Origin of the sequence: Streptomyces gottesmaniae, from assembly GCF_031845845.1 — a bacterium.
Classification (GTDB): domain Bacteria; phylum Actinomycetota; class Actinomycetes; order Streptomycetales; family Streptomycetaceae; genus Streptomyces; species Streptomyces akebiae.
The window spans coordinates 55351-113021 of record NZ_JAVRFJ010000021.1; the positions used below are offsets into that span (position 1 = coordinate 55351).

The window sequence follows — 57671 nt, forward strand, 5'->3', positions numbered from 1 at the left end:
GTCAGTGAACGTCGGCCGGCCGGTCGGCCGACCGGCCGGCCGTCGGGCCGACAGGTCAACGCGATGTCGCGTCAGCGCATCAGCGCATCAACAGGTCAACGGGGACCAGGGGGATCACATGCAACTCAAGGCCAGGCTGCTGCTCGCGGCCGTCGCCGTGACGGCCTCTGCCGGGCTCGCGCTCGGCACCGCCGCTCCGCTCGCCACGGCTGCCGAGCCGCACGTCGTCGACGGCTCCGGTGCCGCGTACAACGACTGGGGCGACGAGGGCACGCTGTCCGTCAACTCGCACTCCAAGAGCAACGCGACGCGGCTGTGGCAGAGCGTCCTGTACGCCGACGGCGCCAAGTGGAAGGACTCCAGCGGCAATCTGCACACCTTCACCCTGTGGGACATCGACGGGATCTTCGGCTGGAAGACCCGCTCGGCGACCAAGTACTGGCAGGCGCAGGAAGACCTGGAGGACGTCGACGGGATCGTGGGCAAGGAGACCTTCGGTCAGGCCGACGGCTTCCTCGACGGGCCGTACGACGACGGCAGGGTGACGTACGCGGGCCTGTCGCACGAGGTGAACTTCAAGCGCCTCGACGGGGACTACTACGTCAGGATCGGCTCGAAGTGGAGGGTCGCCGCGTACGACTGGCGTGGCTGAGGGGCCGGTCGGCACCGGCCGGTGACGGCGCGTCCCGGCGGGGGCGCGTGCGCCCCCCGCCGCCGATGGGGGCGCCGATGGAGGCCGATGGGCACTGATGGGGGCTGTCACGACAGGGTGACGGCCCCTATCAGCGCGGCGGCGACGAGGATCAGGGTGATCAGGACGGCGAGGGCGGCGTACAGGGCGACGCGACCGGGCGGACGGGGGGCCGGCTCGTCGGCGGGGGTGTCCCACCAGGGGAGCGTGGGGTCGTCCTCGTGCCCCTCCGCGGCGTTCTCCGCCCGCTCCCCCGCCGCTCCGGGGGCGGGGGGCTGGGACGGCGGGACCGTCTGGGGGGCCGGGCGCGGCCAGGCCCGCAGGGCCAGTTCCCGGAGCGCCCCGAACCGATCGGCGTCCTCCCCGGCGACCCGGCACAGGGCCACGACCGCCTGCCGGGGCGGGGGCTGCGTGCCGTTGAGGTACCGCTGCCAGGAGGACTTGCTGTACGCGGTGCGCGCGCCGAGCGCGACGAGGCTCAGTCCCGTGCGGTCCTTCAGCAGGCGTAGCTGCTCGACGAAATGCTGTACCTCCGGCGGGAGTTCGTCCGGCAGCGGCTGCCAGGCGCTCATCGGGCTGCCTCCTCGGCTCAAGGGCGGGTCTGAGCAGGTGACGACGGTCGCGGGTGCACCGGTTCCCACCAGTACGGGCGTCGGAGCTGTGGCGTTCGGACAGTGCGCCGGGGCCGTCCCGGAGTGGTGTGGAGTGACGTGGGTGGCCTGGTGAGGCGAAGCGAAGAGCATGACGAGGGGCGCGTGACATCGGCCCCGCGCGCCGGTGATGTCATGCCGGGATGACGTCCGGGTGCCGTCGCCGTGGCCCGATGGGGACACCTTGGCGGAATGGTCACTTCCGTGCCACAGCGGCCTGACAGGTGTTGAACAGGGTGTTCGCCGTGCAGGAACGTGGAACGCGACGGCGGTCCGTCCTTACTCGGGGGAGGGGACGGACCGCCGTCGCACTCTGTCGGTGGCGGGGGCGAGGCGGTTCGGCCTCAGCCCGCCTCCTCGTCGCCCACCGTGAAGTGCAGCGTGTCCTTGAGGAACGGGATCTCCAGCAACGGCCTGGGCTGGGCCATCAGGGCGAGCAGCACGATGGTGGTGCCGAGCACGATGTACGTGACCATGTCGGTGAAGCGGGAGCGGACGGCGAGCATGCCGACGTCCCGGACGGCCCAGCGCAGCGCGGCGCCGGCGAGCAGCGCGACGCCGATCAGGATGGTGCCGACCCGGAACGCGTCCAGCGCGGTGAGCAGCAGCCCGAGACCCACGGTGCTCAGTACGGCGAGGATCGGCCACTGCCGGACGGGGGCGGGCGCCTCACGCGGCGCGGCGCGGCCACCGCCCTCGGGCCGGGCGGTGTCCTTGGTGAACATCGGGAACCGCCGGGTACCGCGCACGGGCTTCCCGTCGGCATCGGGCACGCTGATGTGATCCCGTACCTCGATCTCATCAGTGGCTCCGCCCGACTCGCCGGCACCGTCAGCCTCGGCCGGCTTGTTCGTGTCGGTCGCCTTGGCCGACCCGGCCGCGTTGGCCGCGTTGGCCGCGTTGGCGGCGTTGGCTGCGTTGGCCGGTTCCGGGACGTCAGCAGCCTCGGCGGGCTTGTCCGCCTTGTCAGCCTTGGCCGACCCGGCCGCTTCAGCCGACCCAGCCGCCTCGGGGGCCTCAGACACCTCGGTCGCCCCAGACACCTCGTTCTCGCCAGCTGCCCCAGCAACCTCAGCCGACCCCTCCGCCGCAACCGACCCGGTGCTTTCAGCGGCTTCAGCGGTCCCAGCGGTCCCAGTCGTCCTCGACATCCGTGCCCTCTCCGACGTCGCCGCCCCGTCGCTCGCGCCCGGCCGCTCCGGCCCGGCGGCCGCGCGCGGTGTCTTCCCGGGCCCGCCGTCGGCCGACGCCCCGAGCCGTCCGGCCCGGCCGGGTGCCCTCGGTGGCCCCGGCGGTTCCGATGTCCCCTCGGCCCTGCCGTCAGCCGACACTGCGCTCCGCCGCCTCGACCACATTGACGAGCAGCTGGGCGCGGGTCATGGGCCCGACACCCCCGGGGTTGGGGGAGATCCAGCCGGCGACCTCGGCGACGCCGGGGTGGACGTCACCGACGATCTTGCCCTCGGCGGAGCGGGAGACACCGACGTCGAGGACGGCGGCGCCCGGCTTCACGTCCTCGGGCCGGACGAGGTGGGCCGAGCCGGCCGCCGCGACGATGATGTCGGCGCGCTTGAGGTGCGCGGACAGGTCACGCGTGCCGGTGTGGCACTGCGTCACCGTGGCGTTCTCGCTGCGGCGGGTCAGGAGCAGCGGCATCGGGCGGCCGATGGTGACACCGCGCCCGACGACCACGACCTCGGCGCCCTTGATCTCGACGCCGTACTGCCGGAGCAGGGTGAGGACGCCGTTCGGGGTGCAGGGCAGCGGCGCGGGCTCGTTCAGGACGAGGCGCCCGAGGTTCATCGGGTGCAGGCCGTCAGCGTCCTTGTCGGGGTCCATCAGTTCGAGGATGCGGTTCTCGTCGATGCCCTTGGGAAGCGGCAGCTGCACGATGTACCCGGTGCACGCGGGGTCCTCGTTGAGTTCCCGCACCGCCGCCTCGATCTCCTCCTGCGTGGCGGTCGCGGGCAGTTCACGCTGGATGGAGGCGATGCCGACCTGCGCGCAGTCGCGGTGCTTGCCCGCCACGTACTTCTGGCTGCCGGGGTCGTCCCCGACCAGGATCGTGCCGAGTCCGGGCGTGACGCCCTTCTCCTTCAGCACCGCCACGCGGGCGGTCAGATCGGACTTGATCGCGGCTGCGGTGGCCTTGCCATCGAGAATCTGGGCGCTCATGGTCCCAATCTTCGCGGATGACCGGCACCGGGTTCCAATCCGGTCACCAGGCGGACGCCTTCCGACCGGCGGCGAGGCGGATCGTCGTCCGTGCCGAACAAGATCGGATGTGTTGCACTTGCACAACACCCGGTGATTCTCCCTGGACATCCGGGCGGGCATATAAAACGATTGGGACACAGTGCCGCGGGCACTGCCGGGGGGCGTGACCACTTCAAAGCGCAGGGCATTCCTCCGAACCGTGCCGCGCGTCCCCGCACCAGGCAACGGAGGAAACCCCGCCATGAGCTTCGGCGACCCGAACAACCCGTACGGCCAGCCCCAGCAGCAGCCGCCCGCCCAGGGCTACGGCTACCCGCAGCAGAACCAGCCCCAGCAGCCGGGGTACGGCTACCCGGCCGCCCCACCGGTCTCCCAGGGCTACGGCGGCTACCCGAACGCGCCCGAGACCATGCCCAGCACGGTGAACGCGGCCCGCATCATGCTCTGGGTCATCGTCGGCCTCCAGGTCGTCGGCGTGCTGCTGTACGGCATCGGCGCGATCGGCGTGGCGGCGGCCAGCGACAGCACCGAGGACCCGGCTCTCGCGGAGGCACTGGGGAACATCCCCACCGGCCAGATGGTGGCGATCGCCATCTTCGCGGTGGCCTGGCTCGTCTACGCGATCATGCTGGCGGTGAAGTTCAAGTCCGGCGGCAGCGGCGTACGCGTCGCCGCGCTGGTCTTCGGCATCATCACGGCCGTCCTGGGCATCTTCCCGTTCTTCCTGATCGGCCTGGTCCACCTGGTGCTGGGCATCCTGATAGCCGTCTTCGTCGGCAACGCGGCCGGCAAGGCGTGGTTCAACCGCCCGCGCTACTGAGCCGCCGAGCACAGCGAAGGGCCGTACCCCCGCAGGAGGGGGCACGGCCCTTCGGCGCGTTCACGCCAGGCAGGCGCCGGGCCCCGGCCGGGGCCCCACGGTGTTCACGGAGCTGTCCCAGGTCTGCGTCCCGCCCGGCGGGAGCCCATAGCTGAGACCGCCGGTCACGCAGTAGGTGACGCGGGTCATGTTGGTGACCTCGGTGACGTGCAGCGCCGGGTTGAACGTGGCCCGCTCGCCCTCCTTCACCAGGACCGGCTGGGTGCCCAGCAGCGGCTGGAGACACACGTACCCGGTCGGGCAGAGCACCACGGCCTCGTCCTCCGCGGCCACCGCGCCGCCGACCCCCGTACCGAGCGCCACCGCGAGCACCGCCCCGACGGCGGCGACCCGGCGTAACCGACTCGACCTGTTCCGCATGACTGACCCCCTGAGTCCCGAGCGATTGGGCTGGCCCCTCGACCCTCGCAGCGGAACGTCCGCCTCTGCACCGGGGTATCGGCCATTCCGCATGGCTCCGCCGCAGGTGCGACGAGCGGGGTGACTTCACTCGGCATCACCCGCCGCCACGCGCGATCGATCCGTCACCAGCGATCAATCGCCACGAACTGCCAGGCATCGCCATGCCCTCTATGCCCCTCTACATCCCTCTACATCCCTCTATGACTACTTCTTCTGCGGAAACGCCGTCTACGCCGGACCTGTGGTGCTTCCCTCCCCGCCCCGTACCCTGACGCGTCCATGCCTGCCTCGGGGGAGGAACCAGTCATGCACAGCATCATCGTCGTGGCCGCGGACGGAGTGCGTCCGGGCGAACAGATCCGACTCGCACCCGGCGAGTCCCTGCCCTTCGGCCGTACGGAACGGCCGGGCACCCCGCATCTGACCATTCCGCACGAGGGCGTGTCCCGGGAGGCCGGGGAGATCACTGCCACGGGCGCCTACTGGACGCTCAGCAATCTGAGCCGCGCGCAGACGTACGTCGTGGAGAACCCGGAGGGCGCGGGCGAGCACATCAAGGTCGCGCCGGGGCGGCTGGACGCACCGATGCCGTTCGAGTTCTCGCGGGTGGTGCTGCCGGCGGGCAGCGAACTGCTCAGCTTCGACGTCTGGGCCCCGCGCCACGACTTCCTCGACCAGGCCGGACCCCGCGACGGCTCCCCCACCGCGTCCGCCTTCCCGCTCGACCGGGGCAAACGCTACTTCCAGGTCCTGGCCGCCCTGTGCGCCCCACGGCTGCGCGGTGAACCGCACGCCGCGCTCGCCACCGCCGACGAGCTGGTCGAACTGCTGCGCCCCAGCTGGCCGTCGGTGTCCCGGACCGCCGTGCAGTGGAACATCGACTACCTGGCCGTCAAGCTGCGTCTGAAACCGGCCCCGGAGTCCGCCCCGCCCGGCGGCACCCGCCTCAACGGCAAGAAGGACCGCCTGGTCTCCCTGGCCCTCCGCTTCGACCTCGTCCGTGAGTCGGACCTGGCCCTGCTGAAGAGCGGTGCGGGCCGATGAGTACGCAGGAGCCGTACGCCGTACCGGTGCCGAAGGGGTATCGCGTCGGCACCTGGGAGATCCGGGAGCCCCTTGCCTCCGGGGCCTTCGGCACGGTGTACGCCGCGAGGCGCACGGAACCGGCCGAGGGACTGCCCGCCGAGGCCGCCCTGAAGTTCCACCCCACCGGCACCCGGACCCCGCGCCAGCTGCGTCACCTCCAGGAACTCGCCGAGCGCGAGAAGGAGTTGCTGCTCCGACTGCGCCGTCCGCGCCTCATCCGCATGTACGAGACGCTCACCGTGGACGACCCGTCGGACCCACTGCTCGACGGCGCCTCCGTCCTCGTACTGGAACGCGCCGAGGGCTCCCTCGACCAGTTCATCGACCAACTCGCCGCACGGGCACGGGGGCAGCGGGCCGTCGCCCTGCCGGGCGGGCCCTCGCTCCTCGCCCAGATCTGCGAGGGAGTCGCCCACCTCCACCACGCGGGCTGGGTGCACGGCGACCTCAAGCCCGCCAACGTGCTGCTGATGGCGGACGGTTCGGTACGGCTGGCCGACTTCAACCTGGCCGCCGAGCTGGAGGGCACCCACGCCTACTCCCCGGCGTTCGCCACCCCCGACTACACCCCGCCCGAGCTGCTCTGGGCCGAGGTCGGCGAGCACGGCCACCGGACCCGCCCGACCGCCGACATCTGGGCCTTCGGTGTCCTCGCCCACCTTGTCCTGACCGGCGGCCCGCCCTTCCCCGGCGCCACTCCGCCCGCCCGACGGGACGCCGTCCTGCGCTACGCGAGCGGCCGGGAGGAGCTACGGCTCTCCCCCGAACTGCCTGGCCCCTGGCGGCAGATCGTCACCGACTGCCTGGCCCCGACCCACGCCGCTCGTGCCCCGCACACCGCGTCGTCCCTGCTCCGCCGGGTCGAGACGGCGGCCGGGGCGGCGCGCTCCCCACGGCTCCCCCGCCTCCGGCCGAGGCGTGGCCCCCACCCGGCCCTCCTCGGCGGACTGGCCGCGCTCACGATCGTGTCCCTCGCGACGGCCGGCCTGCTGTCCCTGCGCGAACCCGCCCCGCAGGGCTACGAGCGCTGCGACCGCGGAGACGTCTGCTTCTTCACCGAGGCGGACGGGCAGGGCGAGATGTGCGCCTGGTACGAGTACGACGACGACTGGCTGGGCGGAATCATCACCTGCGACTGGGCGAAGGCCACCCGGCCCAGGTCGGTCTTCAACAACGGCTACTCCGGTGACCCGCACGCCGACGTCGAGCTCTTCCGCGAGCCGAACCGGAAGGAACCGTTCGGCTGTGTCCAGGAGAACGCCAAGGTCAACTACCCCGACGGCCTGGTGCTCCGCTCCCACGAGTGGGTGGCGTCGTGCTGAGCGGCGTACACCCGGCCCGCTGACCCTACGACCTTCGAGGTACCGGGGCGCGGGCCGTACGCGGATGCTTGAGGCGTTCACAGCGAACACCGAAAAGCAAACACCGACAGCACACAGCAAACAGCGAACCCACGGGGAACGGGGAAACGGGGAAACGATGACGAAGACGATGGTTACGGCAGCGACCACAGCCACGGCCGCACGGCGCAGGACGACCGTCGCGCTCGCCGCGACCGCCGTGGCGCTCTCCTTCGGCCTGGCGTCCGGGGGTTCGGCCGCGGCCGCGCCGACGTCCACGTCCGCGTCCACGTCGGCTGACGTGGTCGCGGCGGCCAAGCCGAAGTTCCAGATGCCGTTCAAGTGCAACACCCACTGGCGGATCGACACCTGGGGCCACAACCCGGCCATCGACCTGGTGGTGAAGGGGAACACCGGCTCCTCCGGGAAGCCCGTCTACCCCGGCTACAAGGGCAAGGTCGTCAAGGCCTACAAGGACTCCGGCGCCGGCAACATGATCATCATCAACCACGGCAGCGGTTGGTACACCGCGTACTACCACCTGAAGGACAGCGCCACCAAGTACGTCAAGGTGGGCCAGACCGTCGCCGCGAAGAAGCAGATCGGCCGCGTCGGCGCCACCGGCAAGAACAGCGGAAACCACGCCCACCTGCACTACGAGCAGCGGTACCGGACCAACGGGATCCCGACCGAGAAGCACCGCAAGCCGGTGCACCTCAACGGCAAGTCGTACACGGGCCAGGGCAAGACGTGGAAGGACGTCGTCAGCAAGAACTGCTGATCCGGGCCGCGTGCCCGAGCACCGCCCGCCTCTGCTCCGAACGGCCCGCCGAACCTGTTCCGGCGGGCCGTTCCCGGCTTCGCCCGCACGGTAGTCTCTCGTCAACTCCTGTTGCCCATGGGACCGTTGAGGCAGCGCACGACCAGAGAGAACACCACCCGGGGGACCCATGTCAGACCAGCGGCCCGGACCGCCGCCGCACTCCCCGGCCTCGGGTGACACCGCGCTGGAGCTGGCCGGCGCGACCCCGCTGCGTCGGTCGGACCCCGCACGCCTCGGGCCGTACGTCCCACTCGGGCTGCTCGGCAGCGGCGGGATGGGCCGGGTGTATCTGGCGCGGCCGGCCGACGACGGCCCCGGGCTCGCCGCGGTGAAGGTGATCCGGCCGGAGTACGCGGAGGACACGGAGTTCCGGCGCCGGTTCCAGCGTGAGGCGGGCGTGCACGACCGCATCCGTACGCCGTACGCGCCCCGGCTGCTCGGCACCGGCTTCGAGCCCGAGGACGAGCAGGGGCGCGAACTCCTCTGGATGGCCACGGAGTATCTGCCGGGTCTCAACCTCACGGACGCGGTCCGCGAGTGCGGCACGCTGCCGCCCACCGCGGTCTGGCGTCTGGTGGGCGAACTCGGCCGGGCCCTGTCGGCGCTGGCGGCGGCCGAAGTGGTCCACCGCGACCTCAAGCCGTCCAACGTCCTGCTCTCCGCCGACGGCGTCCACGTCATCGACTTCGGCATCTCGCAGGCGGTCGACAGCAGCGCGATCACGACCACCGGGAGCCGGGTGGGCACGCCCGCGTACATGTCACCCGAGTACCTCAGGGACGGCCGCTGCGACTCCGCCTCGGACGTCTTCTCCCTCGCCGGGACCCTCGTGTACGCCGTCACCGGCCACGCCCCGTTCGGCGACGGCACCGGCGTCGACGTCATGCACCGGGTCGCCTTCGAGGATCCCAAGCCGGCGCTGATGTCCGAACTGGCCTCGGCCGACCCTGCGCTGGCCGCCCTCCTCACCGCCTGCCTCTCCAAGAACCCGGCCGACCGCCCCGCCCCGGCCCGCCTCACCGAGGCCGCCACCGACACCGGCGGCGGCCCCTGGCCCGACCCCCTGAACTCCCGCCTCCTCGCCCGCCGACAGTCCTGCGCGTCACTGGCGCACACCACCGCCCAGGAGACGGCCCGCCTCCGCCTCCCGACCCGACGCGCCACGACCCCGACACCACCCCCTGGCTTCGGACCGGCCACTCCGGCGGGGTCTGCGGACGCAAGCGGGGCGCCCGCGCCGCCGGGCGGTCACACCGGGACGCCTGCCGGTGCGTACGGAGCCTCAACGCCTGTCGGAATGTACGGAGCCGCAACGCCTGCCGGGGCGTACGGAGCCCCGACACCGGGCGGGGCGTACGGTCCGCATGCGCCGTTGTCCGGCCCGTACGGAGGGCAGCCGACCTCGGGCGGAGGGCAGCCGACCTCGGGCGGAGTGCAGCCGACCTCGGGCGGAGTGCAGGGACCCACCGCCACGTCCGTGGTCCCCCGGCGACGGAGGAGGCCGTACTTCGTCGCCGTGGCCGCGTTGGCGATGTGCGTGGTGGCCGTGGGGGCGTACTTCGTCACCCGGACGCCCGTCGAGAACTCAGCGTCCGCCGCGCCGACCGCCGGTACGACCACGGCGCCCGACGGGAAGGCCGCGGCACCGCTGCCAGGGTCCTCCGACTCGCCCTCCCCCTCCGCCGAGAAGGACAAGAAGAAGGAGCAGGGGAAGGGGAAGGGGGAAGGGAACGGGGAGAGTCCGTCCGTAGGCCCCTCACGGGGGACGGCCGACGCCACCCCCGGCGACACGGCCGACCCGACACCCGACACCGGAGGCTCCTCGGGCGGTGACGGTGACGCGGCAGCGACCACCCCCGCACCCGGACCCACCAAGACCGCGACGAAGCCCACCACCCCCGCCTGGATCTCCCAGTGCACCTACTACTCCGGCACCGAGCTCACCGACCGCGGCGACGAGGGCCAACGCGTCGTACAGGTGCAGTGCATGCTCCAGAAGCGCGGCTACAGCGTCGGGGGCTCGGGCGTGGACGGCAAGTTCGGCAGGGACACGGAGTCGGCGGTCAAGCAGTTCCAGACCGCGAAGGGGCTGGAGGTCGACGGCCAGGTCGGGCCCGACACCTGGGGTGCGTTGCGCGGCACGACATAGCGAACGGCCCACCGCGGACGCGTACGACGCGGGGCCCGTCGGTATGTCCGACGGGCCCCGCGCCCCACACTCTCGACGAAGCGGCTCAACCGAGTGGCTCAGTGGAGCGGCATCGGTGGAGCGGCTCAGTCAGCCCGCTCAGTGGAAGAAGTGCCGCGTCCCCGTGAAGTACATCGTGATGCCGGCCTTCTGCGCGGCCTCGACGACCAGCTCGTCACGCACCGAACCGCCCGGCTGGACGATGGCCTTGACGCCGGCCGCGGCCAGGACGTCGATGTTGTCCGGGAAGGGGAAGAAGGCGTCGGAGGCGACGTACGAGCCCCGCGCACGCTCGGCTCCGGCCCGCTCCACCGCCAGCTTGCAGGAGTCGACGCGGTTGACCTGTCCCATGCCGACGCCCACCGACGCGCCGTCCTTGGCGAGCAGGATGGCGTTGGACTTCACCGCGCGGCAGGCCTTCCAGGCGAACGCCAGCTCGGCCAGCTCGTCGGCGGAGAGGGCGTCACCGGTGGCGAGGGTCCAGTGCGCCGGGTCGTCCCCGTCGGCCTGGAGACGGTCGGTCACCTGGAGCAGCGCACCGCCGTCGACGGGCTTGAGCTCCACCGGCGCGGCGGGCGCGCCCGGCGCCTTGAGCACCCGGATGTTCTTCTTCTTGGCGAGGGCCTCCAGTGCCCCCTCCTCGTAGTCGGGCGCGACGATGACCTCGGTGAAGATCTCCGCGACCTGCTCCGCCATCTCCTTGCTGACCGGCCGGTTGACGGCGATCACACCGCCGAACGCGGACAGCGGGTCACAGGCGTGCGCCTTGCGGTGGGCCTCGGCGACATCGGCGCCGACCGCGATACCGCACGGGTTGGCGTGCTTGATGATCGCGACGGCCGGCTCGTCGTGGTCGTACGCGGCACGGCGCGCGGCGTCCGTGTCCGTGTAGTTGTTGTACGACATCTCCTTGCCGTGCAGCTGCTCGGCCTCGGCGAGACCGCCGGTCCCGGAGACGTACAGCGCGGCGGGCTGGTGCGGGTTCTCGCCGTAGCGCAGGGTGTGCGCGCGCTCCCAGGTGGCCCCGAGGAAGTCGGGGAACTGCGAGTCGTCGGCAGGCGCGTACGAGGACGCGAACCAGGAGGCCACGGCGACGTCGTACGCGGCCGTGTGCTGGAAGGCCTCGGCCGCGAGCCGCTTGCGGGTGGTGAGGTCGAACCCGCCGTCCTTGACCGCCACGAGGACGTCGGCGTACCGGGCGGGGCTGGTGACGACCGCGACGGAGGGGTGGTTCTTGGCGGCGGCGCGGACCATGGAAGGGCCGCCGATGTCGATCTGCTCGACGCACTCGTCGGGGGTGGCGCCGGAGGCGACGGTCTCCCGGAACGGGTAGAGGTTCACGACGACGAGGTCGAAGGGCTCGACCCCCAGCTCGGCGAGCTGGCGCTGGTGGTCCTCCAGCCGGAGGTCGGCGAGGATGCCCGCGTGGACCTTGGGGTGCAGGGTCTTGACCCGGCCGTCCAGGCACTCGGGGAAGCCGGTGAGCTCCTCGACCTTGGTGACGGGGACGCCGGCTGCGGCGATCTTCGCGGCCGTTGAGCCGGTGGAGACGAGCTCGACACCGGCCTCGTGCAGCCCGCGCGCGAGCTCCTCGAGCCCGGTCTTGTCGTAGACGCTGACGAGCGCCCGGCGAAGGGGCCGCTTGTTGATGTCGGCGGTCACTGGATAACTACCTTTCGTCCCTCAATGCGATAGCCGTTGCGGGCGAGCCGCCCCACGACATCGACGAGCAGCCTTCGCTCGACTTCCTTGATGCGCTCGTGCAGAGCGCTCTCGTCGTCCTCGTCCCGGACCTCCACCACGCCCTGCGCGATGATCGGTCCCGTGTCGACGCCGTCGTCGACGAAGTGGACGGTGCAGCCGGTGACCCGGGCGCCGTACGCGAGCGCGTCCCGCACCCCGTGAGCCCCCGGGAAACTGGGGAGGAGAGCCGGGTGCGTGTTGACGAAGCGACCGCCGAACCGCGCCAGGAACTCCTTCCCCACGATCTTCATGAACCCGGCCGAGACGACGAGATCGGGCTCGTACGCGGCGACGGCCTCGGCGAGCGCCGCGTCCCACTCGTCACGCGTCGCGTGGTCCTTGACCCGGCAGACGAAGGTCGGCAGCCCGGCGCGCTCGGCGCGGGCGAGTCCCTCGATTCCGCCGCGGTCGGCTCCGACGGCCACGATCTCGGCGCCGTAGGCCTCGACGCCGGTCGTCGCGATGGCGTCCAGCAACGCCTGGAGGTTGGTGCCGGATCCGGAGACCAGCACGACGAGGCGCTTGGCCACGGGCTTGGCGGCCACGGTGGGGCCCTTTCTACGGGTTCTACGGGTTCTACGGGTTCCGCGGGTTCCGCGGGTTCCGCGGGTTCCGCGGGTTCCGCGGGTTCCGCGGGTTCCGCGGGTTCCGCGGGTTCCGCGGGTTCCGCGGGTTCCGCGGGGACGTTCCGGTCCGCCGACGGCGCCGGTGCGTGCGGTGCACCTGAGCGCTTGTGCATTCATACGAATGCTTCGCATCCCCCGATACGGGGAAGTCTACGAAGCGGCCGACCGTCAGCAACGATACCGGCACATCGGACGGCCCCCGTGGGACGGGGGCGCGGCCGGGAGGTAGCGTCTGCCAGGAGTGGGCTCGGGAACGCGGTCGGTGTGTGGGGCGTTCACGGAGTGACAGCTCATGCCCTACCAGTAGATTTCACCGCCGAGATCAGGCTCTACCGCCAGACTTCATCGCTGACTCATCGCCGTACTCACCAAGGGGAAGACGCACTCCTGATGCCGGACCGCAGCCTCCGCCTTTCTTCGCTCCTGCTGCGCGAGCGGAGTTCCTCGCCCACGCCTCCGCGCGAGAGCGAGGACACCCCCGAGCAGTCCGGGCAGTCCGGGCGGGGCCAGGGCTCAGGCTCTTCGGACGACAATCCGTTCGCGCCTCCGCCCGAGGACGCGCCCGACCGGCCGTGGCAGCCGCGCCGACCCGAGGGCCGGGGGTCCGGTGACGGAGCGGGGCGCGGTGGTGGTCACTCGCCATGGGGCAGTCAGTGGAGCGACCGGCAGCCCGGCCGCTCGTCCGGCGGACACTTCGGCGAGCGTCCCGGTGGCCAGGGCGGACCGGGTGGTCCCGGCGGTTCCGGCCAGGGCCCCGAGGGCGGGCCGGGCAGCGGTCTGCGCTGGGACCCGACGGACCCCGCCCAGCGCCACGCGCGGTACTCGCTGCTCTGCGGCATGTGGGCCTTCTTCTTCGCGCTCTTCGCCTGGCCGTACGTGGCCCTGCTGCTCGGTTCGCTGGCGGTGTACTGGGCTGTCAGCGCGCTCCGTGCCAAGCCGGCCACACCGGACCCGTCCCGGCCGGCGGCGCCCGAGCCGAGCGGTCGCCCGCAGCGGACGGCGGCCATCAGCGGCCTGGTGACCTCCACGATCGCGCTCGCGATCGTCGCCATCACCTTCACGGCGCAGTTCGTCTACCGCGACTACTACACCTGCGTCGACGACTCCCTCACCACGGTCTCCGCCAAGTCCTGCAAGGACCTCCTCCCGGAGGGCCCGCTGCGGGACGTGCTGGGCGCGCAGTAACCGCCGGACACAGCAGCCAACGCCCCGAAGGCGCCGCCGGAACTACAGGCGGCGCCTCTCCTTTGTCAGAGCACTTCCCCGGGACGGTTCTTGGCACCGGGGTCGAGCGTCGGCGGGCCCTCGGGCGAGGCAGCGCAAGCGGACCCGTCATCGGAACCGCTCGGCCCACTCCTGCCCGCCACCGCCTCGGATGACGAGCCGTTCCCGGGTTCAGAGCCGGGGCTTGGTGCCGGGCCAGGGCTTGGTGGTGGGCCGGGGCTCGGTTCAGGGCCAGAGCTCAGTTCAGGGCTGGGGCTCGGTTCAGGGCCGGGGCTTGGTGGTCGAGCGAAGCGGGCCGTGGGGCGATCACCTTCGGCTCGGGCCGTCAGCGCCTCGCGCAGTGCCGCCCAGCGGGCTTCGCGGGAGGCCGGGTCCCAGACGGGCGGGACCGCAGAGGCCGCGGATGTGTGGGCGTACGGGTCGAGGGCGTCGTACGGCGCGGCGGCGTCGGACCCGGAGTCGCGGCCGGCCTCGGGACCGGGATAGGGACCGGCATGGGGACCGGCATGGGGACCAGAGCCGGGACCGACGACGGCGCCGGCATCGGCATCGGCATCGGCATCGGCGGAAGCGTTCGGGGCTGCGGTGGACGTGGCAGCGGTGGACGTGCCAGCGGTCGAGGGCCGTTCAGGCGCAGGCACCCCCACCGTCTTCTCCCGCCGCCCGGTCTCGACCCCCGGCACCCCCGCCGCACTCGTCCGAGCGGCCCCCCTGGCCCCTGGCACCCCCGCCGCCGTTCGCCGGCCGGTCGTCGGTGCGGCAGCCAAGGTCTTCCGGTCCCACACCCGAACCCAGCGCGCCGCCAGCGCGACCGGGATCCCCACCGCACCCACCCAGACGCCGGCCGCGCCGCCCGCCCGCCACCCCACGGGGCCGAATTCGGTGAGCGCGGCGACGCCGAGGGAGCCGCCGGCGAGGTGGGTGAGGACGGCGAAGGCGGCGGCGGACAGGAGCGCGGCGAGAAGAGCCGCGGCGGCCGTACGCCGCACGGACCACGGCGCCGAGCGGTCGGCGGCGGCCCGCGCCGCGATGAACCACCCGACCGTCACTCCCGCGGCGAGCGGCACCAGCCCCACCACCCAGTACGCCGGCGCACCCCCACCCGCCGGAACAGCGGCGAGCAACGGGAAGGACGGCAGGAACGCGACGGGGGCCGCCGCGCTCAGTGGTGCGACGGTGTGCCCGGCGCTCAACACGAAGCCGGGGCCGAGCGCGTACGCCGCACCCCAGAGCGCCGCGTTCGGGACGAGGGCGACACAGAGCAGCAGGACGGCGAACCGCCCGGACAGCCCTTCGGTGAGCTGCAGGAAGGACTCACGGGCCGCCGCTCCGTGCCAGACCAGGGACACCGCCACCAGCAGGGCACCCCCACCGGTCAGCACGAGCACACCTGCCACGGCGGCTCGTCCGGCGGCGGCCGCCAACTGCCGCCGTCCTTCCGTCGCCCGGGCACGCCCGAGGAGCGCGGGCAGGGGCAGCCGGGAGCGCCCGCGCGCCGCCCACACCCCCGTGCCCGCCGCGAGCGCCGCGAGCAGTGGTACGCAGAGCGCGGCCCACAGCCACGACGGGCGCAGCACGCCCCCGGAGGCGTACAGCGTGACCACCGCGCCGACGGTCGCGTATCCGATGACGAGTCCGGCCCAGGTCGCGCGGGCGCTCACCCCGGAGCCGTCCCCCGCGTGGTCGCGGGCCGAACGGTGCAGCAGCACCACGGGCAGCGCGAGCAGGAGGAGGGGGACGAGGCCGACCGGGGCGGGGGCACCGGAGAGCGTGTCGGTGCGGACGAGTTCCACGCCGTGGGAGAGCAGCCACAGGGCCGCCGCCACGTGCAGCGCCCCGCCGGGCCCGCTGTCCGGGTACGGCGAACTGATCCAGAGCACGGTCACCAGCGCGGTGAACACCGCACAGCCGAGGCCCGCCGCGAGGGCTCCGCCCAGCACCCCGGAGACGAGCTCGGACGACCGACGGCGCGCCCTTCGTAGCAACGGCGACAAGGGGGACCGCGGCGACGACGAGTACAGGGAGGCCGTCGCCGCGCCCTGCCGCATGGGCAGCCCGGGTGCCGTGGAGGATGCCGCCCAGCCGTGGTCGGTGGAGTGGCCCGGCCCCGCGGTCGGGTCGTTCGGGTCGGTCGCGTACGTCACGTCGGCCATGCTCCCAACGACACGCGCTTTACCGGCGTAACAGACGTTTCCTGCACGTGTCGCCCAATATGTGCTTATGTGTTTTTTCGCGCGAGGGTTGGTCCGACGGAGGTCGCTACGGCGGGAGGCGATCCAGTGACCGCGCCCGCGCCCACGCCCGGGGCCGGGCCCGGAACCGGAACCGGAACCGGAAAGGGAACCAGGAGCGGAGCCGCAGCTTCCGGCGAACCGTCCGTCCCGAGCGGGCCCGAGTGGTATCAGCAGCCCCTGGGCACGGAGCCCGACACGGACCCCGACCCCGACGATCCGGCCCGGGCCGCGACCCCTGCCCCACCACGCCTGACGCCCGCCCAGGCCTTCGACGCGCTCTACGCGTACTGCGCCCCCACCCTCGTCCAGCAGACCTATCTGCTCACCGGACAGCGTCGGCTCGCGCGTGAGGCCGTGGAGCGCGCCTTCCAGCTCGCGTGGCACCGCTGGCCGGAGGTGGCGGTCGACCGCGACCCGGCGGGCTGGGTGCGGGCGGCGGCCCACGACTACGCCCTCTCCCCCTGGCGCCGTCTGGACCCCCGCGCCTTCCAGCACCGCGAACCACCGCCGGCCGACCCCACCGGCCGAGCCCTGCTGACCGCCCTCCTGGAACTGCCGCCCCCGTACCGCCGGACCCTGCTCCTCTACGACGGCGTGGGCCTCGACCTGCCCGACACGGCAGCCGAGACGGAGGCCAGCACCCCCGCCGCCGCAGGCCGCCTCCTCTACGCCCGCGCGACCGTCACCGCACGCCTCCCCCAGGCAGTGGCCCCCGACGACCTCAACCGCCTCCTCGCCGCGCTCCCCTCCGACGTCCGCCCCGGTCCGACCAAGCCCCTCGCCCTCCGCGCCCGGGCCGACCTGCGCGCCCGGCGCTGGATCCACGCCGCGATCGCCTTCACCACCCTGCTCCTCACCACCACGGCCCTCACCCTCCACACCGCCCCCGACCACTACGAGCCCCCGGTCCCCCCGGGCACCCCGGTCCAGGGCATCCCCCCGAGAGCGGCCCCCGGCCCTCTCTCCAAGACCGAACAGAAACTCCGGGCCAAGCTCAGATCGGAAGCGACCGCCGGTCCGGAACGCCTGCACCCGGAAGCCCACTGAGCGGCGACGCCGCCGAACCGGCCCCGGGTACGCCAGTGGGCCCGTACCCCCCGAACAGGGGATACGGGCCCACAAAAGGCTCAGCCGAACTGAAGATCAGCCGTTGAGAATCTCGCGCGCGAGCTTCGCCGTCTCGGTGGGCGTCTTGCCGACCTTGACACCGGCGGCCTCCAGGGCCTCCTTCTTGGCGGCGGCCGTACCGGAGGACCCGGACACGATGGCGCCGGCGTGGCCCATGGTCTTGCCCTCGGGCGCGGTGAACCCGGCGACGTAACCGACGACCGGCTTCTTCACGTTGGCCTTGATGAAGTCGGCGGCACGCTCCTCCGCGTCGCCACCGATCTCACCGATCATCACGATCAGGTCGGTGTCGGGGTCGGCCTCGAACGCGGCGAGCGCGTCGATGTGCGTCGTACCGATGACCGGGTCGCCACCGATGCCGACGGCCGAGGAGAAGCCGATGTCACGGAGCTCGTACATCATCTGGTACGTCAGCGTGCCGGACTTCGAGACCAGACCGATGCGGCCCGGCTTGGTGATGTCACCGGGGATGATGCCGGCGTTCGACTGACCGGGGGTGATCAGACCCGGGCAGTTCGGCCCGATGATCCGGGTCTTGTTGCCCTTGGTCCCGGCGTACGCGTAGAACGCGGCCGAGTCGTGGACCGCGATGCCCTCGGTGATGACGACCGCGAGCGGGATCTCGGCGTCGATGGCCTCGACGACGGCGGCCTTGGCGAAGGCCGGCGGTACGAAGAGGACGGACACGTTCGCGCCCGTCTTCTCGATCGCCTCGGCGACGGTGCCGAAGACCGGGATCTCGGTGCCGTCGACGTCGACGGACGTGCCCGCCTTGCGGGGGTTCACGCCACCGACGATGTTCGTGCCGTCGGCCAGCATGAGCTTGGTGTGCTTCATGCCCGTGGCACCGGTCATGCCCTGGACGATGACCTTGGAGTCCTTGTTGAGGAAGATAGCCATGGCTGTTCTGTCCCTCGTCCCTTACTTCGCAGCCGCGAGCTCGGCGGCCTTGTCGGCCGCGCCGTCCATGGTGTCCACGCGCTGCACCAGCGGGTGGTTGGCGTCGGAGAGGATCTTGCGACCCAGCTCGGCGTTGTTGCCGTCCAGACGGACGACGAGGGGCTTGGTGACTTCCTCGCCCTTGTCCTTGAGCAGCTGCAGCGCCTGCACGATGCCGTTGGCGACCTCGTCACAGGCGGTGATGCCACCGAAGACGTTGACGAAGACGGACTTGACGTCCGGGTCGCCGAGGATGATCTCCAGGCCGTTCGCCATGACGGCGGCGGAGGCGCCACCGCCGATGTCGAGGAAGTTGGCGGGCTTGACGCCACCGTGCGCCTCACCGGCGTACGCGACGACGTCCAGGGTGCTCATCACGAGACCCGCGCCGTTGCCGATGATGCCGACCTCACCGTCGAGCTTGACGTAGTTGAGGTTCTTCTCCTTGGCCGCGGCCTCGAGGGGGTTCGCGGCGGCGTGGTCGACGAGCTCCTCGTGGTCGGGGTGGCGGAAGTCCGCGTTCTCGTCCAGGGAGACCTTGCCGTCGAGGGCGAGGACATCGCCGGAGGCGACCTTCGCCAGCGGGTTGACCTCGACGAGGAGTGCGTCCTCATCGATGAAGGTCTTCCACAGGGTGACGAGGATGTCGGCGACCTTGTCGGCGACCTCGGCCGGGAAGTTCGCGGCCTCGACGATCCCGCGCGCGACCTCGGGGGTCACACCCACGTTGGCGTCGATGGGCGTCTTGGCGACGGCCTCGGGGCGGGTGGCCGCCACCTCCTCGATCTCCATGCCGCCCTCGACGGAGGCGATGGAGAGGAAGGTGCGGTTCGTGCGGTCGAGGAGATAGGAGACGTAGTACTCCTCGACGATCTCCGGAGCGGTCTCGGCGATCATCACCTTGTGGACCGTGTGGCCCTTGATGTCCATCCCGAGGATGTCCGTCGAACGGGCGACGGCCTCGTCCGGGGTGGCGGCGAGCTTGACGCCGCCGGCCTTGCCTCGACCACCGACCTTCACCTGAGCCTTGACGACAGACTTGCCGCCCAGCCGCTCGGTGATCTCGCGCGCCGCCTCAGGCGTGTCGATGACTTCACCGGCCAGCACCGGTACACCGTGCTTGGCGAAGAGGTCCCTCGCCTGGTACTCGAACAGGTCCACGCGCTTCCGTCCCTATCAGTGATCGCGGTTCGTCTTATGCGTGGGCGTGCCGCGAAGGGCAACGTGACGTCCGCCGAGAGTCACAAGAGAGGCGCACACGGTGTCCGAGCGCGCGGCATGTCCGTCTCGCAGGTTATCGCTGCTTCCGGGAGCCCCCTAAATCGCGGGTCACACCTGAGCGGTGATACCTGTCACATGATGCCGCGCTCACTGGCACCGCGTGCCGCGCGTGCGGAACCTCACCGGACGGGGGTACGTCCGGTGAGGTTCCTCGAGGCCCTTCATCGATGTCGAAGGGCCCCCGACGGGCGATCTCCTCCCCAAAGGAGACCGTCCGTCACCGCCCCCCGGCATCCGCCCGGACCGGGCCGACGGCTTTCGGCCGTCCGGGGATCCGCCGGAGGGTCGGTCGACTGTGACCGCGTCCCCTACGGCGTAGGGGAGGGCGCGGTGCGCGAAAGGGGATCGGGTGACCTGAGGGCATGAGGCGCGAACAGGCGCGACCGATGACGCCGCTGTCCTCGCCGCCGTCCTCCCGTGTCCGCCGACGCTCCGGACCGCGGAGGGCTCCCGGAGGGCGGGTAGACGTGGTCGGCCCGAGCGGAGCTCCAGGTCTGGCGGAGCTTCAGGTCTGGCGGGGTGGGGAGGTCGTCCCTATCCGGGGAACTCGGGGATGTCCCGCTGCCGGTCCCGGGTCCCGTCCGCGGCGTCGGCCGCAGGAGCGCCGGGCACGAGGCTCAGCGGCGCCGGGGGGAGAGCGGCGACGGCGTGCGGCTCGGCGTGCCGCGGCCCGCCGTTGTCGACGGCGGAGTGACGGCCGAGGGTGCCCGTCGGAAGACCGTCCGGGTTCTGCTGCGCGGGCACACGCACACCGGGCGCGCCCCCCGCATCCACGTCAGCGACGGTCCGGTGAGGAGCCCTCACGCCCGCCGTGCCACCGACCTCGGCCTTGGGCCCGTACGCGACGGAAGCCGGACCGGTGGCCCGCCCGACGTCACGCCCGTCGGCACCCTCCGACGCCGGGCCCGGCCTCTCGGCCTCCGTCGGTCCCGACTCCTGCGGCACCGCGCCGACCGGCAGGGACTCCACCGGCAAGGTGGTCCACTCGGGCAGCTGCGGCAGCCCCGGCGACTGCGGGAGCCCCGGCACCCCGGGCAGCGACGGCAGGCTCCCCGGCGGCAGCTGCGACGTCACTCCGTCCAGCCCCTCGGTGACGGACTCCACGAGGTCCCCCACCGGCACCACGACACCCTCGGTGACGGGCACCACGACACCCTCGGTGACGGGCACCACGACACCCTCGGTGACGGGCCCGATCACACCCTCGGTGACCGGCCGCACGACCGATTCGGTGACCGGCCGCACGACACCCTCGACGACCGACTCCACGGTTCGCCCGGCCCCAGGACGCACGACCTGCCCGGTCACGGGCCTTACCGCTCGGTCGGTCACGGGTCGTACGGCGTGCCCGGTGACCGGCCGCACCACGTGCTCCGTGACGGGACGCACCAGGTGCTCCGTGACGGGCCGTGAACCGGGATCGGTGACGGGCCGTGAACCGGGATCGGTGACGGCCGGCGAATCGGGGTCGGAGGCCCGCCGCGGCAGTGAGTCGGTGACCGGCTGTACGGCGGTGTCGTCGACCGGGCCTGCGGCCTGCTCGGTGAGCGGCCGCACGACGTGCTGTGTGACGGCGGTCAGGAGGGGCCGCGCATCCGGTGTCCCGTCCGCGGCGCTCGCCCGCTCCCCGCACAGAACGCCCAGCACGAACAGCCCGCCCACCAACAGCGCCACCCGCACCAGACGGCCCCCGGCGGCCACGCGCGCCATGCGCAGGGCGGCACCGGCACCGTGAAGTGCGGTCGCTGGGGTCACGACGGGAGATCCTCCGGTGCGACGGAACGGCGGAGTACGGGGCGAAGATGCGCGAGATGCGAACACCCGTGTGAAGGCTGTGAAGTGTTGCAGATCCTCGCACGGGACGCCCGCCGTCGCGCAAGCCCCCTGTCACCGACGCGTTGTCATGTCCGCTTTTCAACCTCCCTTGTCCGGTTACCGCCTGCCGCGACGGTCGCGGCCACCGTCACACGCGCCCGCCCCGGCTCACACACGGTCCGGTATCGGCAACGGCCGCTTCTCGATCGCCGCCGCCATCACCTCCGGGAAGAGGTCGGGCGTACAGGCGAACGCCGGTGCGCCGAGCGCCGCGAGGGCCGCCGCGTGCTCGCGGTCGTACGCCGGCGCGCCCTCGTCGGAGAGGGCGAGCAGCGTCACGAACTGCACCCCCGACGCCTTCATCGCCGCCACCCGCTTCAGCATCTCGTCGCGGATGCCGCCCTCGTAGAGGTCGCTGATCAGCACGACCACGGTCTCCGCGGGCCGGGTGATCTGCGACTGACAGTACGCCAGGGCCCTGTTGATGTCCGTGCCACCGCCGAGCTGGGTGCCGAAGAGGACGTCGACCGGATCGTCGAGCTGGTCGGTGAGGTCGACGACGGCCGTGTCGAAGACGACGAGCCGGGTGCTGATGGACCGCATGGACGCCAGCACCGCCCCGAACACGGAGGCGTACACGACGGATGCCGCCATGGACCCCGACTGGTCGATGCAGAGGACGACCTCCTTCTTCACCGACTGCGAGGCCCGGCCGTACCCGATGAGCCGCTCGGGTACCACGGTGCGGTACTCCGGCAGGTAGTTCTTGAGGTTGGCCGCGATCGTGCGGTTCCAGTCGATGTCGTGGTGGCGCGGCCGGTTGACGCGGGCGCTGCGGTCGAGGGCGCCGGTGAGGGTGGCCCGGGTGCGGGTCGCGAGCCGCTTCTCCAGGTCCTCGACGACCTTCCGCACGACGGCCCGCGCGGTCTCCTTCGTCGTCTCCGGCATGGCCTTGTTGAGGGAGAGAAGAGTGCCGACGAGGTGGACGTCGGCCTCGACCGCCTCCAGCATCTCGGGCTCCAGCAGCAGCGCGGACAGTCCGAGCCGGTCGATGGCGTCCCGCTGCATCACCTGGACGACGGAGGAGGGGAAGTACGTCCGGATGTCCCCCAACCACCGCGCCACGGACGGCGCCGACGCCCCGAGCCCCGCCGAACGGTTCTGCCCCGCCCCCGACTTCTCGCCCTTCCCGTACAGGGCGGCCAACGCCTGGTCCATCGCCGCGTCCCGTCCCCCGAGCGCGCACCCGGTGCCGTCCGCCGCCTCCCCACCCAGCACGAGCCGCCAACGCCGCAACCGCTCTGCGGCCACATCCGCCTCGGACCCCGCCGTCATCGGCGCACCCCCGCACGGAACCGGACCCAGAGAGGCATCACCGTGACGGTCGTCGGACGGTCGCCCGAGCGTGGCCCCTCTCCGTGTCCGAGCCCGTCCCCGCCGTTCATCGATCCGGCGGCCGGCCTCGGCTCGCGCATTCCGTCACTCGTCATCGCCCCACCCCCACAAGGTCGTTGTCATCGGTCCGCTCCTGCTCGGCGTTCTCCCGGTCGGCGTTCTCCCCGTCGGCGTGATCTCCCCGAGTGCTGTCGCGGTCGTCGTCCAGGCCCAGCAGCAGCCGGAGCACCGGCAGCACCGCGTCGGCGCGGTCAATGTCGAGTTCGTCGGCGAATCCCGGTATGCCCGCGCCGCCGGCCGGCGCGCTCGGCCGCCGGCCCGGCCCGCGGCGGACCAACTCGCCGAGTGTGCGGCGCACCCCCGGCTCGTACGCCGAGAACGTCCGGCGCAGCAACGGCAGTACGTCCGTGAACGCGTCCCCCGGCACGCCGGTGAGCCAGGCGTCCACCAGGCCCAGGAGCCGTTCGTCGTGGACGAGCAGCATTCCGCCGCCGGAGCCTCCGCCGACGAAGCCCTCGATCCAGGCCGCCGCGTCGGCGGGTGCCGTACCCGGCGAGAGCACGAGGCCCATGAGCCGGGCCGCCTCGTCCTGCGCCAACGCCCCGTCGTCCAGGAGGAGTCGTACGGCCCGCCCGCGAAGGACACCGGGCACCGTGTCCCGCACCGACAGGACGTGGAGCACCGAGTGCCAGCGGGGCCGTAGACCGTCGTCCCGTGCGGCCTGCTGCCCCGGCACGGTGTCGCCCAGGAGTCCCACGGCACCGTGCACGGCGTCGACATGGCGGCGCGTCTCCTGGGCCGCCTCCGCGTCGAGCGCGGCGCACGCGGGCGGCAGGCCGACGAAGACGCGCTCCGCGAGTCCCGCGGCGACCTCGGCCAGCGCCCGGGTGTCGGTTGCGCGGACGTCGCCGTAGCGGAGGGAGCGGACGAGGGCGGGGAGCGCCTGGGCGAGGTGGCCGACGTCGGCGTCGAGGGCGGCGCGGTCGGCGAGGACGCGCATCACCACGGGCAGGGCGTCCGGGAGTTCGGCGAGGAGGCATCGCTCGGCGAGGCCGGTGATGTCGGCGAGGGAGCCGGCCGTGACGGCGTCCGCCTCGGCCTTCGCGGTCGTCGCGGCGAGCACGGTGGTCCCCCACACCCCGGCTTCGGCGACGCGCACGGACAGCTCGGGCTCCCAGCGCAGCCGCCAGGTCTCCCGGAACGTGCCCGTGCTGCCGCGCGAGGTCGTCGGCTCGCCCCAGGCGACGCCGAGCAGCCGCAGTCGGTGCAGCAGCCGGCTGCGCTCCGCGTCGTTCTCCTTCCGCAGGTCGAGCTCCAACTCCCGCTCGAGGGCCTCCGGCTTGAGCCTCAGCCGCCGCTGGAGCCGCGTGAGGTCCCGCTGCAACGGCACCGCCGGCGCGGATTCCGGCACCTCCCCCAGGACGTCTCCGACCACCAGCCGGTCCCGCACCAGTGACAGCGGTACGTCCGAGCCGTCGCACATCACCGCCCGCACCGCGTCGGTGGTCTCCGTCAGGCCGGGCAGCGGGCGCCCGCGCATCACGGCGAGCGTCTCGGCCAGCCGTACCGCCTCGATGACATGCGCGGAGGAGACGATCCGGTCCTCCTCCCGCAGCAGCCCGGCCACCTTGGTGAGCCAACGCTCCACGGGACGATCGGGCGCGCCGAACAGGTGGCCGTACCAGCCCGGCGAGTCGATGCCCGCGCCGTAACCGCCGGCCCGGGCCAGCCGCCGGTTCGTCCACGGCACCCAGGTCATGTCGGTCCTGACCTTGGGCAGCCCCTTCAACAGCGCCCGGTCGGCGGCCACGGTCCGCTTCTGCCGTAGCGCGGGCACATGCCAGGCCCCGCACACGACGACCACACCGTCGTCCCCGAACTCCTTCTGCGCGGCCCGGAGCTGCAACCGCATGTACGCCTCGCGCACCAGGTCCCGATCGCGCCCACCGGTGCCGTAAGCCTCCCGGAGCGCTCCCATGGCCTCCTCCAGCACGGTGAACGGCGCGAAGACGTCCCCGCCCGTCCCCCGGTGCTCGACCACGTCCTCCCACCACCGCTCGGCGTCGTCGTACCCGGCGGCCTCGGCGAGCGCCGCGAGCGGATCGCCCCGGAGCGGTTCCTCCTCCGGCGGCGAGGTCGGCTCCCCCGGCTCGGCGTCGGCGTCCTCCTCGCTCCCCCGGACCAGCGAGTGCGCGGCCGGCAGGTCGATGAAGCGTGCCGGTACGCCGTGGGCAAGGGCCCAGCGAAGGGCCACCCACTCCGGGGAGAACTCGGCGAAGGGCCAGAAGGAGGACCGGCCGGGCTCGTCGACCGCGTGGGCGAGGAGCGCCACCGGGGGCCGCATGTCCTCGTCGGCCGCCAGCGGAATCAGCCCGTCCGCCTCCGGCGGCCCCTCGATCAGCACCACCCGCGGCCGCGCCACGTCCAACACGGCTCGCACCGCCCGGGCCGAACCCGGCCCGTGATGCCGCACTCCCAGCAACAACGGGCCACCACCACGCGCCCGGACCTCGCCCACCCCTGGTTCGGCCTCCACCCGTGCCCCGTTTCGGTCCCCGTCCCCCACGTGACCACCCGCCTCCGCCTCCGTCGCGCGGTCCGCCGGGTCCGCCCCCTTCGCCCTGTCCGCCCCGGCGGCCGGGTCGCTCGCGCCGGCAGCCGCTCCCTCCCCCCGCCCGCTCACACGCTCACCTCCCGGCAGGCGCGGTAGAAGTCCGTCCAACCGTCACGCTCGCGGACGACGGCTTCCAGGTACTCCTGCCAGATGACGCGGTCGGCTGCGGGGTCGCGGACGACGGCGCCGAGGATGCCGGCGGCGACGTCGGAGGGGCGCAGGACGCCGTCGCCGAAGTGCGCGGCCAGGGCGAGCCCGCCCGTGACGACGGAGATCGCCTCGGCGGTGGACAGCGTGCCGCTGGGCGACTTCAGCTTCGTCCGGCCGTCCGTCGTGACGCCGTCGCGCAGCTCACGGAAGACCGTGACGACACGGCGGATCTCGTCGACGCCGTCGGGCACGGCCGGCAGGTCGAGGGACCGGCCGAGCTGGTCGACGCGGCGCGAGACGATGTCGACCTCGGCGTCGGCGCTCTCCGGCAGCGGCAGCACCACGGTGTTGAATCGGCGGCGCAGGGCGCTCGACAGGTCGTTCACGCCGCGGTCGCGGTCGTTGGCCGTGGCGATGAGGTTGAAGCCGCGGACGGCCTGCACTTCCTGCCCCAACTCCGGTATCGGCAAGGTCTTCTCGGACAGGATCGTGATCAGTGTGTCCTGGACGTCGGCGGGGATCCGGGTCAGCTCCTCGACGCGTGCCGTCATGCCCTCCGCCATGGCCCGCATGACGGGGCTGGGCACGAGGGCGTCGCGGCTCGGGCCGTGGGCGAGCAGCTGCGCGTAGTTCCAGCCGTACCGGATCGCCTCCTCCGGTGTGCCCGCCGTGCCCTGCACGAGCAGCGTGGAGTCGCCGCTGACGGCCGCCGCCAGGTGTTCGGAAACCCAGGTCTTGGCGGTGCCGGGCACGCCCAGCAGGAGCAGCGCGCGGTCGGTGGCGAGCGTGGTGACGGCCACCTCGACGATGCGGCGCGGTCCGACGTACTTCGGTGTGATCATCGTGCCGTCCGGCAGCGTGCCGCCGAGCAGATAGGTGGCGACGGCCCACGGCGAGAGCTTCCAGCGGGCCGGCCTGGGCCGGTCGTCCTGGGCGGCCAGCGCGGCGAGTTCATGGGCGTAGGCGTGCTCGGCGTGCGCCCGCAGCACCTCGCCGTCCGGGCGCGTGTCCGGGTGCGCGTCCCCACGCGTGTCCGGGTCCGCGCTCGTGCGTGTGTTCGCGGGCGCGGACTGGTTGTGGCTCGGGTCGACAGTGGTCGTTCCAGCAGACGCAGGCATGGCTGAGTCCCCCTCCAGCTCGGCCGGTTCGGATCTGCTGACCACACTGCACCACGCCACTGACAATCCAGTCTGACCTGGGGAAATTGGATCGCGCAAGCCAATTGTCAGTGGTGGGATCTACCTTCAGAACATGACTCAGCAGGGGGTGCGCTGGACGGCTGAGCAGGTGCTGGCATTGGCACCTGACGCAGCGTCGCGCAAAGCCGGAAGCAAACTCGCCGTGGCCGGGCCTTGGTCGGCGGCGGGTACTTCGGACGAGGGGACGGTGTGGGGACTATGCAAAGGCACTGGAAGCAAGCCGTATCAGACAGTGATCGACGTCGCGGACTCCACCGGGCCCGCCTACAAGTGCAGTTGTCCGAGCAGGAAGTTCCCGTGCAAGCATGCGCTGGGGCTGCTCCTGCTCTGGGCGGGCGACGACACCGCGGTGCCTCCTGGGCAGGCACCGGACTGGGCGCAGCAGTGGCTTGCCGGCCGCCGCTCGCGCGCAGCGGAGAGGACGACGAGGACGGACGCGGCATCTGGGGCCACGTCCGCTGACCCCGAGGCGGCGCGTCGCCGGACCGAGCGGCGCGCCGAACGGATCACCGCGGGCGCGGCGGAGCTCGAACAGCGCCTGACCGACCTGTTCCGCGGCGGCCTGGCCGCCGCGGAACAGGCGGGATACGCGCTCTGGGAGGAGACGGCGGCCCGCATGGTCGACGCCCAGGCGCCCGGACTGGCGGCTCGGGTACGGGAGTTGGGTGCGATACCGGGCTCCGGTCCGGGCTGGCCGGTCCGCCTTCTGGAGGAGTGCGCCCTCCTCCATCTGCTGGACCAGGGCTGGCTGCGCCGCCAGGACCTCCCCGAGGGCCTCGCGGCCACGGTCCGCTCCCGGATCGGACTGTCCGGCTCCCCGGACGGCCCGCCGGTCCGTGACCGCTGGCTCACTCTCGCCCAGTACGACACCTCCGATTCCCGCCTCACCACCCGCCGCGTCTGGCTGTACGGCACCGGGTCGGGCCGTACGGCACTGCTCCTCTCCTATGGAGCCGCCGGCCGCGCGCCCGAGCTGTCGCTCCCGGTCGGGCTGGCCTTCGAGGCGGAGGTCGCGGCGTATCCGGGCGTGGGACAGCTGCGCGCGGCGCTCGGCGAGCGTTTCACCGCTCCCGAGCCGTCGTCCGTACGTCCGGCGGGCATCACCCCGTCCGAAGCGGCGGCCGGGTACGGCACGGCCCTCCAGGACGACCCCTGGCTCGACTCGTACCCGGTCACGCTCACCCGCGTCATACCCGCCCCGGACGGCGACTCGTGGCAACTGATCGACGCCGACAGTGATCTCGCCCTTCCTCTCACCTCTTCCGCCCGCTCCCGCCCCGGCCTCTGGCGCCTCGTCGCCCTCTCCGGCGGGGCCCCACTCACGGTCTTCGGCGAGTGCGGCCACCACGGCTTCACACCACTGACGGCATGGGCGGCCGAGCGAGAGGGTGCCCAGGCATCCACCGGGCAGGCGGTGGCGCTGTGTTGAGACGAGACGGCGACCGGCTGAACGAGACCACTACGGCACACGGCAACGGCGGCTGCGGCTGCGGCTGCGGCTGCGGCTGCGGCAAGGCCAGTGGTCCCTCACGGACGGCTGTTGCCACCGCCACGTCCGGCCTCGCAGGTCAGCGGCCTCTCCTCTTCCTCGGCCTCGCCACACCCCTTCGGTTCCACCCGACCGTCGTCGCACGGAAGGACCTCACATGACCGGCACCACGGGTGCTCCCACGCCCACGGCGGCCGCACCGGCGCTCTCCTGGGAGGACTTGGTCACCACCGCATTGCTCGGGACGGACCGGCGTACGCCGCCTGGGGCGGTGTCGGGCCGGGAGGCGCCGGTCGCGCTGTTGGACGCGGCGGCCGTGGCGACCGTCCGGCGGAGGGCGGGGATACGGCCGGTGCGGGCGGCGGCTCGGCCCGCAGCGGTGGCGCCGGACCCGCGCCCCCCGCTGCCACCGGCCGCGAGGCGGCGGCTGACGACGTTGCTGGCCGACCGGCCCGGCACCGGCGGTGGCCGCCGGGGCGCGGCACCCGACCTGATGGAACTCCTCCCCCAATGGCTGGCGCTGGCCGACGCACACGGTTACGCGGCGCCTCCGGAGGTCCTGCCCGCCCTGCTGGATGCGGCCCGCGGCCGTACGGATCTGCGTCCCGCCGTGCTGGCCTTCGCGGGCGCGCGGGCCCTGTGGCTGGCCCGGCTGAACCCCGACTGGCGTTTCGCTCTGCGCGCGGCGCCCGGCGGCGGCGCGGCGCTCCCCGGTCCGGACGAGCCCGAGCGCGCCCGACGGCTCTGGCAGGAAGGCCTGTTCGCGGAGCGCGTCGCCCTCCTCACCGTGATACGCGCCCGGAATCCCGCTTCGGCAAGGGAGTTGCTCTCCTCCACGTGGTCGACGGAGCGGGCCGAGGACCGGCTCATGTTCCTCGACACGCTCCGTACGGGACTGGAGGCGGCAGACGAACCCTTCCTGGAGGCCGCGTTGGCCGACCGCAGCCGGAACGTGCGTGCCACGGCGGCGGAGTTGCTGTCCGCGCTGCCGGACTCGGCGCTCGCGCGGCGGATGGCGAAGCGGGCGACCGCTTGTGTGGCCGTCGATCACACCGGCAGCACGTCCACGGTTTCGGGGGCGCCCACGATCGTGGTCGAGGCCCCGCACGAGTGCGATCCGGGCATGGAGCGCGACGGTGTGTTGCCCAAGGCCCCGGCCGGCCGGGGCGAACGGTCGTGGTGGCTGGGCCAGCTGGTGGAGGCGGCGCCGCTCGGGGCCTGGTCGCGGCGGTTCGGGGGGCGTACGCCGGAGGAGATCGTGGCGTTGCCGGTCGCGGACGACTGGCAGGGCGAGCTGCACGGGGCGTGGTGCCGGGCGGCCGTGCGGCAGCGGGATCCCGGCTGGTCGCGGGCGTTGCTGGGGGCGCCGTCCACACCGGAGGCCGGCGGGCCGGGAGCGGTGTCGCTGGCCGAGCGGGCGAAGCTGCTGGCGACCTTGGAGAGCGGGGAGCGGGCCGCGTGGGTGGCGGGGTTCATCGCCACCCACGGCTTGTCGGAGGCGTTCCAGCTGCTCGGGGTGTGCGCGGTGCCGTGGGCCCCGCCGCTGGGGCGGGCCGTGGTGGACGCGCTCAACATCGCGCGAGACGCCGGGAGTTATCCCTGGAGCTTCAGCGGCGTGATGGGGCTGGCCGAGCGGTGCCTGGACCCTGCGGAGACCGTGCGTCTCGAACCGCTGACGGCCACGCCGGAGGACACGGAGGACACAGCGCCGGGGGCCGGTGGGTACTGGGCCGAGGCGTTCCAGCGGCTGACGACGACCTTGCGACTGCGAGCGACGATGAGAACGGAGCTGGCACCGCCGGAGGATGCCTGGAAGGCGACGGTTCCGCAGGGATGAAAAGCAGGGGGCGGAGCCCCTGCTTTTCAGGGGCGCGGGGAACTACGCGAGAAGCCCACCGGACCCGCACCCGACAACGCACCCGCGCCCCCCTCGGCGCTTCACACGCCCACAGCCCGCAGCCCGAAACCCCCCGGGAGCCCCGGGAGCCCCGAGACCCCCCGGGCGGCTCAGGCCTCCGCGGGCTGGCGCACGTTCGCCCGCACCCACTCCACGATCGACGCCGTCGTCGCCCCCGGCGTGAAGATCTCGGCAACCCCTTTGGCCTTCAGCGGCGCGATGTCGGCCTCGGGGATGATGCCGCCGCCGAAGACGAGGATGTCCTCGGCGTCTCGCTCCTTGAGGAGTTCGATGACGGCCGCGAAGAGCGTGTTGTGGGCGCCGGAGAGGATGGAGAGGCCGATCGCGTCGGCGTCCTCCTGGATCGCCGTGCCGACGATCTGCTCGGGAGTCTGGTGGAGGCCGGTGTAGATGACCTCCATACCGGCGTCGCGCAGCGCCCGCGCGATCACCTTGGCCCCGCGATCGTGGCCGTCGAGTCCCGGCTTGGCCACCACCACGCGGATCGGACCGGCTGCCACACCCATCACTGCCTCCATGAAACGACTACACCAACCCTGACGGAACACGGCCGAAATCGCCGCACGAACCTGGCGAACCGCGCACATCGCGGTCCAGGTCCATGGAACACCTACCCACACCGCGCACCGGGGAAGTGAACGAACGTTATCCCCAGGATCCCGCACCCGGCAGTTTCGCGGTGGTGAGCGAGGGGGAAATCACACGGTGGGACACGTTCGCCGCGCACTGCTCCCGGATTCCGCGGCTCACGCGTCGCGGGGACCGAGGTGATCACGGAGGTGATCGCGGCATCCGGACCGTTTCCGGGCCGCCCGCCGGAGGCTCCCGTGGCGTGCGCGCCATGGGGAGGCGTGCGCAAGGAGAGTCGTCGGAAGGGGCCGCACCGACCCACCGCCCGCGGGAGGCCACGGTGGCGGGGCGGATCGGCACCGGCAGACGGCAGAGGGCAGGGCAGCGGGGGAGTCGGGAGGCCAGGACCCCTCGTGGCGTGATCGGCGCCTCACACGTCGTACACGCACCGCACGTCACGCACGCCACACACACCGCGTCACGTCGCATCGCACCCGCCGTCCGCCGCCCGCACCGCCGGTCTCTCCACTAGGGCACACGGGGGACAGAGCCGTCCGCCCGTCTGCCGACGGGAGGTCGGGCATGAAGGTCACCAGGGCGGTAGCGCCCCTTGTTCCGCTCTGTGAGCGGTTCTTGCCAGCTCGACTGACAGGCCTCTCCGTGGCCCTTCTCAAGGCGACCGCACTGGAGTTGGCCATCCTCGCGGGGCATCTGCTGCTCTATCCGTCCGGGATGACGCAGGAGCGGAGGGCCGTGCCCACGCTCCCCCCGTCCGACACGCCCCGGCTCCCGACCGAGGAGAAGCCCCCGGTCGTCCTGCTGCACGGCTTCATCGACAACCGCTCGGTCTTCGTCCTGCTGCGCCGCTCCTTGGCGCAGCACGGGGGCCGGCACCTCGAGTCGCTCAACTACTCGCCCCTCACCTGCGACATCCGCGCGGCCGCCGAGTTGCTCGGCCGGCACATCGAGGACATCTGCGAGCGCACGGGCCAGGAGCGCGTGGACGTCGTCGGTCACAGTCTCGGTGGCTTGATAGCCCGGTACTACGTGCAGCGGCTCGGCGGTGATCACCGCGTCCGTACGCTCGTCACGCTCGGGACACCGCACGGTGGCACCCGGGCCGTGCCCCTGGCGGACGCGCACCCGATCGTCCGGCAGATGCGGCCGGGTTCGGAGGTGCTGGAGGAACTGCGAGAGCCGGCACCGGGCTGCCGTACGCACTTCGTGGCGTTCTGGAGCGATTTCGACCATGTGATGGCTCCACTGGAGAGCGCCTGCGTCGACCACCCCGACCTGATGGCGCAGAACATCAGGGTCACCGGGATCGGTCACCTCGCCCTACCCGTGCACCCCGCCGTCGCCACCGGAGTCCGGGAGGCCCTCGACACCTCGCGGACGGGCGCCCGCACGACCGCCCGCCCCGGCGGCCTGACGGTGGCGTGAGCCCATGCCACGCCGCAGGAACCCTCCGACAAGGCAGGCGGACAGACGGGCAGCCGGGCAGCCGGGCAGGAAGTGACGTACGCCACAGGATGGCGAAACCGGGACGTAATGCGGTAAACACGGCGCACGCCCACGCGCCCCCGCCACGCGCCCGACTCACGACATCCCTCCCGACGCCACCTTCGCGCCCCGAGGTCGACCCGCGACCACCCGGCGAAACGTCTCGGCCCCCTCACCACCGGCGTCCCACATGCCGCACACGGCGGTCGACTATCGAACAAACTTCGAACGCCAGGCCAAAGTCGTGCCCACAGACCGCCGAAAGACGCTCGAATGCCCGTTTCCTGCGCGCGCGAAACCCGTTGAAGATTGTCGCGCCCGCATACCGCCGGGTACAGTCACCGCACTGCTCTGCCAGCCCCTGTCGTCGAGGCGAAAGAGAAGTTGGTGAACGATCGTCACCCGTCGGGGACCGCAACACCCCCGACCCCGGCTTCTGAAGCCGACCCGGCGCACTACGCGTCGTACGGCCACCAGGAAGCCGGCTACGGCGACTTCACCACGTACGGCGATTACCCCGCCACCGGTTTTGAAACCGGCTCCACCGCGAGCGCCACGGGCACCTTCGCGGTCGACCCCCTCTTCGGCGACATGCCGGGCGACGACAGCGGTTCCGGCACCTACGACGCCACCCAGTGGTCGACGGGCAGCCACCAGACGCTGAACTACGACCCGTACGCCGCTCAGCACCAGGCCGCGTACGACACGGGCAGTTACGACACCACGTCCTGGTCGTCCGGCTACGAACACCTCTCCCAGGTTCCGACGCAGGCGACCAGCCCCGAGGTGAGCGGCCAGTGGGACGCCGACGGCTGGTTGCGGCCCGAACAGTCCGATGACGCGGACCAGTTGGGGCAGGCCGACCAGACCCAGCAGTGGATCGGCACCCAGCACTTCGACACGGGCGCCTTCGACGCCACCCAGTGGAACAGCGACGGCACACCCGTCGGCGACGAGCACGGCGGCAGCGCCCCCGAGTCGTACGACGCGCACGACCACCCGAAGACCGTCATGGTCGACCTCTCGGCCGAGGCCACGGACTTCCACGAGCAGGCGACCGCCACCTTCGAGCAGATCGCCCCGTACGACCAGGACGAACACCTGTCGGCGGACGGCGAGTTCGAGACGGTCGGCGCGGACCGCGCGGTACTTCTCGACGGCGAGGAGGAGGTCACCGCGGCGGCCGGCAGGAGCGCGGGTCCCGGCCGGGCGGCCACCCGCGCGGCCTCACGCTCGCGCCGGAAGCCTCCGGCCAAACGTTCCGCCCTGCTGACCGTGGCCGTTCCCTCGGCCTGCGTCATGGGGGTCGCGGGTATCGCTGCGGCCTCGGTCGGTGCCACCTCGGACGACACGGAGACGACGGCGTCGGTCAAGTCCGACGCCACCGCCGTGAAACCGTCCACCGCCAACAACCAGCTCGACACCCAGCTGGAGAGCCTCTCCGCCGAGGCCGACGACTTCGCCGACCGGGCCAGCCGGACGCAGGAGCGCATCGACCTCAAGGCGCAGCAGGAGCTGGAGCAGAAGAAGGCCGCCGCCGAGGCCGCCCGCAAGGAGCGACTGCGGCCGAAGTTCGCGCTGCCCGTCGCCAAGCACGGGCTCAGCGCGTACTACGGACAGTCCGGCGTCAACTGGATGTCCCTGCACACCGGCATCGACTTCCCGGTCTCGTACGGCACCCCGGTGATGGCCGCGACCGATGGCACCGTGCGCACCCAGTGGAACAGCGCCTACGGCAACATGGTCATCGTGACCGCCAAGGACGGCACCGAGACCTGGTACTGCCACCTCTCCACGTACAAGGTCGCCTCCGGTACGACCGTCAAGGCTGGCGACACCATCGCCTACTCGGGCAACTCGGGCAACTCGACCGGCCCGCACCTGCACTTCGAGGTCCACCCGGCGGGCGGCTCCGCCATCGACCCGCTGCCGTGGCTGCGCAGCCACGGACTGGACCCGACGTAACAGCCACCGCTCACCGGCGCAGCACACAGACACCAAGACCGGGCCCCTGCCGAGCAGGGGCCCGCGTCATGTGCGCGGCGCGGCTCGTCCGCTACAGCTTCTCCACCGGCGCGTACCGCAGCAGCAGGCGCTTCGGCTTGGTGTCGCCGAAGTCGATCGTCGCTTCCGCGTTCGCTCCCGAACCCCCGACACCGACGACCGTCCCGAGGCCGAACTGGTCGTGGGTGACGCGGTCGCCCACGGCGAGGGAGACCACCGGCTTCTCGTTGCCGCGGCGGGTCGCGAAGCCGGACGCGCCGGAGGCCGAGGACCGGGAGCGGGAGGACGACAGTGAGGCCGCGATCCCGCCGGCCGGGCCCGAGGACACCGGCGCGGAGGCACCCGTGCGCTTCCACTCCAGATGGGAGGCCGGGATCTCCTCCAGGAACCGTGACGGCGGGTTGTACGAGGGCTGGCCCCAGGCGCTGCGCAGCGACGACCGGGTGAGGTAGAGCCGTTCACGTGCGCGGGTGATGCCCACGTACGCGAGGCGACGCTCCTCCTCCAACTCCTTGGTCTGGCCCAGGGCGCGCATGTGCGGGAAGACACCGTCCTCCATGCCCGTGAGGAAGACCACCGGGAACTCCAGGCCCTTGGCGGTGTGGAGGGTCATGAGCGTGATCACGCCCGAGCCGTCCTCCTCCTCGTCGGGGATCTGGTCGGAGTCGGCGACCAGCGCCACCCGCTCCAGGAAGTCGGAGAGCCCGGCGGACGTCGTACCCGCCGCCTCGCCCTCGGCCTCGCCCTCTCCGGCACCGGACTCCTGCTCGAACTCCAGGGCGACGGCGGCGAGTTCCTGGAGGTTCTCGATGCGGGTCTCGTCCTGCGGGTCGGTGGAGGCCTGCAATTCGGCCAGATAGCCCGTCCGTTCGAGGACCGCTTCCAGGACGGTGGCCGGTCCGGCGCCGGACTCGACGACGGTCCGCAGGTCCTCCATCAACGTGTTGAACCGCTTGACCGCGTTGGTCGACCGGGCCGCCATGCCGTAGGCCTCGTCCACACGCTTCAGCGCCTGGGGGAAGCTGATCTTCTCGCGCTGGGAGAGGGCGTCGATCATCGCCTCGGCGCGGTCACCGATGCCGCGCTTGGGCACGTTGAGGATGCGGCGCAGCGGGACGGAGTCCTCCGGGTTGGCCAGGACACGCAGATACGCGAGGACGTCCCGAACCTCCTTGCGCTCGTAGAAGCGGACGCCGCCGACGACCTTGTAGGGCAGGCCGACGCGGATGAACACCTCTTCGAAGACTCGGGACTGGGCGTTCGTCCGGTAGAAGACGGCGACGTCGCCGGCCTTCGCGTCGCCCGCGTCCGTCAGGCGGTCTATCTCGTCGGCGACGAACTGGGCCTCGTCGTGCTCGGTGTCGGCGACGTAACCGGTGATCTGCGCGCCCGCGCCGGCGTTGGTCCACAGGTTCTTCGGGCGGCGGGACTCGTTGCGCTCGATGACCGCGTTGGCCGCGCTCAGGATGGTCTGCGTGGAGCGGTAGTTCTGCTCCAGCAGGATCGTGGTCGCGTTCGGGTAGTCCTCCTCGAACTGGAGGATGTTGCGGATGGTCGCACCGCGGAAGGCGTAGATCGACTGGTCCGCGTCACCCACGACGCAGAGCTCGGCCGGCGGCAGGTCCCACTCGGCAGGCGGCACGTCGACCGGGTGCTCGGAGGTGCCGACCAGCTCTCTGACCAGGGCGTACTGGGCGTGGTTGGTGTCCTGGTACTCATCGACGAGGACATGGCGGAAGCGACGGCGGTAGTGCTCGGCGACGTCCGGGAAGGCGCGCAGCAGATTGACCGTCGTCATGATCAGGTCGTCGAAGTCCAGTGCGTTCGCCTCGCGGAGGCGGGACTGGTAGAGCGCGTAGGCCTGGGCGAGGGTCTTCTCGAAGCCGTCGGCGGCCTGGGCGGCGAAGTCCTCCTCGTCGATCAGCTCGTTCTTCAGGTTCGAGATCTTGGCGCTGAAGGACTTGGGCGGGAAGCGCTTCGGGTCGAGGTCCAGATCACGGCAGACGAGCGCCATCAGCCGCTTGCTGTCGGCGGCGTCGTAGATCGAGAAGGAGGACGTGAAGCCGAGCTTCTTCGACTCGCGCCGCAGGATCCGGACGCAGGCGCTGTGGAAGGTCATGACCCACATCGCGTTCGCGCGCGGACCGACGAGCTGCTCGACGCGCTCCTTCATCTCACCGGCGGCCTTGTTGGTGAAGGTGATCGCGAGGATCTGGCCCGGGTGGACCTGCCGCTCACCGAGCAGGTGGGCGATGCGGTGGGTGAGCACCCGGGTCTTGCCGGAGCCGGCACCGGCGACGATGAGCAGGGGGGACCCGGCATGCACGACGGCCGCGCGCTGGTTCTCGTTCAGCCCGTCCAGGAGGGCCGCCGCGTCGAGGGCCGGGCGGGGGGCGCCGCCCCGGTAGTAGGCGTCCCGGTCCGGTGGTACGTCGAACTTCCCGCCGAACAGATCGTCCGGAAGCGGCTCCGGTACGTGATCGTCCTCGGGCGGCGGCGGGGGCTCCTCCGCGTGGCCACGGGGGGCCTGGAGGTCCGCCAGGAAGCTGTCGTCAAAGAGGCTGCTCATCGCTCTCCGAGTCTAGGCGCCCCCACTGACAGCCAGGGGCCGCCCCGGGAAGTCCGCACGCACCACTCATCGCGCACACCTCACGACGGTGAGCGATCGAGCGTACCGCCCATCGCGCGGAAGAGGCTAAGGTCACGAAAACGTATCGGGCATATCGAACATCAACCTTCACACGGGCCACACGAGTTGGCTAGCTTCTTCTCTTGGGCCGTACGACACAACCGGCGAACGTCGCCGGGCCGCACGGCCTCCGCCGAGTCCGGCACGCCTCTCCTGGGCGCCGGAGCCGGGGACCCACCGACCTCTGGGGTGAATCGACCCGACGCCGCACGCGGCACGGGCCGTAGGGCAAACCTTCCGAAGCTTGCGCCCGAACCCGACAGCTAACCCGGTAGGCGGACAACGGAAGGAGACGCCGCACCATGGCGCCGCACCGCAAGCCGCGTCCGACCGGCCGGACGCGCGCGGGCATACGCACCCCCGCTCTCGCCACGGCCGCCCTGACCTCCGTGGCTCTGCTCTCCCAGACGGCCACCGCCGCACCCTCCGCCGACGACAGGCCGAGCCTGGAGGAGGTCGAGAAGAAGGTCGACGACCTCTACCGTCAGGCAGGGTCGGCGACCGAGAACTACAACGCGGCCAAGGAGAGGACGACCAAGCAGAAGAAGAAGGTCGACACCCTCCTCGACGACGTCGCCCAGCGCACGGAGAAGCTGAACGAGGCGCGGGAGGAGCTGGGCTCGTTCGCGGCGGCCCAGTACCGCACCGGCGCGGCCACCCCCGACCAGGCCTCACTGCTCCTGGCGGACAACCCGCAGGACTACTTCGACCAGAACCAGCTGATGGACCGGTTGACGGACCGTCAGAAGGTGGCCGTCGACGCGTACGTCACCGAGCAGGCCGACGCGGCGGAGCAGCGCCGGACGGCGAGCGACAGCCTCGAGAAGCTCACCGAGTCGCAGAACGCCCTCAAGACCAGCAAGGCCAAGGTCCAGGCGAAGCTCGCCGAGGCCCGCGAACTGCTCTCCACCCTCACCGCCGCGGAGAAGGCCCGGCTCGCCGCGATCGAACAGCGCGAGCAGGAGGAGGCCGACCGCAAGGCGGAGGAGCTCGCGCGGCAGCAGGCGGCACAGGCGAGCCCGGAGACGCAGAGCACCCAGGAGGCCCAGGAGGCCCAGGGAGGGACCGCCACCGGCACGGAGACGTCGCCGGGCACCACCGGGACCACAGCCCCGGTCGAGGACTCCACGTACGCCTCGAAGGCCACCAAGGCCCTCGCCTTCGCCCGCGCGCAGATCGGCAAGCCGTATGTCTGGGGCGCCACCGGCCCCGGCTCGTACGACTGCTCCGGCCTCACCCAGGCCGCCTGGAAGGCCGCCGGGGTCGACCTCCCGCGCACCACCTACGACCAGGTCGAGGCGGGCACCACCGTCTCCCTGGCCGACGCCAAGCCGGGCGACCTCGTCTTCTTCTACGACAACATCGGCCACGTCGGCCTCTACATCGGCAACGGCATGATGATCCACGCTCCCAAGCCGGGCACGTACGTCCGCGAGGAGTCGATCTTCTACGACGGGGAGTCCTCGATCCACAGCGTGGTGCGGCCCGCGTAACTCGGGGGCAGCGGGCGCCGGTCCACACGGTCGGCGCCGTCCCGGGAGTCCCGGCTCAGCCATCCCCTCGCCATCGCGGACAGGACGGACTCACACGGACGGATCCCTTCAGGTCCAGAGCACCGCGATGAAGACGTTCGCGGTGGTCAGCGCGCCCACCAGGGCGAAGAGCGGCTTCTCCACCGTCTCCTCGTCGCGTTTCACGTAGACCAGGCCGAGGATCACGATCAGCAGGGCGAGCTTGACGCCGATCTTGATGTTGTCGACGGGCTGGTCGTCCGCCTGGTTGAGGCCGACGAGGAGGACACCGGTGACGAGCATGGCGAGGGCGCCGTGCAGCATGGCGGGGACGAAGCGGGCGGTGCCCTGGCCCATGGCCTTCATCTGGGTGAGGAAACCACCCAGGAGGGAGGCGATGCCGATGATGTGGAGGGCGACGAGGATGTGGATGAGTACGTCCATGCGCGGAGCCTAATGAGGCACCCGAGGGCCGTAGGGCACCGGGTGCGGGTGGGACGGGACGGGCGAACGACCCCCTGATGATCTTGCATATATGCGCTCCATAGCACCGCGCCCCCTCCGCCCGGTCCGAAATCGCCGCATCGGTCATCGCACAGCGTGAAGTCGGCGACGCCAGGCGAGGATCTCGGTCACATACGGTCACCTCACAGTCGGTGCACGCCACTTCCGTACAACGCGTTACCGAGCCATCACAGCCAGGTTTAGCGTCCTCCCTCAGGTGACCGGCTCCCCACCGCCGCCCGGCCAGGGGCGGCAGTCGGCCACCACCGCCGAGAAAGGTCCGGCGGCGTCCCGCTCCCCCTGTGCGGGCCGCCGCCGGACGTGTCACCGCTCCCCCCAGGCGGTCCGTACGGACAGACGATGTTCGTACTGCGGACGGCGGTCGTACGGAGAGGACGTGGACTCCACGTGGCAGCGCACCGCAAGCCCAGACAGCGCTCGCTCGGCGGCCATACGGCCCGCACGGCCGCGACGATCGCCCTCGCGGGCGCCGCGAGCGCGACCGGTTTCGACGGTACCGGGCACGCCGACCCCCAGCTCACACCTGAGCAGGTCAAGGCGAAGGTGGCCAAGCTGTACCAAGAGGCCGAGGTCGCCACCGAGAAGTACAACGGCGCGAAGGAGAAGGCCGACAAGGCGCAGGAGAACCTCGAAGAACTGCGCGACCAGGCCGCCCGACGCACCGAACGACTCAACTCGGCCCGGGACGAACTCGGTTCGCTGGCAGCGGCGCAGTACCGGGGTGGCGGCATCGACCCCTCCTGGCAGCTCGCGCTCTCCGCCGACCCCGACGAGTACCTGGACGGCGCCGCCCTCGCCGAGCGTGTCGGCACCCGGCACTCGGCGGACGTGGCGAGCGTACGGAAGCAGCTGCTGGAGATCGAACGACTGCGCGGAGCCGCCCGCGTCGAACTGGGCACGCTCAAGACCCGGCAGACGGAACTGAAGCGGCACAAGAAGACCGTCACCTCGAAGCTGACCGACGCCCGCCAACTGCTCGGCCGACTCACCACCGAGGACCGCACGCGCTTCGACACCCGGGGCGGCACCACGGGACACACCTCACGCTCCTCCACCGCGGCCCAGCGCAGCCTCGCCGGTCCGGTCTCCCCCGCCTCCGCAACGACCGACGCCCCCAACTCCCGCGCCGCCGCGGCCGTCTCGTACGCCTACTCCAAGATCGGCAGCCCCTACGTCTGGGGCGCCACCGGCCCCAACGCCTTCGACTGCTCCGGCCTCACCCTGGCCGCCTACCGCGCCGCCGGTGTCTCCCTCCCCCGCACCACCTACTCCCAGATCAACGCGGGCCCTCGCGTCGCCCGCTCCGAACTCCGCCCCGGAGACCTGGTCTTCTTCTACTCCGGCATCAGCCACGTGGGCATCTACATCGGCAACGGCCAGATGATCCACGCCCCCAACCCCTCGGCCCCGGTACGCGTGGCGCCTCTGGACGAGATGCCGTACGCGGGGGCGACGCGGGTGGCCTGAGCGGGGGCCCGGAGCCGGGTGGCCTGGGCCGGGGGCCAGGAGCTGGAGGCCCTGAGCGCGGCGGATGGGCGGTGTCCCGGCTCCGGGAGGCACGTCGGGCCCGGCCGAACCCGCCCTCCGCCCCGGCCACCCGCGCTCACCCGTGTCACCGGCAGCCGCACGGCCGGCTCATCGGCGCCGGTGCCTACGACCTCACACCAGGCGGCGTGCCGTCGCCCACCTCGTCAGTTCGTGGCGGTTGGAGAGCTGCAGCTTCCGCAGGACGGCGGAGACATGGGACTCCACCGTCTTCACGGAGATGTAGAGCTGCTTGGCGATCTCCTTGTACGCATAGCCGCGGGCGATGAGCCGCAGCACCTCGCGCTCGCGCTGGGTCAGCCGGTCGAGGTCCTCGTCGACAGGTGGGGCGTCGGTCGAGGCGAAGGCGTCGAGGACGAAGCCGGCCAGACGGGGAGAGAAGACCGCGTCGCCTTCCTGAACCCGGAAGATGGAGTCGACCAGGTCCGAGCCGGTGATCGTCTTGGTGACATAGCCGCGCGCGCCGCCCCGGATGACCCCGATCACGTCCTCCGCCGCGTCCGACACGGACAGGGCGAGGAAGCGGACGGGCTGCTCGGCGTCCGCCATCAACGCCGAACAGCGGCGCAGTACTTCGACCCCACCGCCGCCGGGCAGGTGCACATCGAGGAGCACCACCTCGGGCCGCGTACTCGTGATCACCGAGACCGCCTGATCGACGTCGGGGGCCTCCCCGACCACCTCCACACCCGTACGGTCCGTCTGCCCTATCTCGGCCCGCACTCCTGTGCGGAACATGCGGTGGTCGTCCACCAGCACCACCCGGACATGCCGTCCGGGCCCGGACGGTGCGGGTGCGACGGGTGCGCCGGATGCGGCGGTGCCGCCCGGCGTGGAGGACTGGTCGGGCGTGTCCTGCCGACCGGGCTCGCCGGCCTTGTCCTCGGCCGAACCCGTGCCCCGCGCGGCCGGACCTCCCGGGCCCCCGCTCGGCGCCGTCCCCGAACCGCCCTGTGCGGCCTGATCGTTCGCCCCGTTCGCGTCACTCATGACGTCGTCTCCGCCCTCTCCATCTCCAGCTCGACCTCCGTGCCACCACCCGGTACGGCGCGGAGCCGTGCCGTGCCTCCGTTGCGCTCCATGCGGCCGATGATCGATTCTCTGACGCCCATGCGGTCGGCGGGTATCGCGTCGAGGTCGAACCCTGGGCCGCGGTCGCGGACGGACACGAAGACCGTCCTTCCCTCGACTTCGGCGAAGACCTGCACTGCGCCGCCCTCGCCACCGTACTTGGCGGCGTTCACCATCGCCTCGCGCGCGGCCTGCATCTGTGCGGTCAGTCCGTCGTCGAGGGGGCAGTCGCCGACGACCACCACCTCTATGGGGACGCCGTGCTTGTCCTCGACCTCCGCCGCGTTGCGCCGTACGGCCTCGGCGAGGGTGTCGGGCTCGTCGTCCTCGTCCTTTCCCGTGCCCTCGGGCTTGTACAGCCAGTTCCGCAGGTCGCGCTCCTGGGCGCGGGCGAGACGGCGGACCTCGTTCGGGTTGTCCGCGTTCCGCTGTATCAGCGTCAGTGTGTGCAGCACCGAGTCGTGCACATGGGCCGCGACCTCCGCGCGCTCCTGTGCGCGGATGCGCATCAGGCGCTCCTCGGAGAGGTCCTGGGTCATACGGACGAGGTACGGTCCGGCCAGCAGGGCTATGCCCACGAGCACCGCGAGCGCTGCCTGCAGGACCGAGCCGAGGTGGGCGGCCGAGCCCTGCAGGACGAATATCCCCGAGACTCCCGCGGTGACCAGCAGGACACCGGCCACGGAGCGCAGCAGCGTGATCGTGCGCCGACGACGGCCGACCTCGGCCCAGCGGGCCCGCCGCGCGTTGTCCGCCTGGCGCCAGACCAGGGCGACGCCGGCGGCGACGAGCACGGTCGGCCAGAGATACGCCCTGGCGCCCTCCCCGAGGTTCACATTGCCGACGAAGACCATGGCCACGACGACCATGAGGAGGAGGGCGACTATCTGCCCTCGGTCGGGTTTGCGGGCCACGAGTCTGCGGCGGCCGTCGGGTGAGGGCTCGGTGGCGATGGCCGGGGGCCGCTGGTTGTCGACGCCTCCCACGCCGAGCGGGACGAAGAACCAGAACGCCGCGTAGACGAGGGCGCCGAGGCCGTCGGCCAGGAAGAGACCGGCGAACACGAGCCGCACCCAGGTCACAGGCAGGCCGAGATGTCCGGCGAGCCCTCGCGCCACGCCTCCGAGCCAGCGTCCGTCGCTGCTGCGGTAGAGCTTGCGCGGGGGCCGCGGAGTGTCGACTGGCAGTGCTGCGGCTTCCGGCATGCCATCGATGTTCACACGCATGGCGGAGCGAGGCATCAGGGTCGACCCCCGAGACGCCCCTGATCTTCGACGCAAGCGTGATCGAACACTTCCCCCGGCGGATATCAGGGTTCGACCAGGGTCGTCCCGACTGCCATCGGACCGGCCGTGCGGTCACGATGGACGCATGACGGATCACCAGCACGCGGCAGCGGAGCCGGGCCCCGGCTCGGGTCCGGACTCCCCGCGGCCCGCCACCGAGCCGCAGGACGCCCTGCCTCCACCGGGTACGGGGTCGGAGGAGCCGCGCGCGCACGAGGACGCGGGGGCAGTCCCCCGCACGAACGCACGGTCACGGACAGGCCCACGATCGCACACGGACGCGGGCGCGGGCGTGGGCACGGGCACGGGCCCGCAGGCGGACGCGGGAGCACGCGCGGATGGATCGGACGCCATGGGCTCCGAAGATCCGGCCGGTGCCCCCGCCGCCCCGCACAGGTTCCGCCGCGACCGGCGGTACAAGATGCTGGGCGGTGTCTGTGCCGGGCTCGGGCGGCAGTGCGACATGGATCCGGTGATCTTCCGCGTGGTGCTGGCGGTCCTCTCCCTCACCGGGGGCCTCGGCCTCATCTTCTACGGCTTCGCCTGGTTGTTCGTGGCTTACGACGACGAGGAGGAGAACGAGGTACGCAAGCTGCTCACCGGCCGGGTCGACGGCCAGGCCCTCACGGCCGTGCTCTTCGCGCTGGTCGGCTGCGGCGTCTTCCTCACCATGCTGAGCAACACCACCGTCCTGGCCTTCTCGGTGGTCGTCTCCCTGCTCCTGGCCGGCGCGGGGTACTGGTCGCAGCACCGCGGCGCCCCCGACCCCGATCCGCTGGCCGCCCAGGCGGTGGCCGATGCCCCGCCGGAGGCCCAGGCGCCCCCCGTGGCATCCGCCTACCCCTCGTGGTGGCGGGACCCCATAGTCAAGGACGGAAGCCACGTCGGCGGCACGGGCTATCTGTGGGGCCCGTGGGAGACCCGCGACCGGGACGTAGCCGCGGCGATCAACATCGCCCAGGGCATGAGGCCCACCCGCCAGGACATACGCATCGCGCGTCCGCCGAAGCCGCGGGGGCCGCGCTGGATCGGCGGCTGGATCTTCCTGCTCGCGCTGCTGGCCGGCGGCGTCGGTACCGGCACCACCTGGGGGGACCGCAGCCTGGCCGCCAGCCTGCAGACCGGTCTGGCCGGCGCGCTGATCGTGTTCGGTCTGGGCATAGCCCTCAGCGCCTTCCTCGGCCGGACGGGAGCGGGTTCGGTCTTCCTGGCCGTGGTCACGGCAGGGCTGCTGGCAGGCACGGCGGCGCTGCCGTCGAACATCACCACCGACTGGGCCCGTACGGAGTGGACACCAAGGAGCGCGGAGAGCGTCGCGGCCCGGTACGAGCTGGGGACCGGCGTGGGCACGCTCGACCTGTCCGAGGTGGACATACCGAAGGGAGAGTCGCTGAGCACGAGTGTGGAGGTGGGCGCGGGCAAGGTGAAGGTGGTGGTTCCACCGGACGTCACGGTGCGGCTCGACATCGAAGTGGGCCTGGGTGACATCCAGTTGCCGGGTGACGACAAGGAGGACGTGGACGTGGCACCGGACAAGAGCGACCGGCTGACGCTGGTCCCGGAGAAGGGCTCGGGCAGCGGGGGGACGCTCGTCATCGATCTCGAAGTCGGTCTGGGACAGGCGGAGGTGGCCCGTGCTGCGGCATGAGTTCCGGCCGGGGAAGCTCGTCGCCGGCCTCTTCGTCACCGCCGCCGGTGTCGTGTACCTCGGCGATGCGGGAGACGCCTGGCAGGCCCCCTGGTTCGTGGTGATACCGCTCGTGGTCGGGGGGCTGTGTATCGCGGGGGCGGTGGCTTCTCTGGACCATGCGATACGAGGGCGGCGGGGCGCGGGGCGGACGGGGGTGTCGGGGCCGGGAGTCCCTGCGGGGCCCACGGAAGCGAGGTCCGGGAGCGGCGAGTAGGGACGGGCACGGCTGAGAACCGGTGGGCGCGGCGGAGAGCGGGCGGGGTCAGCTCGGTCGCCCGGGTCGTGGCAGGTGCGCACTGGCTGAGCTGTGATGGGTGCGGGCGAGCATGTGGGCCGGCCGAGCCGTGGTGGTGAGCGCAGCGTGCGGGCCTGCTGTGGCGGGCCCTTGGGGGCTCAGTGGTAGGCGCCCGCGCGGTGCCTGCTGGTGCCGCCCCGGCGACGGGAACGGATGGCGGCGTCCACGGAGAGGACCGGTGCACCGGCGAGGATCAGCGGGATCCACGCCATGAAATAGGGGAGGTCGTTGCCGTAGTAGTACGGGGATGCCGACCAGCTGACCGTGAGCCAGAGGCTGAGGGAGATCAGGGCTCCGCCGAAGGCGGCCAGGCGGGTGAAGAGGCCGAGGAGGGTGCCGATACCGACGGCGAGTTCGCCGATGGCGATGGCGTAGCCGAAGCCGACGGGGTTGTTCAGGGCCATGTCGATCATGGCTGGGATGGCGGAGGAGTCTCGGGCGGCGCTCATCATGTCGCCGATGGAGCCGGAGCCGGACTCCGCCATGAACGCGCTGTCGGTGAGTTTGTCCAGGCCGGCGTAGATGAAGGTGACGGCGAGGAAGAGGCGTAGGGGCAGGAGGGCGTAGCGGGTGGCGGTGTCCCGCCAGTCGGGGCTGCCGTCGAAATGGGGAGTGTGGGAGTCCGAGCGAATGTCGTGAGCCATGGTCTGCGCCGCCTCTTGTCCGCCGTGCCGTTGACCCCTCAACAGACGATACGGTCAGAGGGGTGGGGGTGCTCAATGGTTCGGGCGTGTTTTTCCGGGTCGGGGTGTCTTGTCGGGCAGCGGGGTGTGGTCCCGGGTGCCTTTCTCGCCCCCGCCGCCCTTACCCGTCCAGTCCCAGGTGCTGCGCCCCTTCAACCCGCCCGCGGGTGCGCGCCTCCGCCGCATCCATGACGGGGGCGGGCTCAGAAGCGGGCCAGGGTACGGCGCCCTCCGGACCGCCACCGGCCGACGGCTGCCCGTCATGCCCCGCCATCACCGGTCGCGGTCGTCCCGTTTCCCGTGCTGGACCAGCCGACAGAGACTGGTCCCGAGCCCCGACCACCCGATGATCGCCCCGGTTTCGGAAACCCACCAATCAGCACTCAGTCCGCACTCCGAACCCCACAACAGTCACCCCGCACACCCGGACCCCACCAGCCAACAGTTGGTCGGTCCGCACTCCCAAGCCCCACCGACCGGCAGCTGGTCAGCCGCGCCCCCACCCCACCAACCGGCAGTCACCCCGCACTCCCAAGCCCCACCAGCCGGCAATTGATCAGTCCGCTCTCCCAGCCCCCACCAGCCGGCAGTCGGTCAGTCCGCCGAGACCTCGATGGTGTAGCGGTTGGTTTCCAGGCCGGCCGCTGTCACGACCTGGACTTCGACCTTGCCGGGTTCGACGTCGGCGGGGACGGGGGCGGTGAGGACGGCGTCGGTGGGGTTGCTGAAGCCGCCCGGTACGGGGACGAGGGGGACGTGGACGTGGACGGGGCCGATGCGGACGACCATGCGGGAGAGGTGGTCGGCGGTCTGGGCGCCGGGTGGGACGAAACCCGAGCCGCGGATCTCGATGTCGTCGCCGTTGCGGATGGGGGCGTCGAGGTCGCCGGCCTCGCGGGCGCGGACGACGGAGAGGATGACGGGGCGGCCGCCCTCGGCGTATTTGCCGGCGACGTAGGTGGCCGCCGAGACCAGGACGAGGAGGGCCAGGCCCCAGGGGAGGTCGGGGAGTTGGTCGGGGCGGCGGGCGAGGCGGACCGCCGCGAAGGCGAGGGCGACGGTGCAGATGGTCACGTACTGGATGTCGGTGAAGCTGCCGCGGCCGGAGTCGTCGGTGAGGAGGTCGGCGGCGCGGGGGCGGTGGGCGCGGACCTTCTGGAGGCGTTGGGCGAGGACACGGAGGCCGACCACGCGGCGGACCAGGACGGCGATGCCGCAGACGACGGCGAGGACGGTCACGATGCCGGCGCCGCGGGCGAGGTCGAGGCCGGCGATGAGGGCGTCGCGTTCGCGGTGGTCGGAGGCCGCGGCGAGGCGGCCGACGAGGACGAGGACCGCGAAGACGACGAAGAGGACCCAACCGGCCGCGATCGCACGGGAGGTGGAGAGGCGGTTGTCCTCGCCGATGACCGGTGCGAGGGCACCGCCGCGCGCCCGGTGCAGATATCCGGCGCCCGTCAGCGACGCGGCCACCAGCAGGGCGGCGAGCAGACCGGCGGTGCGGGCGACCGTCCAGCCCGCGCCGATCGCGGTGAGGGACTGGACGAGAAGGAGGGTGACGACGGCGGCCCAGACCACGATCGCCGTGCGCAGCCACAGGCGGGACAGCCACGCCTCGCCCTCGACCCGGCCGCGTTCGGCGACGAGGGCCGCGGACTGGGTGAGTTCGTCGGAGACCCACTGGCGGGAGGCGGACGCGGAGTGCGCCACGGCCGCCGGCAGTCCCTGCCCCGACGCGAACTCCTCCCGCTTCGACAGGAACTCGGCGACCGCGCGCCGGTGTCCCGCGCGCGCCCCGTGCGGACAGTCCCCGCACGTGCACCCGCCTTCATGGGCGCCCACGCCCATGCCCCCTCTCGCCTCCTGCACCGCCACGCCCGAGCCCGCCTTCCCGCGCCGACGTCCGTGTGCGCCTCGCGCCCACGTCCGCACATTTCGGCATTCGCCGCCACCGTCATTGCCATCTGCCAGCACTGCTGTCACCGCTTCAGCCGCGAGAGCGACGACGGCCGCCCTTGCGCTGCTGTTCCTGTCGAGCCGATACCGCCGTCGCGCGGTGTCGTACGTACGTCCGCTCACTACCACAGCCGTGCGGCCGTACAACTGCCCTGCGATGACAGCGAATTGTGCCGTATGGAACACGGCCCGCATTCTGCGGGGCCACTCCGCGCGTGGGAGGCGCGGGGTGAAGTGCGGGTGCTCGTGTTGACCCGGCTGGGAGAATCCTCCTATGGCCGAGATCATCCAGCGCGACGGCGTCTGGGCCTTCGACGGCGGCACGGTCAGGATCACGCCGGGCCTGCACCGTTCCGTGGCGCTGTTCCGGCAGACGTACGGGGAGATCGCGGTGCCCCTGGATGCGGTGGCCGGTGTCGTCTACGAGCCCGAACGCAAGCGCGGACGGCTGCGGTTGCGGCTGCGTGAGGGCAGTGATCCACTGCTGCAGGCCACGGGCGGACGACTGCCGGACGCGGCCGACCCGTACCGGCTGACCGTCGATCTCGACCGGTCGGGGATCGCCGAGTACGTGGCCGAGGAGATACGGCAGTCGATGCTGCTGGAGCAGACGCCGAAGGAGCCCGCGAGCGCCTATCTCCTGCCGGGTCCGCCCGTGCCGGTGTCGGTGCGCTCCAGTGACGGCACGGTGTCGTTCGACGGGACGCGGGTCCGGATCGACTGGAACGACACCTCCGATCGGGTCAAGCGCGCGACCGGGCCGCGGATCATCGACGTCGGAGAACTGGTGCGGGTCGAGTGGCTGCCCAACTCCGGTTACGAGGACGGTTTCCTGCGGTTCGTGACGCGCGAGACCGTGTTCTCGAAGCTGCCGCCGGAGCGGGACCCGTTCGCCCTCGACCTGTGGGGCAGTACGCGGCGCGACCTGCTCACGGCCCTCGTCGCGACGGCGGTCACGGCGCGGCTCCCCCATCCGTCGACACGGGCGGACGACCATGCGGACCGGTCGGGACCGGACGGGACCGTCACGACCCGGCCTCCGGACCCCGACCACCACGACACCCTCCTCCGCCGGCTCCGCGAAATCGGTGAACTGCACCGCGACGGCGTCCTCACGGACGAGGAGTTCGCGGCCACGAAGGCGGCGGTGCTGCGCGACTTCTGAGGGCCCCCGCGTGGGCGCCGTCCCACCACCCGCGTCCGGCGTCCGCCGGTGATCCGCGGCCGGTCGCGCCCACGCGGCGGAGCCGCGGACCGGCACGGCCCCGGGCTCCTCCGGGCGGGCTGTCCTCAACTCAGGAGGTCCGGCTCGCTGCGGCTGATGTCCTGCCACAGCGGCTGGTAGTTGATCCAGGCCACCAGGTCGCCGCCCGCCTGTTCCCGTGTCGCGACGGCCAGCCGGTGGTCGATGAGCAGGGGCCGTCCCGCCGCCTTGGCGGTGAGCTGCACCTGTGCCGAGCGTTCCATGGACAGGAACCACCAGGCAGCCGCGTCGACCGAGTCTCCGACCGTCAGCAGACCGTGGTTGCGCAGCACCAGGGCCTTGCGGCTGCCGAGGACCGCGGCGATGCGGCGGCCCTCGTCCGCGTCCACGGCGACGCCCGTGTAGTGGTCGTAGAGGGCCTGGTCCTCGTAGAAGGCACAGGACTCCTGGCTGATCGGGTCGAGCAGCTCGCCGAGGGCGGACAGGGCGCGGCCGTGCACGGAGTGACAGTGGGCGACGGCGACGACGTCGGGGCGGGCGGCGTGCACCTGGGCGTGGACGGTGAACGCGGCCTGGTTCACGTGGTAGCGGCCCTCGATCACCTGACCGTCCTGGTTGGCGAGGACCAGGTCACTCACCGTGACGTGCTTGAAGGGCATCCCGAACGGATTGACCCAGAAGCAGTCGCTGAACTCCGGGTCGCGTGCGGTGATGTGTCCCGAGACCCCCTCCTCGAACCCCATGCGCCCGAAGATCCGCAGAGCCCCGGCCAGCCGTTCCTTGCGGTGCCGCCGCTCGTCCTCCGCCGACTCGTGCATCGGCGGCATGGCGAACCGGAGCTGGTCGGTGGGTAGGGGCAGGGGCGGTGTGGGCCCGTGCATGTGTCCTCCAGAGTGACTTCCTTTACGAAGCGGAAGTTACCGTCGGTCCCCCACGGAGAACAGGTCCGTCCAGTGAAGAGAGTGCGCAACCGTTACGCAAGTCACGGAAGCGCGCCACACGGCACACCGTTCGCTCGGGTCGAACCGTCGTCGTACGTCGCTCGGGGTAACCAGACAGTGGTTGTCGGGTATCCGCGTGAGACTCGACGTATGCCGGAGAATCTTTCGAACTGGGGCGCCTTCGTCGCCGCCGAACCCGAGCTCGCCCAGACGGTCGAGGCGCGCTTCGGCGCCTTCACCCATCACGTCCTCGCCACCCTCCGCAGGGACGGCTCGCCGCGTACGACCGGGCTGGAGGTCCGGTTCGTGAACGGGGAGCTGTGGCTGGGGATGATGCCGGACTCGCGCAAGGCGCTCGATCTGCGCCACGACCCTCGCTTCGCGTTGCAGGCCAATCCGGGGCCGGGCACGGAGATGGGCGGCGGTGACGTACGGGTGAGCGGCCGGGCGATCGAGGTCGACGACCCCGCGGTGAAGGCCGCGTACGGCGAAGAGGTGGAACCGCCGGAGCCGTTCCACCTCTTCCGCACCGAGCTGACGGAGGTCGTGCGGACCTACGTCGAGGACGACAAGTACCTGGTCGTCCAGGTCTGGAAGCCCGGAGAGCCGGTGCGGACCCTCAAACGGACCTGAGCCCCTTCACGCCGGTCGCGGCGGGACTCACTCCCACTCGATGGTGCCCGGGGGCTTGCTCGTCACGTCGAGGACGACCCGGTTGACGTCGGCGACCTCGTTGGTGATGCGGGTGGAGATCTTCGCGAGGACGTCGTACGGCAGCCGGGACCAGTCGGCCGTCATGGCGTCCTCGCTGGACACCGGGCGGAGAACGATCGGGTGGCCGTAGGTGCGGCCGTCGCCCTGGACTCCGACGGACCGGACGTCCGCCAGCAGCACCACCGGGCACTGCCAGATGTCGCGGTCGAGGCCGGCCGCCGTCAGCTCCTCGCGGGCGATGGCGTCGGCCTCGCGGAGCAGGTCGAGGCGTTCCTTGGTGACCTCGCCGACGATCCGGATGCCCAGACCGGGGCCCGGGAACGGCTGGCGCTGGACGATCTCCTCCGGGAGCCCCAGCTCCTGGCCGACCATCCGGACCTCGTCCTTGAAGAGCTTGCGCAGCGGCTCGATCAGCTTGAATTCGAGGTCTTCCGGCAGGCCGCCGACGTTGTGGTGGGACTTGATGTTGGCTGTGCCGGTGCCGCCGCCGGACTCGACCACGTCGGGGTAGAGCGTGCCCTGGACGAGGAACGCGACCTCGGGGCCCTCGTCGGCGATGATCTCCGCCTGGGCCTGCTCGAAGACGCGGATGAACTCGCGGCCGATGATCTTCCGCTTCTGCTCGGGGTCGGAGACCCCGGCCAGCGCCTTGAGGAAGCGCTCCTCCGCGTCGACGACCTTCAGCTGTACGCCGGTCGCGGCGACGAAGTCCTTCTCGACCTGCTCGGTCTCGTTCTTGCGCATGAGGCCGTGGTCGACGTAGACGCAGGTCAGCTGGGAGCCGATGGCCTTCTGGACGAGGGCCGCGGCGACCGCGGAGTCCACGCCGCCGGAGAGGCCGCAGATGGCGCGCTTGTCGCCGACCAGCTCGCGGATGGCCTCGACCTGCTCCTCGATGACGTTGCCGGTGGTCCAGCTGGGGGTGATGCCCGCGCCGCGGTAGAGGAAGTGCTCCAGGACCTGCTGGCCGTGCGTGGAGTGCATGACCTCCGGGTGGTACTGGACGCCGTACAGCTTCTTCTCGTCGTTCTCGAAGGCGGCGACCGGGACGACGTCGGTGGAGGCCGTGACGGTGAAGCCCTCGGGGGCGGCGGAGCAGGCGTCGCCGTGGGACATCCAGACCGACTGCTCGTCCGGGGTGCCCTCGAAGAGGGTGCTGCCGGACTTGGCGACGTGGAGGGGCGTACGGCCGTACTCGCGGGCGCCGGTGTTGTCGACGGTGCCGCCGAGGGTGGTGGCCATCAGCTGGAAGCCGTAGCACATGCCGAAGACGGGGACGCCGGCCTCGAAGAGCGCGCGGTCGAGACGGGGGGCGCCCTCGGCGTAGACCGAGGAGGGGCCGCCGGAGAGGATGATCGCCGCCGGGTTCTTGGCGAGCATCTCCGCGACCGGCATGGTGCTCGGCACGATCTCGCTGTAGACCCGGGCCTCGCGGACCCGTCGGGCGATGAGCTGGGCGTACTGGGCGCCGAAGTCGACGACCAGGACGGTGTCGGGAGCGGCGGCAGCGGGGTTCGCTGATGACACGGGGTGCCTTCCGGCGGTCGGGCGGGGGTCTGTGTGGTCCGAGTCTACCGGGGTGCGCGCTCGTGACGTGGGGCCACCGGGGGCTTTGCCCGTCGACCCCCGGCTCCCCGAACTGCGGCGCGGAGGGTCGCGGGCGGTCGGTAGGGGGCATGGTGGGGCGTGGCATACTGGGGCGCATGCTTGCGCACTCGACCTTCGTCTTTACCTATGGCACCGGGCCCACCGGCTGCCATGGTCGTGCTGCTTGAGCCACTGACAAGCGACTTCCCCAGGCGCCCCGGGCCGACAAGGTCCGGGGCGCCTGGCGTTCTCCGGGTCTTGCCGCTCCGGGGAGTCCTTTCGACTTCCGACGAGGAGCCCAGAGATGACCATCACCTCCATCGAGAAGACCGGCGCCCGCACCTCCGAGGCGGCCGGTGTGATCACCGGCGCCCGGGAACGGATCGACGCCCTGGACGACCGGATCATCGGCCTGATCCAGGAACGCGTGGCGGTCTCCGCCGTGATCCAGGAGGCACGGATCGAGTCCGGCGGCAGGCGCGTGAACCTGTCGCGGGAGATGGAGATCCTGGCCCACTACAGGGACGCCCTCGGCAAGCCGGGCACCGCGCTGGCCATGACTCTGCTGGAGCTGTGCCGGGGCCGCATCTGACCGGCGCGCACGGCCGGCGCACGTACGTACGGCTGCCCTCTCACCCGTACGGCGCGTGACCGTCGGACGGCACGCTTCGTTGGTGTCGGTGTCCGTGCCAGCCAGGTGCGGGCACGGAAGAACCACGCGTGGCTCCGCTGGAGCGATGAGGCGTCCGGATCGTGCCGTGCGCCGTGGGACCTCGCTCCAGGGTGGTGACCGGACGGCAGGGGACAGCAGCCCGGTCACTCAAGAGAACGGCCGGCTCCGGGGACGCCCGGGGCCGACCGGCGGAACTGTTCCGGGGTGGGCGTGACGGATACGGAGCCCGTCGCCCCCTTCACGACGCGGAGCAGATCACTCACCCCCACCGGATCCCGGTTCCGGGCGCCGCCCTGACGTCGGCGCCGACGCGGAAGGGCCCCGCGGTGACCGAGTCGTCACCGCGGGGCCCTTCGTCACGTCGTGACCGGTCAGCCGGCGACCTTCTCCAGCTTCGCGACCTGCGCGTCCAGGACTTCGGCGGGCACCTCGGCCTTGTCCGCGTCGAGCATGTTCATCGAGGAGAACGCGATGAGCGTCGAGCCGCTGCGCACCACCGTGAAGGACATCGGGATCTTCGCGCCCTCGATGTCGCCCTTCAGCTTGTACGCGACAGCCTCGTCGCCGTGCTCGGGGGCGGCGAGCGTCTCGATGTCGGTGTACTTGTTGCCGACCTGCTCGTACCCGTCGCAGCTCTCCGTCGCCTTGCGGAGGTCGGCCATCACCTTCTCGGCGTCGCTCTGCTCGTGCGCGGCGAGGGCCAGGGCGAGGACGCTGGCGGAGAGCTCGTCCACCGAGGTGACCCGGCGTCCGGTACGGGCCTGCGCCTGCGGGTCGGAGGTGAAGAAGAACATGTTCGCGAGGGGCTGGCAGGCGGCCGGCTTCGCGGGCACGGTCTCGGCGGGCATGTCGTCCGCCGGCATGTCGGAGATCGTGTAGCCCTTCACGTCCCCCTTCGCGAGGGCCGCCTCCTTCAGCTGCGCCTCGGTCAACGCGGCCTTCCCGGCGCCGTCCTCCCCGTTCTTCGCGTCCTCGGCGGCCGAGGCGCTGCCGGCGGCCGACGGCTTCGTGTCCGCCTTGTCCTCGTCGCCGCCGCCACCGCACGCCGCGGTCAATCCCAGCGTGGCCACAACCGAGACGGCCACCGCCACCCGCGACATCGTCGACTTCATGTCCCCCACCCTCACGACTTTCGTTTCATGCTTCACAGGGGCCCCACAGGCCCCATCGAACATGTATGTGACCGCGAGGCGCGTCAATCGGTTGTGCCACTCCCGCCCTCTTTGCATGTGACTCGCATCACACGAAAAAACTGTCATCGCGAGGGCAACCCTTCTCACCACTCACCAGTCACACCTGGCACACGAGAGAAGAACCCGCGCTCGGAGGGGGGTGCGGGTCCTTCTCCGTAACTCTTCCGTCGCGTGCCGGCTTCGTCCGCCGTGACTACTTCTTCGGCGGCACCGTCGGTACCGGCACCAGCGGCAGCCGGAGCGCGCCGAACGCGTCCGCCGGGACCGCCGGGTGCAGGGGCTGCACGGGGGCGAGGCGCTCGTAGGCCTCGCCGGGAGCCGGGCGCCGGTCCGGCTCGCCGTTGTTGGGCCAGTACGACATCGCCCGCTCGGCCTGCGCCGTGATGGTCAGGGACGGGTTGACGCCCAGGTTCGCGGAGACGGCGGCGCCGTCGACGACGGAGATGCCGGGGTGGCCGTAGAGGCGGTGGTACGGGTCGATCACGCCGTCGTCCGCGGTGGCGCCGATGGGGCAACCGCCGAGGAAGTGCGCGGTGAGCGGGGTGCCCATCAGCTCGCCCACGTTGCTGCCGGCGAAGCCGTTGATCTCGGCGGCGATGGTGGAGGCGGCCTGCGAAGCGGCCTCGATCTGCTTGGGGTTGGGCGCGCCATGGCCCTGACGAGCCGTCAACAGACCCTTGCCCAGCCCCTTCGGCTTCAGATGCGTCGACAACGAGTTGTCCAGGGACTGCATCACCAGGCCGATGATGGTCCGCTCCGACCAGCGGCGGTTGGAGAGCGAACGGGCCACCAGCAGCGGGTGTCTGGCCGCGTACCCCAGCCAGCCGAGGACGCGGGTGGTGCCCGACGCGGTGCGACCCGCGTACGGGACCTGGAGGATCGACAGGCCGCCCATCGCGTTGGAGCCCTTGCCGTAGCGGACCGGCTCGATATGGGTGTTCGCGTCGGGGTGGATGGAGGAGGTGATCGCCACGCCCCGGGTGAAGTCGACCTCCGGCACGCCGTGCGCCTTGCGGTAGCGGCGGTTGTCGGTCTGGGCGCCGACCAGCGCTTCGGAGTTGGTGCGGGTCAGCATGCCCAGGCGGTCCGAGAGGTGCGGGAGTTGGCCGTTCGCCTTCATCCGGTGCAGGAGGGTCTGGGTGCCGTAGGTGCCGGCCGCGAGGACGACACGGCGGGCCCTGAGCACCCGGCTCTCGCCCTTCCTGCGGTTGTCGGTCGGGAGGGTCGTCACGGCGTAGCCGCCCTGTGAGTCCTCCGTCACGGCCACGACCGTCGTCATCGGGTGGACGACCGCGCCCGCCTTCTCGGCGAGGTGGAGGTAGTTCTCGTTGAGGGTGTTCTTCGCGCCGTGGCGGCAGCCGGTCATGCACTCGCCGCACTCGGTGCAGGCCGTGCGGGCGGGGCCCGCACCGCCGAAGTAGGGGTCCTCCGCCTGGTCGCCGGGGGCGGCCTTCGTCTTGCCGTCGGCGTCCTCACCGTCACCGAAGAAGACGCCCACCGGGGCGAGGTGGAAGCTGTCGCCGACGCCCATCCGCTCGGCGGCGGCCTTCAGGTGCACGTCCGAGGGGGTCATCGTCGGGTTGAGCCGTACGCCGAGCATGCGGCGGGCCTGGTCGTAGTACGGCTTCAGCTCCTCCTGCCAGTCGGTGATGTCCTTCCACTGCGGGTCCTCGAAGAACGGTTTCGGCGGTACGTAGAGGGTGTTGGCGTAGTTGAGGGAGCCGCCTCCCACGCCGGCCCCGGCCAGCACCATGACGTTGCCGAGGAGGTGGATGCGCTGGATCCCGTACATGCCGAGGGCGGGGGCCCAGAGGTAGTTCTTGAGGTCCCAGGAGTTCTTGGGGAGGGTTTCGCGGGTGAAGCGGCGGCCCGCCTCCAGGACTCCGACCTGGTAGCCCTTCTCGGTCAGGCGCAGGGCGGTCACGCTGCCGCCGAAGCCGGAGCCCACGACGATGACGTCGTAGTCGTAAGCGTCTTGAGGCACGTTTGCTCCTCGTCGAGTGTCCGTGCGGGCCGTCTGTGTGGTTGTTCGCGCTCATGTGGCGGGGCCGCGGTCGACACGGCCCCGCGCACCTGAGAGTCCTGGGAGTCCTAGCGCAGCCTCAGTGCCTTCATCGCCCGCAGGCTGCGGCTCATGAACTGGGCGTACTTCTCGTCGTCCATGCCGAAGGACGGGGCCATGGGCAGGAGGCGCTGATGGGCCACCGTCTGGGCCTCCGTGTACTTGAGGATGCCTTCGGAGCCGTGGCGACGGCCGAGGCCGGAGTCCTTCATGCCGCCCATCGGCGACTGGACGGAGCCGTAGGCGGAGGCGTAGCCCTCGTTGACGTTGACCGTGCCGGCGCGGACGCGGGAGGCGACCTCGCGGCCGCGGCGGCCGTCCTTGGTCCAGACGGAGGCGTTGAGGCCGTACGCGGTGGAGTTGGCCTCCGCGACGGCCTCGTCCTCGTCCTTGAAGCGGTAGACGGAGACGACCGGGCCGAAGGTCTCCTCCGTGCAGACCGACATGGGTTCCGTGACGCCGTCGAGGATGGTCGGCTCGTAGAAGTAGGGGCCGATGTCGGGGCGGGCCACGCCGCCCGCGACGACCTTCGCGCCCTTCTCCACGGCCTCGTCGACGTGCCGGGTGACGGTCTCCAGCTGGCGTTCGCCGACGAGGGAGCCCATCTCGGCGCCGTACGCGAGGGACCTGCCGAGGCGCATGGCCTTCGTACGGGCGGCGAAGCGCTCCAGGAAGGCGTCGGCGATGGACTCGTGGACGTACAACCGCTCGATGGAGATGCAGAGTTGGCCGGCGGAGGAGAAGCAGGCGCGGACGGCGCCCGCCGCCGCCTTCTCTATGTCGGCGTCCTCCAGGACGAGCATGGCGTTCTTGCCGCCGAGTTCGAGGGAGACGCCGACGAGCCGGGCGGCGGCGCCCTGCGCGACCTCGCGGCCGGTGCGGGTGGAACCGGTGAAGGAGACGTAGTCGGCGTGCTTGACGACCTCGGGGCCTATGACGGGGCCCTCGCCGAGGACGACCTGGAAGACCTCGGCGGGCAGGCCGGCCTCGATGAGGAGGTCACGGGCCCACAGGGCGGTCAGGCAGGTCTCCGTGTCGGGCTTCATCACGACGGCGTTGCCCGCGACGAAGGCGGGGATCGCGTCGCCGACGGAGAGTTCGAGGGGGTAGTTCCAGGGGGCGATCTGGCCGATCACGCCGCGCGGGTGGCGGAGTTCGGTGACCTTGGTGAGGGTCGGGACGGCGCCGGTGTGCCGCTTCGGCTTGAGGTAGAAGGGGGCCTTGCGGCCGTAGTGACGGGCGGCGACCGCGACGGCCTGGACCTCCTCGTGGGCGTGGAGGCGGGCCTTGCCGGTCTCCAGCTGGATGAGGTCGAGCACCTCGGCCTGGCGTTCGAGGACCAGGTCGTGGAAGCGGAGGAGGACGGCGGCTCGCTCCCGCACGGGCCGCTGCGCCCAGACGGCCTGGGCGGCGCGGGCCGTCGCGTAGGCCTGCTCCACGTCCTCGGGGGTGGACTCCGGCAGGTCGGCGAGCTTCTCGCCGGTGAACGGCGTGTGGTTGGCGGTGCGGCCGGAGCCGACCACGCCCTTGGTGAGCTGGGCGACCAGTTCGGGAGTGACCACGTCGGCGGCGGTACGGGCGCCCTGCGGGGCTGCCGCGAGGGGGTTGGTGCCGGTCGTCCGTGCCGTGCCGGTCGTTCCCGTGGAGGTCGTGCCGGTCTTTTCGGGGGCCTGCGAGTCCGTCATGACGCGCAGGGTATTCCGGACCGTACGACTTTGGGTACCCGGCGGTAACAGGGTTTCACCGGGCGCACACACCACGCCAGTGATCGCTGGCAACGAAGTGGCTGATCAGGGCCGCGGGCGGTACCGTACGGTCGCGAATGCGGCGTCGATCACTCCTGTGCCCGATGGCGGCCTACGGTCCGATCTCCAGTCGCTCCCGCGCGCCCTTGAAGACGGCCGTGCCCTTCTTCTCGTCCGCCGTGCCCTTCGGCA

Annotated in this window: 44 protein-coding genes and 1 riboswitch (1 of these 45 running past the window's edge); of the genes, 18 read left to right on the top strand and 26 right to left on the bottom strand. The window is 71.7% G+C overall.

Translation table 11 applies throughout. The features are described 5' to 3' along the window. Nucleotides 1–118 precede the first annotated feature (118 nt). Nucleotides 119–652, top strand: a complete 534-nt coding sequence (locus tag RM704_RS23680; protein WP_033525328.1) for a peptidoglycan-binding domain-containing protein — start codon at nt 119–121, stop codon at nt 650–652. Nucleotides 653–759: 107 nt separating this feature from the next. Here RM704_RS23680 and RM704_RS23685 read toward each other — a convergent pair whose 3' ends face one another. From RM704_RS23685 to RM704_RS23695, 3 genes are all read right to left on the bottom strand, one after another. Next, a complete protein-coding gene (locus RM704_RS23685; RefSeq protein WP_033525329.1) occupies nt 760–1263 on the bottom strand; it encodes a helix-turn-helix domain-containing protein in 504 nt (167 codons plus the stop codon). Nucleotides 1264–1685: 422 nt separating this feature from the next. After that, entirely contained in the window at nt 1686–2138 is a 453-nt protein-coding gene (locus RM704_RS23690; RefSeq protein ID WP_052145836.1) for a DUF3017 domain-containing protein, read from the bottom strand. A gap of 523 nt (nt 2139–2661) precedes the next feature. Next, nucleotides 2662–3516, bottom strand: a complete 855-nt coding sequence (locus tag RM704_RS23695; protein ID WP_033525331.1) for a bifunctional methylenetetrahydrofolate dehydrogenase/methenyltetrahydrofolate cyclohydrolase — start codon at nt 3514–3516, stop codon at nt 2662–2664. A gap of 283 nt (nt 3517–3799) precedes the next feature. Between RM704_RS23695 and RM704_RS23700 the strand changes: the two genes are divergently transcribed. Then, on the top strand, nt 3800–4378 hold the full coding sequence (locus RM704_RS23700; protein ID WP_033525332.1) for a hypothetical protein: 579 nt from the start codon (nt 3800–3802) through the stop codon (nt 4376–4378). Between the two features lie 60 nt (nt 4379–4438). Here RM704_RS23700 and RM704_RS23705 read toward each other — a convergent pair whose 3' ends face one another. Next, the gene (locus RM704_RS23705; RefSeq protein WP_192829568.1) at nt 4439–4798 is read right to left on the bottom strand and encodes a hypothetical protein; all 360 of its coding nucleotides are present in this window, start codon (nt 4796–4798) and stop codon (nt 4439–4441) included. A gap of 348 nt (nt 4799–5146) precedes the next feature. Here RM704_RS23705 and RM704_RS23710 point away from each other — a divergent pair, with 348 nt between their 5' ends. The 4 genes from RM704_RS23710 to RM704_RS23725 all read left to right on the top strand — a co-directional run bounded on the left by RM704_RS23710 (nt 5147) and on the right by RM704_RS23725 (nt 10238). After that, nucleotides 5147–5884: a hypothetical protein gene (locus tag RM704_RS23710; RefSeq protein WP_033525334.1), complete on the top strand. Its 738-nt coding sequence runs from the start codon at nt 5147–5149 to the stop codon at nt 5882–5884. Continuing rightward, on the top strand, nt 5881–7248 hold the full coding sequence (locus RM704_RS23715; RefSeq protein WP_033525335.1) for a protein kinase domain-containing protein: 1368 nt from the start codon (nt 5881–5883) through the stop codon (nt 7246–7248). The genes RM704_RS23710 and RM704_RS23715 overlap by 4 nt, the downstream gene beginning before the upstream one ends. Nucleotides 7249–7405: 157 nt before the next feature. Continuing rightward, nucleotides 7406–8047 (top strand): M23 family metallopeptidase, encoded by a 642-nt coding sequence (locus tag RM704_RS23720; protein ID WP_052145825.1) that lies wholly within the window; start codon nt 7406–7408, stop codon nt 8045–8047. 169 nt (nt 8048–8216) lie between these two features. After that, complete coding sequence (locus RM704_RS23725) at nt 8217–10238, top strand: protein kinase domain-containing protein (RefSeq protein ID WP_052145826.1); 2022 nt, start codon at nt 8217–8219, stop codon at nt 10236–10238. Nucleotides 10239–10376: 138 nt separating this feature from the next. On the opposite strand, the gene purH is transcribed toward RM704_RS23725, so the two are convergent. Then, nucleotides 10377–11939 carry a bifunctional phosphoribosylaminoimidazolecarboxamide formyltransferase/IMP cyclohydrolase gene (gene purH / locus RM704_RS23730; protein ID WP_033525336.1) on the bottom strand — a complete coding sequence of 521 codons (1563 nt, stop codon included), beginning with the start codon at nt 11937–11939 and terminating at the stop codon, nt 10377–10379. Further along, nucleotides 11936–12565 (bottom strand): phosphoribosylglycinamide formyltransferase, encoded by a 630-nt coding sequence (gene purN / locus RM704_RS23735; protein ID WP_033525337.1) that lies wholly within the window; start codon nt 12563–12565, stop codon nt 11936–11938. Before purN ends, purH begins: the two co-directional genes overlap by 4 nt. 471 nt (nt 12566–13036) lie before the next feature. Here purN and RM704_RS23740 point away from each other — a divergent pair, with 471 nt between their 5' ends. Beyond that, complete coding sequence (locus RM704_RS23740; protein ID WP_033525338.1) at nt 13037–13831, top strand: membrane protein; 795 nt, start codon at nt 13037–13039, stop codon at nt 13829–13831. A 65-nt stretch (nt 13832–13896) separates the two neighbouring features. Here the strand turns inward: RM704_RS23740 and RM704_RS23745 are convergent, their stop codons facing one another. Further along, nucleotides 13897–16023: a cell division protein PerM gene (locus RM704_RS23745; protein ID WP_063774446.1), complete on the bottom strand. Its 2127-nt coding sequence runs from the start codon at nt 16021–16023 to the stop codon at nt 13897–13899. A 126-nt stretch (nt 16024–16149) separates the two neighbouring features. Here RM704_RS23745 and RM704_RS23750 point away from each other — a divergent pair, with 126 nt between their 5' ends. Beyond that, nucleotides 16150–17151, top strand: a complete 1002-nt coding sequence (locus tag RM704_RS23750) for a SigE family RNA polymerase sigma factor (protein ID WP_052145827.1) — start codon at nt 16150–16152, stop codon at nt 17149–17151. 96 nt (nt 17152–17247) lie between these two features. On the opposite strand, the gene sucD is transcribed toward RM704_RS23750, so the two are convergent. From sucD to RM704_RS23780, 6 genes are all read right to left on the bottom strand, one after another. Continuing rightward, nucleotides 17248–18132 carry a succinate--CoA ligase subunit alpha gene (gene sucD, locus RM704_RS23755; RefSeq protein WP_033525340.1) on the bottom strand — a complete coding sequence of 295 codons (885 nt, stop codon included), beginning with the start codon at nt 18130–18132 and terminating at the stop codon, nt 17248–17250. Between the two features lie 21 nt (nt 18133–18153). Continuing rightward, nucleotides 18154–19332, bottom strand: a complete 1179-nt coding sequence (sucC, locus tag RM704_RS23760) for an ADP-forming succinate--CoA ligase subunit beta (protein ID WP_033525341.1) — start codon at nt 19330–19332, stop codon at nt 18154–18156. 654 nt (nt 19333–19986) lie between these two features. Then, nucleotides 19987–21207 (bottom strand): hypothetical protein, encoded by a 1221-nt coding sequence (locus RM704_RS23765; RefSeq protein WP_033525342.1) that lies wholly within the window; start codon nt 21205–21207, stop codon nt 19987–19989. Nucleotides 21208–21435: 228 nt separating this feature from the next. Further along, nucleotides 21436–22602, bottom strand: coding sequence for a VWA domain-containing protein (locus RM704_RS23770; RefSeq protein WP_033525343.1), 1167 nt, complete (start codon nt 22600–22602; stop codon nt 21436–21438). Nucleotides 22603–22753: 151 nt separating this feature from the next. Next, nucleotides 22754–25228 carry a DUF5682 family protein gene (locus RM704_RS23775; RefSeq protein WP_438828946.1) on the bottom strand — a complete coding sequence of 825 codons (2475 nt, stop codon included), beginning with the start codon at nt 25226–25228 and terminating at the stop codon, nt 22754–22756. A gap of 113 nt (nt 25229–25341) precedes the next feature. Then, entirely contained in the window at nt 25342–26544 is a 1203-nt protein-coding gene (locus tag RM704_RS23780; RefSeq protein ID WP_192829569.1) for an ATP-binding protein, read from the bottom strand. A gap of 133 nt (nt 26545–26677) precedes the next feature. On the opposite strand from RM704_RS23780, the gene RM704_RS23785 reads away from it, so the two are divergent. Beyond that, entirely contained in the window at nt 26678–28054 is a 1377-nt protein-coding gene (locus tag RM704_RS23785) for an SWIM zinc finger family protein (protein WP_033525345.1), read from the top strand. 217 nt (nt 28055–28271) lie between these two features. Beyond that, nucleotides 28272–29951 carry a DUF5691 domain-containing protein gene (locus RM704_RS23790; RefSeq protein ID WP_052145828.1) on the top strand — a complete coding sequence of 560 codons (1680 nt, stop codon included), beginning with the start codon at nt 28272–28274 and terminating at the stop codon, nt 29949–29951. A gap of 170 nt (nt 29952–30121) precedes the next feature. Here the strand turns inward: RM704_RS23790 and icmB are convergent, their stop codons facing one another. Continuing rightward, complete coding sequence (gene icmB, locus RM704_RS23795) at nt 30122–30538, bottom strand: coenzyme B12-dependent isobutyryl CoA mutase small subunit (RefSeq protein ID WP_033525346.1); 417 nt, start codon at nt 30536–30538, stop codon at nt 30122–30124. A 646-nt stretch (nt 30539–31184) separates the two neighbouring features. On the opposite strand from icmB, the gene RM704_RS23800 reads away from it, so the two are divergent. Continuing rightward, on the top strand, nt 31185–32045 hold the full coding sequence (locus RM704_RS23800) for a lipase family alpha/beta hydrolase (RefSeq protein WP_033525347.1): 861 nt from the start codon (nt 31185–31187) through the stop codon (nt 32043–32045). Between the two features lie 447 nt (nt 32046–32492). Then, nucleotides 32493–34070, top strand: a complete 1578-nt coding sequence (locus tag RM704_RS23805) for a M23 family metallopeptidase (protein WP_033525348.1) — start codon at nt 32493–32495, stop codon at nt 34068–34070. Nucleotides 34071–34161: 91 nt separating this feature from the next. On the opposite strand, the gene pcrA is transcribed toward RM704_RS23805, so the two are convergent. Further along, nucleotides 34162–36678 (bottom strand): DNA helicase PcrA, encoded by a 2517-nt coding sequence (pcrA, locus tag RM704_RS23810; protein WP_033525349.1) that lies wholly within the window; start codon nt 36676–36678, stop codon nt 34162–34164. Between the two features lie 255 nt (nt 36679–36933). After that, nucleotides 36934–37091, top strand: a riboswitch (cyclic di-AMP (ydaO/yuaA leader). 9 nt (nt 37092–37100) lie between these two features. On the opposite strand from pcrA, the gene RM704_RS23815 reads away from it, so the two are divergent. After that, the gene (locus RM704_RS23815) at nt 37101–38291 is read left to right on the top strand and encodes a C40 family peptidase (protein WP_033525350.1); all 1191 of its coding nucleotides are present in this window, start codon (nt 37101–37103) and stop codon (nt 38289–38291) included. A 108-nt stretch (nt 38292–38399) separates the two neighbouring features. Here RM704_RS23815 and RM704_RS23820 read toward each other — a convergent pair whose 3' ends face one another. Further along, on the bottom strand, nt 38400–38753 hold the full coding sequence (locus tag RM704_RS23820; RefSeq protein ID WP_033525351.1) for a hypothetical protein: 354 nt from the start codon (nt 38751–38753) through the stop codon (nt 38400–38402). A 468-nt stretch (nt 38754–39221) separates the two neighbouring features. On the opposite strand from RM704_RS23820, the gene RM704_RS23825 reads away from it, so the two are divergent. Next, entirely contained in the window at nt 39222–40301 is a 1080-nt protein-coding gene (locus tag RM704_RS23825; RefSeq protein WP_033525352.1) for a C40 family peptidase, read from the top strand. 192 nt (nt 40302–40493) lie between these two features. Here the strand turns inward: RM704_RS23825 and RM704_RS23830 are convergent, their stop codons facing one another. After that, entirely contained in the window at nt 40494–41369 is an 876-nt protein-coding gene (locus tag RM704_RS23830) for a LuxR C-terminal-related transcriptional regulator (protein ID WP_033525353.1), read from the bottom strand. After that, nucleotides 41366–42655: an ATP-binding protein gene (locus tag RM704_RS23835; RefSeq protein WP_192829571.1), complete on the bottom strand. Its 1290-nt coding sequence runs from the start codon at nt 42653–42655 to the stop codon at nt 41366–41368. The genes RM704_RS23830 and RM704_RS23835 overlap by 4 nt, the downstream gene beginning before the upstream one ends. Nucleotides 42656–42821: 166 nt before the next feature. Between RM704_RS23835 and RM704_RS23840 the strand changes: the two genes are divergently transcribed. Further along, nucleotides 42822–44384, top strand: a complete 1563-nt coding sequence (locus RM704_RS23840; RefSeq protein WP_033525355.1) for a PspC domain-containing protein — start codon at nt 42822–42824, stop codon at nt 44382–44384. A 435-nt stretch (nt 44385–44819) separates the two neighbouring features. Here the strand turns inward: RM704_RS23840 and RM704_RS23845 are convergent, their stop codons facing one another. Further along, nucleotides 44820–45365, bottom strand: a complete 546-nt coding sequence (locus RM704_RS23845; RefSeq protein ID WP_033525356.1) for a DoxX family protein — start codon at nt 45363–45365, stop codon at nt 44820–44822. A gap of 633 nt (nt 45366–45998) precedes the next feature. Further along, on the bottom strand, nt 45999–47279 hold the full coding sequence (locus tag RM704_RS23850; RefSeq protein ID WP_438828945.1) for a hypothetical protein: 1281 nt from the start codon (nt 47277–47279) through the stop codon (nt 45999–46001). Nucleotides 47280–47634: 355 nt separating this feature from the next. Here RM704_RS23850 and RM704_RS23855 point away from each other — a divergent pair, with 355 nt between their 5' ends. Next, nucleotides 47635–48525 carry a DUF4429 domain-containing protein gene (locus RM704_RS23855; protein ID WP_033525358.1) on the top strand — a complete coding sequence of 297 codons (891 nt, stop codon included), beginning with the start codon at nt 47635–47637 and terminating at the stop codon, nt 48523–48525. A 125-nt stretch (nt 48526–48650) separates the two neighbouring features. Here RM704_RS23855 and RM704_RS23860 read toward each other — a convergent pair whose 3' ends face one another. After that, the gene (locus RM704_RS23860; protein ID WP_033525359.1) at nt 48651–49445 is read right to left on the bottom strand and encodes a class II aldolase/adducin family protein; all 795 of its coding nucleotides are present in this window, start codon (nt 49443–49445) and stop codon (nt 48651–48653) included. Nucleotides 49446–49655: 210 nt separating this feature from the next. Between RM704_RS23860 and RM704_RS23865 the strand changes: the two genes are divergently transcribed. Next, a complete protein-coding gene (locus RM704_RS23865) occupies nt 49656–50138 on the top strand; it encodes a pyridoxamine 5'-phosphate oxidase family protein (RefSeq protein ID WP_033525360.1) in 483 nt (160 codons plus the stop codon). 27 nt (nt 50139–50165) lie between these two features. On the opposite strand, the gene guaA is transcribed toward RM704_RS23865, so the two are convergent. Continuing rightward, nucleotides 50166–51746 (bottom strand): glutamine-hydrolyzing GMP synthase, encoded by a 1581-nt coding sequence (gene guaA, locus RM704_RS23870; protein WP_033525361.1) that lies wholly within the window; start codon nt 51744–51746, stop codon nt 50166–50168. Nucleotides 51747–52110: 364 nt separating this feature from the next. Between guaA and RM704_RS23875 the strand changes: the two genes are divergently transcribed. After that, complete coding sequence (locus RM704_RS23875) at nt 52111–52398, top strand: chorismate mutase (RefSeq protein WP_107072215.1); 288 nt, start codon at nt 52111–52113, stop codon at nt 52396–52398. A gap of 452 nt (nt 52399–52850) precedes the next feature. Here RM704_RS23875 and RM704_RS23880 read toward each other — a convergent pair whose 3' ends face one another. The 4 genes from RM704_RS23880 to RM704_RS23895 all read right to left on the bottom strand — a co-directional run. Then, a complete protein-coding gene (locus RM704_RS23880) occupies nt 52851–53591 on the bottom strand; it encodes a hypothetical protein (RefSeq protein ID WP_311591169.1) in 741 nt (246 codons plus the stop codon). 274 nt (nt 53592–53865) lie between these two features. Then, nucleotides 53866–55656 carry a GMC oxidoreductase gene (locus tag RM704_RS23885; protein ID WP_033525363.1) on the bottom strand — a complete coding sequence of 597 codons (1791 nt, stop codon included), beginning with the start codon at nt 55654–55656 and terminating at the stop codon, nt 53866–53868. A gap of 107 nt (nt 55657–55763) precedes the next feature. Then, entirely contained in the window at nt 55764–57419 is a 1656-nt protein-coding gene (locus RM704_RS23890; protein ID WP_033525364.1) for a succinic semialdehyde dehydrogenase, read from the bottom strand. A 172-nt stretch (nt 57420–57591) separates the two neighbouring features. Next, nucleotides 57592–57671: the end of a serine/threonine-protein kinase gene (locus tag RM704_RS23895; protein ID WP_078936948.1), read on the bottom strand. It continues 1750 nt past the right edge of the window; the window shows 80 of its 1830 coding nt (coding positions 1751–1830); the start codon falls outside the window, past its right edge; its stop codon occupies nt 57592–57594.

Excerpts from the sequence above, each read along its gene's own strand:
- RM704_RS23840 (WP_033525355.1), top strand. The coding sequence starts at position 42,822 with ATGACGGATCACCAGCACGCGGCAGCGGAGCCGGGCCCCGGCTCGGGT.
- RM704_RS23700 (WP_033525332.1), top strand. The coding sequence starts at position 3,800 with ATGAGCTTCGGCGACCCGAACAACCCGTACGGCCAGCCCCAGCAGCAG.
- RM704_RS23800 (WP_033525347.1), top strand. The coding sequence starts at position 31,185 with ATGAAGGTCACCAGGGCGGTAGCGCCCCTTGTTCCGCTCTGTGAGCGG.
- pcrA (WP_033525349.1), bottom strand. The coding sequence starts at position 36,678 with ATGAGCAGCCTCTTTGACGACAGCTTCCTGGCGGACCTCCAGGCCCCC.
- RM704_RS23875 (WP_107072215.1), top strand. The coding sequence starts at position 52,111 with ATGACCATCACCTCCATCGAGAAGACCGGCGCCCGCACCTCCGAGGCG.
- RM704_RS23745 (WP_063774446.1), bottom strand. The coding sequence starts at position 16,023 with ATGGCCGACGTGACGTACGCGACCGACCCGAACGACCCGACCGCGGGG.
- RM704_RS23845 (WP_033525356.1), bottom strand. The coding sequence starts at position 45,365 with ATGGCTCACGACATTCGCTCGGACTCCCACACTCCCCATTTCGACGGC.
- RM704_RS23830 (WP_033525353.1), bottom strand. The coding sequence starts at position 41,369 with ATGAGTGACGCGAACGGGGCGAACGATCAGGCCGCACAGGGCGGTTCG.
- RM704_RS23865 (WP_033525360.1), top strand. The coding sequence starts at position 49,656 with ATGCCGGAGAATCTTTCGAACTGGGGCGCCTTCGTCGCCGCCGAACCC.
- RM704_RS23680 (WP_033525328.1), top strand. The coding sequence starts at position 119 with ATGCAACTCAAGGCCAGGCTGCTGCTCGCGGCCGTCGCCGTGACGGCC.
- RM704_RS23715 (WP_033525335.1), top strand. The coding sequence starts at position 5,881 with ATGAGTACGCAGGAGCCGTACGCCGTACCGGTGCCGAAGGGGTATCGC.
- RM704_RS23780 (WP_192829569.1), bottom strand. The coding sequence starts at position 26,544 with ATGCCTGCGTCTGCTGGAACGACCACTGTCGACCCGAGCCACAACCAG.
- RM704_RS23835 (WP_192829571.1), bottom strand. The coding sequence starts at position 42,655 with ATGCCGGAAGCCGCAGCACTGCCAGTCGACACTCCGCGGCCCCCGCGC.
- RM704_RS23695 (WP_033525331.1), bottom strand. The coding sequence starts at position 3,516 with ATGAGCGCCCAGATTCTCGATGGCAAGGCCACCGCAGCCGCGATCAAG.
- RM704_RS23890 (WP_033525364.1), bottom strand. The coding sequence starts at position 57,419 with ATGACGGACTCGCAGGCCCCCGAAAAGACCGGCACGACCTCCACGGGA.
- RM704_RS23820 (WP_033525351.1), bottom strand. The coding sequence starts at position 38,753 with ATGGACGTACTCATCCACATCCTCGTCGCCCTCCACATCATCGGCATC.
- RM704_RS23720 (WP_052145825.1), top strand. The coding sequence starts at position 7,406 with ATGACGAAGACGATGGTTACGGCAGCGACCACAGCCACGGCCGCACGG.
- RM704_RS23685 (WP_033525329.1), bottom strand. The coding sequence starts at position 1,263 with ATGAGCGCCTGGCAGCCGCTGCCGGACGAACTCCCGCCGGAGGTACAG.
- RM704_RS23815 (WP_033525350.1), top strand. The coding sequence starts at position 37,101 with ATGGCGCCGCACCGCAAGCCGCGTCCGACCGGCCGGACGCGCGCGGGC.
- RM704_RS23855 (WP_033525358.1), top strand. The coding sequence starts at position 47,635 with ATGGCCGAGATCATCCAGCGCGACGGCGTCTGGGCCTTCGACGGCGGC.
- RM704_RS23770 (WP_033525343.1), bottom strand. The coding sequence starts at position 22,602 with ATGACGGCGGGGTCCGAGGCGGATGTGGCCGCAGAGCGGTTGCGGCGT.
- RM704_RS23790 (WP_052145828.1), top strand. The coding sequence starts at position 28,272 with ATGACCGGCACCACGGGTGCTCCCACGCCCACGGCGGCCGCACCGGCG.
- RM704_RS23705 (WP_192829568.1), bottom strand. The coding sequence starts at position 4,798 with ATGCGGAACAGGTCGAGTCGGTTACGCCGGGTCGCCGCCGTCGGGGCG.
- RM704_RS23710 (WP_033525334.1), top strand. The coding sequence starts at position 5,147 with ATGCACAGCATCATCGTCGTGGCCGCGGACGGAGTGCGTCCGGGCGAA.
- RM704_RS23860 (WP_033525359.1), bottom strand. The coding sequence starts at position 49,445 with ATGCACGGGCCCACACCGCCCCTGCCCCTACCCACCGACCAGCTCCGG.
- RM704_RS23880 (WP_311591169.1), bottom strand. The coding sequence starts at position 53,591 with ATGAAGTCGACGATGTCGCGGGTGGCGGTGGCCGTCTCGGTTGTGGCC.
- sucD (WP_033525340.1), bottom strand. The coding sequence starts at position 18,132 with ATGGCTATCTTCCTCAACAAGGACTCCAAGGTCATCGTCCAGGGCATG.
- icmB (WP_033525346.1), bottom strand. The coding sequence starts at position 30,538 with ATGGGTGTGGCAGCCGGTCCGATCCGCGTGGTGGTGGCCAAGCCGGGA.
- RM704_RS23725 (WP_052145826.1), top strand. The coding sequence starts at position 8,217 with ATGTCAGACCAGCGGCCCGGACCGCCGCCGCACTCCCCGGCCTCGGGT.
- RM704_RS23785 (WP_033525345.1), top strand. The coding sequence starts at position 26,678 with ATGACTCAGCAGGGGGTGCGCTGGACGGCTGAGCAGGTGCTGGCATTG.
- RM704_RS23740 (WP_033525338.1), top strand. The coding sequence starts at position 13,037 with ATGCCGGACCGCAGCCTCCGCCTTTCTTCGCTCCTGCTGCGCGAGCGG.